This window comes from Halospina denitrificans (assembly GCF_004364635.1).
GTDB lineage: Bacteria > Pseudomonadota > Gammaproteobacteria > Pseudomonadales > Oleiphilaceae > Halospina > Halospina denitrificans.
On the sequence record NZ_SOAX01000008.1, the window covers coordinates 7196 to 62751 of the forward strand.

At 58.4% G+C, this 55556-nt stretch carries 63 protein-coding genes and 1 tRNA gene (1 of these 64 cut by a window edge); 61 read left to right on the top strand and 3 right to left on the bottom strand.

Annotation, left to right across the window (positions count from 1 at the left end; genetic code table 11):
• Nucleotide 1: 1 nt before the first annotated feature.
• The 42 genes from tuf (DES49_RS14250) (at nucleotide 2) to rplQ (ending at nucleotide 31436) form a co-directional block, all read left to right on the top strand.
• Nucleotides 2–1195, top strand: a complete 1194-nt coding sequence (gene tuf / locus DES49_RS14250) for an elongation factor Tu (RefSeq protein WP_133737108.1) — start codon at nucleotides 2–4, stop codon at nucleotides 1193–1195.
• Nucleotides 1196–1207: 12 nt separating this feature from the next.
• A tRNA-Trp gene (locus tag DES49_RS14255) sits at nucleotides 1208–1283 on the top strand.
• A 29-nt stretch (nucleotides 1284–1312) separates the two neighbouring features.
• Nucleotides 1313–1681 carry a preprotein translocase subunit SecE gene (gene secE / locus DES49_RS14260; protein ID WP_133737109.1) on the top strand — a complete coding sequence of 123 codons (369 nt, stop codon included), beginning with the start codon at nucleotides 1313–1315 and terminating at the stop codon, nucleotides 1679–1681.
• A gap of 14 nt (nucleotides 1682–1695) precedes the next feature.
• Nucleotides 1696–2229 (top strand): transcription termination/antitermination protein NusG, encoded by a 534-nt coding sequence (gene nusG, locus DES49_RS14265; protein WP_133737110.1) that lies wholly within the window; start codon nucleotides 1696–1698, stop codon nucleotides 2227–2229.
• Between the two features lie 101 nt (nucleotides 2230–2330).
• On the top strand, nucleotides 2331–2762 hold the full coding sequence (gene rplK, locus DES49_RS14270; RefSeq protein ID WP_133737111.1) for a 50S ribosomal protein L11: 432 nt from the start codon (nucleotides 2331–2333) through the stop codon (nucleotides 2760–2762).
• Between the two features lies 1 nt (nucleotide 2763).
• Nucleotides 2764–3462 (top strand): 50S ribosomal protein L1, encoded by a 699-nt coding sequence (gene rplA / locus DES49_RS14275; protein WP_133737112.1) that lies wholly within the window; start codon nucleotides 2764–2766, stop codon nucleotides 3460–3462.
• Between the two features lie 234 nt (nucleotides 3463–3696).
• A complete protein-coding gene (rplJ, locus tag DES49_RS14280; protein ID WP_133737113.1) occupies nucleotides 3697–4227 on the top strand; it encodes a 50S ribosomal protein L10 in 531 nt (176 codons plus the stop codon).
• Between the two features lie 35 nt (nucleotides 4228–4262).
• The gene (rplL, locus tag DES49_RS14285) at nucleotides 4263–4643 is read left to right on the top strand and encodes a 50S ribosomal protein L7/L12 (protein WP_133737114.1); all 381 of its coding nucleotides are present in this window, start codon (nucleotides 4263–4265) and stop codon (nucleotides 4641–4643) included.
• Nucleotides 4644–4834: 191 nt separating this feature from the next.
• The gene (gene rpoB, locus DES49_RS14290) at nucleotides 4835–8908 is read left to right on the top strand and encodes a DNA-directed RNA polymerase subunit beta (protein WP_133737115.1); all 4074 of its coding nucleotides are present in this window, start codon (nucleotides 4835–4837) and stop codon (nucleotides 8906–8908) included.
• 71 nt (nucleotides 8909–8979) lie between these two features.
• On the top strand, nucleotides 8980–13191 hold the full coding sequence (rpoC, locus tag DES49_RS14295) for a DNA-directed RNA polymerase subunit beta' (RefSeq protein WP_133737116.1): 4212 nt from the start codon (nucleotides 8980–8982) through the stop codon (nucleotides 13189–13191).
• A gap of 138 nt (nucleotides 13192–13329) precedes the next feature.
• Nucleotides 13330–13704, top strand: coding sequence for a 30S ribosomal protein S12 (gene rpsL / locus DES49_RS14300; protein ID WP_133737117.1), 375 nt, complete (start codon nucleotides 13330–13332; stop codon nucleotides 13702–13704).
• Nucleotides 13705–13845: 141 nt separating this feature from the next.
• The gene (gene rpsG, locus DES49_RS14305) at nucleotides 13846–14316 is read left to right on the top strand and encodes a 30S ribosomal protein S7 (protein ID WP_133737118.1); all 471 of its coding nucleotides are present in this window, start codon (nucleotides 13846–13848) and stop codon (nucleotides 14314–14316) included.
• Between the two features lie 18 nt (nucleotides 14317–14334).
• On the top strand, nucleotides 14335–16440 hold the full coding sequence (fusA, locus tag DES49_RS14310; protein WP_133737119.1) for an elongation factor G: 2106 nt from the start codon (nucleotides 14335–14337) through the stop codon (nucleotides 16438–16440).
• Nucleotides 16441–16474: 34 nt separating this feature from the next.
• A complete protein-coding gene (gene tuf / locus DES49_RS14315) occupies nucleotides 16475–17668 on the top strand; it encodes an elongation factor Tu (protein WP_133737108.1) in 1194 nt (397 codons plus the stop codon).
• 184 nt (nucleotides 17669–17852) lie between these two features.
• Nucleotides 17853–18164 carry a 30S ribosomal protein S10 gene (gene rpsJ / locus DES49_RS14320; RefSeq protein WP_077529290.1) on the top strand — a complete coding sequence of 104 codons (312 nt, stop codon included), beginning with the start codon at nucleotides 17853–17855 and terminating at the stop codon, nucleotides 18162–18164.
• A gap of 80 nt (nucleotides 18165–18244) precedes the next feature.
• Entirely contained in the window at nucleotides 18245–18883 is a 639-nt protein-coding gene (gene rplC / locus DES49_RS14325) for a 50S ribosomal protein L3 (protein WP_133737120.1), read from the top strand.
• A gap of 10 nt (nucleotides 18884–18893) precedes the next feature.
• Nucleotides 18894–19499 carry a 50S ribosomal protein L4 gene (rplD, locus tag DES49_RS14330; protein WP_133737121.1) on the top strand — a complete coding sequence of 202 codons (606 nt, stop codon included), beginning with the start codon at nucleotides 18894–18896 and terminating at the stop codon, nucleotides 19497–19499.
• A complete protein-coding gene (gene rplW, locus DES49_RS14335; protein ID WP_133737122.1) occupies nucleotides 19496–19789 on the top strand; it encodes a 50S ribosomal protein L23 in 294 nt (97 codons plus the stop codon). The genes rplD and rplW overlap by 4 nt, the downstream gene beginning before the upstream one ends.
• Before the next feature lie 18 nt (nucleotides 19790–19807).
• The gene (rplB, locus tag DES49_RS14340; protein WP_133737123.1) at nucleotides 19808–20638 is read left to right on the top strand and encodes a 50S ribosomal protein L2; all 831 of its coding nucleotides are present in this window, start codon (nucleotides 19808–19810) and stop codon (nucleotides 20636–20638) included.
• An 18-nt stretch (nucleotides 20639–20656) separates the two neighbouring features.
• A complete protein-coding gene (gene rpsS, locus DES49_RS14345; protein ID WP_133737124.1) occupies nucleotides 20657–20935 on the top strand; it encodes a 30S ribosomal protein S19 in 279 nt (92 codons plus the stop codon).
• 18 nt (nucleotides 20936–20953) lie between these two features.
• Nucleotides 20954–21286, top strand: coding sequence for a 50S ribosomal protein L22 (gene rplV / locus DES49_RS14350; RefSeq protein ID WP_133737125.1), 333 nt, complete (start codon nucleotides 20954–20956; stop codon nucleotides 21284–21286).
• A 10-nt stretch (nucleotides 21287–21296) separates the two neighbouring features.
• Nucleotides 21297–21980, top strand: coding sequence for a 30S ribosomal protein S3 (gene rpsC, locus DES49_RS14355; RefSeq protein ID WP_133737126.1), 684 nt, complete (start codon nucleotides 21297–21299; stop codon nucleotides 21978–21980).
• A gap of 12 nt (nucleotides 21981–21992) precedes the next feature.
• Nucleotides 21993–22406: a 50S ribosomal protein L16 gene (gene rplP, locus DES49_RS14360; RefSeq protein WP_133737127.1), complete on the top strand. Its 414-nt coding sequence runs from the start codon at nucleotides 21993–21995 to the stop codon at nucleotides 22404–22406.
• A complete protein-coding gene (gene rpmC / locus DES49_RS14365; RefSeq protein WP_133737128.1) occupies nucleotides 22406–22597 on the top strand; it encodes a 50S ribosomal protein L29 in 192 nt (63 codons plus the stop codon). Before rplP ends, rpmC begins: the two co-directional genes overlap by 1 nt.
• A 1-nt stretch (nucleotide 22598) precedes the next feature.
• Nucleotides 22599–22865 carry a 30S ribosomal protein S17 gene (rpsQ, locus tag DES49_RS14370; protein ID WP_133737129.1) on the top strand — a complete coding sequence of 89 codons (267 nt, stop codon included), beginning with the start codon at nucleotides 22599–22601 and terminating at the stop codon, nucleotides 22863–22865.
• 58 nt (nucleotides 22866–22923) lie between these two features.
• Entirely contained in the window at nucleotides 22924–23292 is a 369-nt protein-coding gene (gene rplN / locus DES49_RS14375; protein ID WP_133737130.1) for a 50S ribosomal protein L14, read from the top strand.
• 12 nt (nucleotides 23293–23304) lie between these two features.
• Nucleotides 23305–23625, top strand: a complete 321-nt coding sequence (gene rplX, locus DES49_RS14380) for a 50S ribosomal protein L24 (RefSeq protein ID WP_133737131.1) — start codon at nucleotides 23305–23307, stop codon at nucleotides 23623–23625.
• Between the two features lie 15 nt (nucleotides 23626–23640).
• The gene (rplE, locus tag DES49_RS14385) at nucleotides 23641–24180 is read left to right on the top strand and encodes a 50S ribosomal protein L5 (RefSeq protein WP_133737132.1); all 540 of its coding nucleotides are present in this window, start codon (nucleotides 23641–23643) and stop codon (nucleotides 24178–24180) included.
• Nucleotides 24181–24192: 12 nt separating this feature from the next.
• A complete protein-coding gene (rpsN, locus tag DES49_RS14390) occupies nucleotides 24193–24498 on the top strand; it encodes a 30S ribosomal protein S14 (RefSeq protein ID WP_133737133.1) in 306 nt (101 codons plus the stop codon).
• 66 nt (nucleotides 24499–24564) lie between these two features.
• Nucleotides 24565–24957, top strand: coding sequence for a 30S ribosomal protein S8 (gene rpsH, locus DES49_RS14395; protein WP_133737134.1), 393 nt, complete (start codon nucleotides 24565–24567; stop codon nucleotides 24955–24957).
• Nucleotides 24958–24965: 8 nt separating this feature from the next.
• Complete coding sequence (gene rplF, locus DES49_RS14400; protein WP_133737135.1) at nucleotides 24966–25502, top strand: 50S ribosomal protein L6; 537 nt, start codon at nucleotides 24966–24968, stop codon at nucleotides 25500–25502.
• Between the two features lie 9 nt (nucleotides 25503–25511).
• On the top strand, nucleotides 25512–25862 hold the full coding sequence (gene rplR, locus DES49_RS14405; protein WP_133737136.1) for a 50S ribosomal protein L18: 351 nt from the start codon (nucleotides 25512–25514) through the stop codon (nucleotides 25860–25862).
• A gap of 12 nt (nucleotides 25863–25874) precedes the next feature.
• Complete coding sequence (rpsE, locus tag DES49_RS14410; protein ID WP_133737137.1) at nucleotides 25875–26375, top strand: 30S ribosomal protein S5; 501 nt, start codon at nucleotides 25875–25877, stop codon at nucleotides 26373–26375.
• 4 nt (nucleotides 26376–26379) lie between these two features.
• Entirely contained in the window at nucleotides 26380–26565 is a 186-nt protein-coding gene (gene rpmD / locus DES49_RS14415; protein WP_133737138.1) for a 50S ribosomal protein L30, read from the top strand.
• Nucleotide 26566: 1 nt separating this feature from the next.
• Entirely contained in the window at nucleotides 26567–27001 is a 435-nt protein-coding gene (rplO, locus tag DES49_RS14420) for a 50S ribosomal protein L15 (RefSeq protein ID WP_133737139.1), read from the top strand.
• Nucleotides 27002–28330 (top strand): preprotein translocase subunit SecY, encoded by a 1329-nt coding sequence (gene secY / locus DES49_RS14425; RefSeq protein WP_133737140.1) that lies wholly within the window; start codon nucleotides 27002–27004, stop codon nucleotides 28328–28330.
• A gap of 17 nt (nucleotides 28331–28347) precedes the next feature.
• Nucleotides 28348–28461, top strand: a complete 114-nt coding sequence (rpmJ, locus tag DES49_RS14430; RefSeq protein WP_133737141.1) for a 50S ribosomal protein L36 — start codon at nucleotides 28348–28350, stop codon at nucleotides 28459–28461.
• Nucleotides 28462–28570: 109 nt separating this feature from the next.
• Entirely contained in the window at nucleotides 28571–28927 is a 357-nt protein-coding gene (gene rpsM / locus DES49_RS14435; RefSeq protein WP_133737142.1) for a 30S ribosomal protein S13, read from the top strand.
• A 13-nt stretch (nucleotides 28928–28940) separates the two neighbouring features.
• Nucleotides 28941–29330, top strand: coding sequence for a 30S ribosomal protein S11 (gene rpsK, locus DES49_RS14440; protein WP_133737143.1), 390 nt, complete (start codon nucleotides 28941–28943; stop codon nucleotides 29328–29330).
• 18 nt (nucleotides 29331–29348) lie between these two features.
• On the top strand, nucleotides 29349–29969 hold the full coding sequence (gene rpsD / locus DES49_RS14445) for a 30S ribosomal protein S4 (protein ID WP_133737144.1): 621 nt from the start codon (nucleotides 29349–29351) through the stop codon (nucleotides 29967–29969).
• A gap of 23 nt (nucleotides 29970–29992) precedes the next feature.
• A complete protein-coding gene (locus tag DES49_RS14450) occupies nucleotides 29993–30997 on the top strand; it encodes a DNA-directed RNA polymerase subunit alpha (RefSeq protein ID WP_133737145.1) in 1005 nt (334 codons plus the stop codon).
• A 37-nt stretch (nucleotides 30998–31034) separates the two neighbouring features.
• Entirely contained in the window at nucleotides 31035–31436 is a 402-nt protein-coding gene (gene rplQ, locus DES49_RS14455) for a 50S ribosomal protein L17 (protein ID WP_133737146.1), read from the top strand.
• Nucleotides 31437–31501: 65 nt separating this feature from the next.
• Here the strand turns inward: rplQ and uvrA are convergent, their stop codons facing one another.
• Complete coding sequence (gene uvrA, locus DES49_RS14460; RefSeq protein ID WP_133737303.1) at nucleotides 31502–34324, bottom strand: excinuclease ABC subunit UvrA; 2823 nt, start codon at nucleotides 34322–34324, stop codon at nucleotides 31502–31504.
• 145 nt (nucleotides 34325–34469) lie between these two features.
• Between uvrA and DES49_RS14465 the strand changes: the two genes are divergently transcribed.
• Together DES49_RS14465 and ssb are read left to right on the top strand one after the other, a co-directional pair.
• Nucleotides 34470–35837: an MFS transporter gene (locus tag DES49_RS14465; protein WP_133737147.1), complete on the top strand. Its 1368-nt coding sequence runs from the start codon at nucleotides 34470–34472 to the stop codon at nucleotides 35835–35837.
• Between the two features lie 62 nt (nucleotides 35838–35899).
• Complete coding sequence (gene ssb / locus DES49_RS14470) at nucleotides 35900–36406, top strand: single-stranded DNA-binding protein (RefSeq protein ID WP_133737148.1); 507 nt, start codon at nucleotides 35900–35902, stop codon at nucleotides 36404–36406.
• 31 nt (nucleotides 36407–36437) lie between these two features.
• On the opposite strand, the gene DES49_RS14475 is transcribed toward ssb, so the two are convergent.
• Nucleotides 36438–38399: an O-antigen ligase family protein gene (locus DES49_RS14475; RefSeq protein WP_133737149.1), complete on the bottom strand. Its 1962-nt coding sequence runs from the start codon at nucleotides 38397–38399 to the stop codon at nucleotides 36438–36440.
• A gap of 371 nt (nucleotides 38400–38770) precedes the next feature.
• On the opposite strand from DES49_RS14475, the gene DES49_RS14480 reads away from it, so the two are divergent.
• The 17 genes from DES49_RS14480 to DES49_RS14560 all read left to right on the top strand — a co-directional run bounded on the left by DES49_RS14480 (nucleotide 38771) and on the right by DES49_RS14560 (nucleotide 55062).
• The gene (locus DES49_RS14480) at nucleotides 38771–39697 is read left to right on the top strand and encodes a type IV pilus biogenesis protein PilM (protein ID WP_133737150.1); all 927 of its coding nucleotides are present in this window, start codon (nucleotides 38771–38773) and stop codon (nucleotides 39695–39697) included.
• Nucleotides 39694–40305 (top strand): PilN domain-containing protein, encoded by a 612-nt coding sequence (locus DES49_RS14485; RefSeq protein ID WP_133737151.1) that lies wholly within the window; start codon nucleotides 39694–39696, stop codon nucleotides 40303–40305. Before DES49_RS14480 ends, DES49_RS14485 begins: the two co-directional genes overlap by 4 nt.
• Nucleotides 40305–40970 (top strand): type II secretion system protein M, encoded by a 666-nt coding sequence (locus DES49_RS14490; protein ID WP_133737152.1) that lies wholly within the window; start codon nucleotides 40305–40307, stop codon nucleotides 40968–40970. The genes DES49_RS14485 and DES49_RS14490 overlap by 1 nt, the downstream gene beginning before the upstream one ends.
• A 22-nt stretch (nucleotides 40971–40992) precedes the next feature.
• Complete coding sequence (locus DES49_RS14495) at nucleotides 40993–41286, top strand: hypothetical protein (protein ID WP_133737153.1); 294 nt, start codon at nucleotides 40993–40995, stop codon at nucleotides 41284–41286.
• A gap of 20 nt (nucleotides 41287–41306) precedes the next feature.
• Nucleotides 41307–42989 (top strand): pilus (MSHA type) biogenesis protein MshL, encoded by a 1683-nt coding sequence (mshL, locus tag DES49_RS14500; protein ID WP_243865063.1) that lies wholly within the window; start codon nucleotides 41307–41309, stop codon nucleotides 42987–42989.
• Between the two features lie 2 nt (nucleotides 42990–42991).
• Nucleotides 42992–43831, top strand: a complete 840-nt coding sequence (locus tag DES49_RS14505; RefSeq protein ID WP_133737154.1) for an ExeA family protein — start codon at nucleotides 42992–42994, stop codon at nucleotides 43829–43831.
• A complete protein-coding gene (locus DES49_RS14510; RefSeq protein WP_133737155.1) occupies nucleotides 43828–44847 on the top strand; it encodes a tetratricopeptide repeat protein in 1020 nt (339 codons plus the stop codon). Before DES49_RS14505 ends, DES49_RS14510 begins: the two co-directional genes overlap by 4 nt.
• Nucleotides 44848–44851: 4 nt before the next feature.
• Nucleotides 44852–46735, top strand: a complete 1884-nt coding sequence (locus DES49_RS14515; protein WP_243865064.1) for a GspE/PulE family protein — start codon at nucleotides 44852–44854, stop codon at nucleotides 46733–46735.
• Nucleotides 46736–46737: 2 nt separating this feature from the next.
• Nucleotides 46738–47961, top strand: a complete 1224-nt coding sequence (locus tag DES49_RS14520) for a type II secretion system F family protein (RefSeq protein WP_133737156.1) — start codon at nucleotides 46738–46740, stop codon at nucleotides 47959–47961.
• A 12-nt stretch (nucleotides 47962–47973) separates the two neighbouring features.
• Nucleotides 47974–48459, top strand: a complete 486-nt coding sequence (locus tag DES49_RS14525; protein ID WP_133737157.1) for a hypothetical protein — start codon at nucleotides 47974–47976, stop codon at nucleotides 48457–48459.
• Between the two features lie 56 nt (nucleotides 48460–48515).
• The gene (locus DES49_RS14530; protein ID WP_133737158.1) at nucleotides 48516–49028 is read left to right on the top strand and encodes a type II secretion system protein; all 513 of its coding nucleotides are present in this window, start codon (nucleotides 48516–48518) and stop codon (nucleotides 49026–49028) included.
• A gap of 76 nt (nucleotides 49029–49104) precedes the next feature.
• Complete coding sequence (locus DES49_RS15730) at nucleotides 49105–49548, top strand: pilin (RefSeq protein WP_133737159.1); 444 nt, start codon at nucleotides 49105–49107, stop codon at nucleotides 49546–49548.
• A gap of 101 nt (nucleotides 49549–49649) precedes the next feature.
• On the top strand, nucleotides 49650–50132 hold the full coding sequence (locus DES49_RS14540; RefSeq protein WP_133737160.1) for a type II secretion system protein: 483 nt from the start codon (nucleotides 49650–49652) through the stop codon (nucleotides 50130–50132).
• Nucleotides 50129–50623, top strand: a complete 495-nt coding sequence (locus DES49_RS14545) for a prepilin-type N-terminal cleavage/methylation domain-containing protein (protein ID WP_133737161.1) — start codon at nucleotides 50129–50131, stop codon at nucleotides 50621–50623. The genes DES49_RS14540 and DES49_RS14545 overlap by 4 nt, the downstream gene beginning before the upstream one ends.
• A complete protein-coding gene (locus DES49_RS14550; protein ID WP_133737162.1) occupies nucleotides 50623–51432 on the top strand; it encodes a type II secretion system protein in 810 nt (269 codons plus the stop codon). Before DES49_RS14545 ends, DES49_RS14550 begins: the two co-directional genes overlap by 1 nt.
• Complete coding sequence (locus DES49_RS14555) at nucleotides 51422–51817, top strand: hypothetical protein (protein ID WP_133737163.1); 396 nt, start codon at nucleotides 51422–51424, stop codon at nucleotides 51815–51817. Before DES49_RS14550 ends, DES49_RS14555 begins: the two co-directional genes overlap by 11 nt.
• The gene (locus DES49_RS14560; RefSeq protein ID WP_133737164.1) at nucleotides 51814–55062 is read left to right on the top strand and encodes a LamG domain-containing protein; all 3249 of its coding nucleotides are present in this window, start codon (nucleotides 51814–51816) and stop codon (nucleotides 55060–55062) included. The genes DES49_RS14555 and DES49_RS14560 overlap by 4 nt, the downstream gene beginning before the upstream one ends.
• 4 nt (nucleotides 55063–55066) lie before the next feature.
• On the opposite strand, the gene glnG is transcribed toward DES49_RS14560, so the two are convergent.
• A protein-coding gene (gene glnG, locus DES49_RS14565; protein WP_133737165.1) for a nitrogen regulation protein NR(I) crosses the window boundary here: on the bottom strand, nucleotides 55067–55556 show its 3' portion. The gene runs 938 nt beyond the window's last position; only the last 490 of its 1428 coding nucleotides appear in the window; its start codon lies off the right edge, out of view; its stop codon occupies nucleotides 55067–55069.

Below are 55556 nucleotides of genomic sequence, written 5' to 3' on the forward strand. Positions count from 1 at the left end.
AGTGGGTAAGCAAAAGTTTGAAAGAGATAAGCCGCATATCAACGTGGGCACCATTGGTCACGTGGACCACGGCAAGACGACACTGACGGCGGCGCTGACCCGCGTGAGTGCGGAAGTGTTTGGCGGCGAAGCGCGCGCGTTTGATCAGATCGACAACGCGCCGGAAGAGAAAAACCGTGGTATCACGATTGCGACCTCGCACGTGGAGTACGGTTCCGAGACGCGCCACTATGCGCACGTTGACTGTCCGGGGCACGCGGACTACGTGAAGAACATGATCACGGGCGCGGCGCAGATGGACGGCGCGATCCTGGTGGTCTCCGCCGCTGACGGCCCGATGCCGCAGACGCGTGAGCACATCCTGCTGTCACGCCAGGTCGGTGTACCGCACATTGTGGTATTCCTGAACAAGGCGGACATGGTCGATGATGAGGAGCTGCTCGAGCTCGTCGAGATGGAAGTTCGCGAACTGCTCAACGAGTACGACTTCCCGGGTGACGACACGCCGATCATTACCGGTTCCGCGCTGATGGCGATGGAAGGTAAGGATGACAACGGCTACGGCACCACAGCGGTAGCGAACCTGATCAAGGCGATGGATGAGCACATTCCGGAGCCGGAGCGGGCGATTGACCAGCCGTTCCTGATGCCGATTGAGGACGTTTTCTCAATCTCGGGGCGTGGTACAGTGGTAACGGGGCGTGTAGAGCGCGGCGTGCTCAAGACCGGCTCCGAGGTGGAGATTGTGGGTCTGCGCGATACGCAGAAGACGGTCTGCACGGGTGTTGAGATGTTCCGCAAGATGCTGGACGAAGGTCGAGCGGGCGAGAACATCGGCGCACTGCTGCGCGGCACCAAGCGTGACGACGTCGAGCGTGGCCAGGTTCTGGCACATCCGGGTTCGATCACACCGCACACGGTCTTCGAAGGCGAGATCTACGTGCTGAGCAAGGAAGAGGGTGGCCGTCACACGCCGTTCTTTACCGGGTATCGGCCGCAGTTCTACTTCCGGACCACGGACGTGACAGGCACCTGTGAGCTGCCCAGCGGCGTTGAGATGGTAATGCCGGGCGATAACGTCAAGCTGACCGCCACGCTGATCTCGCCGATCGCGATGGAAGACGGTCTTCGCTTTGCGGTTCGCGAAGGTGGCCGTACCGTTGGTGCCGGCGTGGTAACCAAGATTATTCAGTAAGAGTTTAGGTGCAGGCCAGTAGCTCAATTGGCAGAGCAGCGGTCTCCAAAACCGCAGGTTGGGGGTTCGATTCCCTCCTGGCCTGCCATTTATTTGGCACCCACAAAGTTGATTCCTATGGAGTCCAGTTCCAGACAGGCCTCAACCCGCTTTGATGCTGTAAAGTGGGTTGTTGTTGTTGCCGTGATCGCTGTTGGGGTTGCGGGCAACTATTATTTCGGCAATGAGTCTCTGCTGTATCGGACGCTTGCCATGGTCGCCCTTGCGCTGGTTGCAGGCTTTATTGCGCTGCAGACCGATAAGGGACGTCGACTTGCGCAGCTGATGAAAGAGGCGAAGGTTGAGATTCGCAAGGTCGTCTGGCCAACCCGTCAGGAGCTTCTTCAGACAACCGCCATCGTGTTGGCGTTCGTGCTGTTGGTAGCGCTTTTGCTGTGGGGTATGGACTCCCTGGTCGCGTGGGTTGTCGCAAGCTTGATCGGTTAAAAAGAGGGAACGTCATGGCGAAGCGCTGGTATGTGATACACGCGTACTCCGGCTTTGAAAAGCATGTCATGCGGTCCCTCCGGGAGCGGGTGCAGCTGAACAACATGGAAGACCTCTTTGGTGAGATCCTTGTTCCCACCGAAGAAGTCGTTGAGATGCGCGAAGGCAAAAAGCGTAAGAGTGAGCGCAAGTTCTATCCGGGGTACGTGCTTGTACAGATGGAGATGACCGATGAAACCTGGCATCTCGTCAAGAGCACACCGCGGGTAATGGGCTTTATTGGCGGAACGCCGGATAAGCCAGCGCCGATTACGGAAAAGGAGGCGGAAGCCATCCTGCAACGGGTTGAAACCGGCGCCGAACAGCCGAAGCCCAAGACGTTGTTTGAGCCAGGCGAGATTGTGCGCGTTACAGAAGGGCCTTTTGCCGATTTCAATGGTGTTGTTGAAGAAGTGGATTACGATAAGAGCCGCGTGAAAGTGGCGGTTCTGATCTTTGGCCGGTCTACACCGGTTGAGCTTGAGTTTGGCCAGGTCGAGAAAGACTGAGGGCCAGACTCTGACAAAAGGCTCGCGGCCAGTCGGTCGCGGGCTTTTTATGTCTTTCAGGGGAGCCCGGAACGGGCGTTCGAACCCATCAGGAGGTTAACGTGGCTAAGAAAATTGAAGCGTACATCAAACTGCAGGTGGCAGCTGCCAAAGCGAATCCCAGCCCCCCTGTAGGTCCGGCTCTGGGTCAGCATGGTCTGAACATCATGGAGTTCTGCAAGCAGTTCAATGCAGAAACCCAGGATATGGAGCCCGGCCTGCCCATCCCCGTTGTAATCACTGTTTACAGTGACCGGAGTTTTACCTTCATTACGAAGACACCTCCGGCACCGGTTCTGCTCAAGAAAGCAGCGGGTGTTTCCTCAGGCTCCGGTCGTCCGAATACCGACAAGGTTGGTAAGGTCAATCGCGAACAGCTCGAAGAAATCGTTAAAACCAAGGAACCCGATCTGACCGCAGCCGATATGGACGCCGCCGTGCGTACCATTGCCGGAACCGCGCGCAGCATGGGCCTTGAAGTGGAGGGGCTCTGAGATGGCAAAACTGAGTAAACGCCAGAAGCTGATCCGTGAAAAGGTTGACCGGACAAGCAGTTATGGTATTGAGGATGCGGTTGCCATCCTCAAGGATCTGGACCAGCATACGAATTTTGAGGAATCCGTTGATCTGGCCGTGAATCTGGGCGTTGATGCGCGGAAATCGGATCAGGTTGTTCGTGGTTCCACCGTTCTCCCCAATGGTACCGGCAAAAGCGTTCGCATTGCTGTCTTTGCCCAGGGTGACAACGCGGATAAGGCTCAGGCAGCTGGTGCCGACGTTGTGGGCATGGATGATCTGGCGGAACAGATCAAGGGCGGTGATCTCGACTTTGACGTTGTGATTGCCACGCCGGATGCAATGCGTGTTGTTGGGCAGCTTGGCCAGATTCTTGGCCCGCGTGGCCTGATGCCGAACCCGAAGGTTGGTACGGTTACTGCCGACGTTGAAACCGCGGTTGGTAACGCAAAAGCGGGACAGGTTCGATTCCGGACTGACAAGAAGGGCATTGTCCACTGCACGGTTGGCAAGGTGTCCTTTGATGCTGCCGCGATCCGTCAGAACGTCGAGGCACTGGTGACGGATCTCAGGAAGCTGAAGCCGTCTACCGCGAAAGGTGTCTATGTCAAGAAGGTGACGCTGTCCTCCACCATGGGGCCAGGGATTACCATTGACCAGTCCTCGCTGTCCGCTTGAGGCTGGTATTGAATACGGGGGCGCCTGATGGCGCGCCCAGCAAGCTTTGTAGTCTTGGCGTGAGCCGGACTGTCAAAGACCGCAGGTCCTCAATCTCCACGAGGAGAGACGAGATTAAAGCAATGCCTGCGCAGACGGTGTAAGACGTTCTCTCCGAACAGCACCGTAAGGTCGCCCGAAAGGGCGTAAGTTGATCGCCGATCCTGGATCGGCACAACCTGAGGAGTAAAACCAGTGGCAATCAGACTCGAAGGCAAAAAGGCGATTGTCGCCGAAGTCAACGAGGCTGCCAGTGGTGCTTTGTCTGTTGTCCTTGCGGACTACCGGGGTGTGGACTCCGGCAACATGACCGCATTGCGCGCCAAGGCCCGGGAACAGAATGTGTACCTGCGAGTGGTGCGTAACACCCTCGCAAAGCGCGCTGTTCAGGGCACTGAGTTTGAGTGCGTGAATGATGTGCTCGTGGGGCCCACCCTGTTTGCGTTTTCCATGGAAGATCCGGGAGCGGCGGCACGTCTGCTCAAGGATTTTGCCAAGGAAGATAAAGACTTCGAGATCAAGGCACTGGCCGTTGGTGGCGAACTGCTCGGTGCGGACCAGATTGACCGCCTTGCCAAGCTTCCGACGCGTGACGAAGCGCTGTCGCAGCTGGCCGGCACAATCCAGGCTCCGATCACCAAGCTGGCGCGGACCTTCAATGAGGTTCCGACCAAGGTTACCCGCGCGGTGGCCGCAGTTCGTGACCAAAAGAAAGAAGCAGCCTGATTGGTTTATATTATTTTTGAATCTGGAGAATAGTCATGGCTCTGTCGAAAGACGATATCTTGAACGCAATTGCTGAAATGAGCGTCATGGAAGTTGTTGAGCTCGTTGAAGCAATGGAAGAAAAGTTCGGCGTTTCCGCTCAGGCGGCCGTCGCAGCAGCTCCGGCTGCCGGTGGTGGCGAAGAAGCTGCCGCTGCTGAAGAACAGACCGAGTTTGATGTTGTACTGACCGCCGGTGGCGAAAAGAAGGTCAACGTCATCAAGGTGGTACGTGAACTGACCGGTCTTGGCCTGAAAGAAGCCAAGGCGCTCGTTGACGGTGCCCCCGGCACGGTCAAAGAAGGCGCAAGCAAGGATGATGCTGACGAAGCAAAAACCAAGCTTGAGGAAGCAGGCGCCTCTGTTGAGCTCAAATAACGGCTTGATCGGCCGGTTAGAGCAGTACTGACGCGGATTGGCTGGTGGTGTATACCGCCGGCCTTTTCGCGTTCTATACAGGTTGCTCATGACTACTGTCATGAGCTGCCCGGAATTTTCCGGGCTCAGTCCCGGGTCGCGCTTCGCACCCGGGAGACACCAGTTATTAAGTCCGAAGCTGGGGAACGTAGATGACTTACTCCTATACCGAGAAAAAGCGAATCCGCAAAGAGTTTGGCAAGTTGCCATCCGTTATGGATGTCCCGTTTCTGCTTGCGACGCAGATCGACTCCTATCGGGATTTTCTGCAGCTTGAATCAGGTGCGGAGGATCGTAAGGAGACGGGCCTGCACGCCGCATTCCAGTCCGTTTTCCCGATTACGAGCTACTCGGGCAATGCGGCCCTGGAGTATGTCAGTTACAGGCTGGGCGATCCGGCCTTTGACGTGAGGGAATGCCAGCTCCGCGGTGTCACCTATGCCGCGCCGTTGCGTGTGAAGGTTCGCCTTGTCATCTATGACAAGGAGTCCTCCAACAAGGCGGTGAAGGACATCAAGGAGCAGGAAGTGTACATGGGGGAAATGCCCCTCATGACCGTGAACGGCACCTTTGTTGTGAATGGCACCGAGCGGGTCATCGTATCCCAGCTTCACCGGTCGCCGGGTGTCTTCTTCGACCATGACAAGGGTAAGACGCACTCATCGGGTAAGCTCCTGTATACCGCCAGGGTGATCCCCTATCGCGGATCCTGGCTTGATTTCGAGTTTGATCCGAGAGATTCGGTCTTTGTACGGATTGACCGCCGGCGCAAGCTGCCCGCTACCATTCTGTTGCGCGCATTGGGTTACAGTTCCGAAGAGATCCTTGATCTGTTCTTTGAAACCAGTCGTTTCACGCTCGGCAAGGACACCTGCCGGTTGGAGCTGGTGCCAAGCCGTCTGCGCGGTGACATCGCCACCTTTGACATCAAGGATGGCGAGGGCAATGTTATTGTGGAGAGTGGTCGGCGCGTAACCGCCCGCCATATCCGTCAACTTGAAAAGTCGGGCGTGACGGAACTCGAGGTTCCGCGTGAGTACCTGCACGGGCGCGTTACCGCTCAGGATATCGTTGATGAGAACACCGGTGAGGTTATTGTCGAGTGCAATACGGAGCTCACCCAGGAGCATCTTGAAAAGTTTGAAGAAGCGGGCATCAAGACTGTTGAGACCATCTACACCAACGATCTCGACTGCGGTCCCTTTATCTCCGATACACTGAGGATTGACCCTTCGCGGAACCAACTGGAAGCACTGGTCGAGATCTATCGCATGATGCGTCCGGGCGAGCCGCCGACCAAGGAATCCGCCGAGAGTCTGTTCAATAACCTGTTCTTTTCGGAGGATCGCTACGATCTGTCCGCAGTGGGCCGGATGAAGCTCAACCGCCGGCTGGGCCGTGAAGAGCTCGAAGGATCCGGTGTGCTCGAAAAGCAGGACATCATCGATGTCCTGCGCACGCTGGTTGATATCCGTAACGGCAAGGGCGAGACCGACGACATCGACAACCTGGGCAACCGCCGTATCCGCTGTGTGGGCGAGATGGCGGAAAACCAGTTCCGCGTCGGCCTGGTACGGGTTGAGCGCGCGGTACGCGAGCGTCTGAGCCTTGCTGAGAGCGAGGGCCTGATGCCCCAGGACCTGATCAATGCCAAGCCGGTAGGGGCGGCAATCAAGGAGTTCTTTGGGTCCAGTCAGCTGTCCCAGTTCATGGACCAGAACAACCCGCTTTCCGAGGTAACGCACAAGCGGCGTGTCTCGGCGCTTGGTCCGGGCGGCCTGACCCGTGAGCGGGCGGGCTTCGAGGTGCGCGACGTACACCCGACGCACTATGGCCGTGTCTGCCCGATCGAAACACCGGAAGGGCCGAACATCGGCCTTATCAACTCATTGGCGACCTATACCCGGACCAACCAGTACGGGTTCCTGGAGAGTCCATACCGGAAGGTACATGACGGCCAGGTTACCAATGAGATTGTCTATCTCTCGGCGATTGAGGAAAGCAATTACATTATCGCCCAGGCCAGCGCCAAGATGGACGAGAACGACAAGCTGGCCGATGAGCTGGTCACGGTGCGCCACAAGAACGAATTCACCGTGATGCCGCCTGAGAAGGTCAACTTCATGGACGTGTCACCGCGTCAGGTTGTCTCCGTGGCAGCAGCGATGATTCCGTTCCTTGAGCACGACGACGCGAACCGGGCCCTGATGGGTTCCAACATGCAGCGTCAGGCGGTTCCAACCCTGAGAGCGGACAAGCCCCTGGTTGGTACGGGCATGGAGCGTATCGTCGCCAAGGACTCTGGTGTCTGCGTGACAGCCGAGCGCGGCGGTGTCATTGAGAGTGTGGATGCATCGCGGATCGTTGTCCGTGTGCGGGATGAGGAAACCGCGGCCGGTGATGCCGGGGTCGATATCTACAATCTGGTTAAGTACACGCGTTCCAACCAGAACACCTGCACCAACCAGCGCCCGATTGTACAGCCGGGTGACGTGATCGCCCGGGACGATGTCCTTGCTGACGGCCCCTCGGTGGATCTGGGTGAGTTGGCCCTGGGCCAGAACATGCGGATGGCCTTCATGCCCTGGAATGGCTACAACTTTGAGGACTCCATCCTCATTTCCGAAAGGGTAGCCCAGGAAGATCGTCTGACTACCATTCACATCCAGGAACTGACCTGTGTGGCCCGGGATACCAAACTGGGCTCAGAGGAAGTCAGCGCGGATATCCCCAACGTGGGCGAGCACGCCCTGTCCAAGCTGGACGAGTCGGGCATTGTCTATATCGGTGCTGAAGTGGATGCCGGCGACATTCTTGTCGGCAAGGTGACGCCCAAGGGTGAAACCCAACTGACGCCGGAGGAAAAGCTCCTGCGCGCTATCTTTGGCGAGAAGGCCTCGGATGTGAAGGACACCTCGCTGCGGATGCCGACAGGCAAGCGCGGTACCGTCATTGATGTCCAGGTGTTCACGCGCGACGGGGTTGAAAAGGACCAGCGGGCGCTTTCCATTGAACAGGAAGAGCTGGATTCCTTCCGGAAGGACCTCCGGGATGAATACCGGATTGTCGAGGCGGCTACATTTGAACGTCTGGCCGCGGCGCTCAACGGCCAGGCCGTACTCAGCGGCCCCGGCCTCAAGAAAGGCGATACGCTGACCGACGATTACCTGGGTAAGCTGTCTTCCGAGGAATGGTTCAAGCTGCGTCTTCAGGATGACTCACTGAATGAGCTCCTGGAGCGTGCTGAGCAGCAACTCGAGGAACGCCGCAAGGATCAGGAAGAGCGTTTCGAAATCAAGCGCGGAAAGATCCAGCAGGGTGACGACCTTGCTCCGGGTGTGCTCAAGATCGTGAAGGTCTACCTGGCCGTCAAGAGCCGCATCCAGGCTGGTGACAAGATGGCGGGCCGGCACGGTAACAAGGGCGTTATCTCGGCGATCATGCCGACCGAAGACATGCCCTTTGATGAGCAGGGCGAACCGGTGGACGTGGTCCTCAACCCGCTGGGCGTTCCCTCGCGGATGAACGTGGGTCAGGTTCTTGAGACACACCTTGGCGCTGCGGCACGGGGTCTTGGCGACAAGATCAATCGTATGCTGGAGCAGCAGAAGAAGGTGGGCGAGATCCGCCAGTTCCTGGGTGAAGTCTACAACGGTACGAATACGCCACACGTCGATCTGGATGAGCTTACCGACGACGAAGTGATCAACATGGCGAAGAACCTTCGCCAGGGTGTGCCGATGGCGACAGCCGTCTTTGATGGTGCCAATGAAACCGAGATCAAGCAGATGCTGGAGCTTGCCGATATGGACTCCAGCGGGCAGATCCGGCTGTTTGATGGGCGCACGGGAGATGCCTTCCACCGACCCGTGACCGTTGGCTACATGTACATGCTCAAGCTCAACCATCTGGTCGAGGACAAGATGCATGCGCGTGCCACCGGGTCGTACAGCCTGGTTACGCAGCAGCCGCTTGGCGGTAAGGCCCAGTTCGGCGGTCAGCGCTTTGGTGAAATGGAGGTCTGGGCCCTGGAGGCCTATGGCGCCGCTTACACCCTGCAGGAAATGCTGACCGTGAAGTCCGATGACGTGAACGGGCGGACGAAGATGTACAAGAACATTGTGGACGGGGATCACAGGATGGAGCCGGGCATGCCCGAATCCTTCAATGTTCTGGTCAAGGAAATCCGCTCCCTGGGTCTGGATATCGACCTCGAGACGGACTGAAACCGGAATCCCGTTTGGCAGCGAAGGGGGTGGTTGCCACCCCCAAAGATTAACGCTCCGGAGCCAATATCATGAAAGATCTGCTCAACTTGCTGAAAAGTCAGAACCAGAAGCAGGAATTCGATTCGATTCGGATCGGCCTGGCTTCCCCGGAAATGATCCGGTCCTGGTCCTTTGGTGAAGTTAAAAAACCCGAGACTATCAACTACCGCACCTTCAAGCCGGAACGGGACGGTCTGTTCTGTGCCAAGATCTTTGGCCCAGTCAAGGACTATGAGTGCCTGTGCGGCAAATACAAGCGGCTGAAGCACCGCGGCGTCATCTGTGAGAAGTGTGGCGTTGAGGTGGCCCTGGCCAGTGTCCGGCGTGAGCGGATGGGGCATATTGAACTGGCCAGCCCGGTGGCACACATCTGGTTCCTGAAATCACTGCCTTCGCGTATTGGCCTGCTTCTGGACATGACGCTGCGGGATATCGAAAGGGTTCTGTATTTTGAATCCTTTATCGTGATTGATCCGGGCATGACCACACTGGAGCGCGGTCAGCTGCTTAACGACGAGCAGTACTACGAGGCTCTCGAGGAGTTCGGCGACGAGTTTGATGCGCGCATGGGTGCGGAAGCTGTCAAGGAACTGCTGGCAGATATTGATCTGGGTGAGGAAGTGGAGAAGCTGCGCGAGGACATTCCGCAGACCGCCTCCGAGACCAAGATCAAGAAGCTGTCCAAGCGTCTCAAGCTGATGGAAGCCTTCTATTATTCCGGGAACGATCCCCAGTGGATGATCATGGAAGTGCTTCCTGTGTTGCCGCCGGACCTGCGGCCGCTGGTCCCCCTCGATGGTGGCCGTTTTGCGACGTCGGACCTGAACGATCTCTATCGGCGGGTCATCAACCGTAACAACCGCCTCAAGCGTCTCCTGGAGCTCAACGCGCCGGATATTATCGTGCGCAACGAGAAGCGCATGCTGCAGGAATCCGTGGACGCGTTGCTCGACAACGGCCGTCGCGGTCGGGCCATCACCGGCACCAACAAGCGGCCGCTGAAGTCACTGGCCGATATGATCAAGGGTAAGCAGGGGCGTTTCCGTCAGAACCTGCTGGGTAAGCGCGTGGACTATTCCGGGCGTTCCGTTATCGTCGTCGGTCCGTATCTGAAGCTGCACCAGTGCGGTCTGCCCAAGAAGATGGCCCTGGAACTGTTCAAGCCGTTCATCTTCTCCAAGCTGGAACATCGGGGCCTGGCCACCACCATTAAGGCCGCCAAGAAGATGGTCGAGCGTGAGGAAGGTGTGGTCTGGGATATCCTGGAAGAAGTGATCCGGGAGCATCCGGTCCTGCTGAACCGGGCGCCCACGCTGCACCGGCTCGGCATCCAGGCGTTTGAGCCGATCCTGATCGAAGGCAAGGCCATCCAGCTGCATCCGCTGGTCTGTGCGCCCTATAACGCCGACTTTGACGGTGACCAGATGGCGGTGCACCTGCCGCTGACCCTGGAGGCGCAGCTTGAATCGCGGGCGCTGATGATGTCCACGAACAACGTTCTTTCACCGGCCAACGGTGAACCCATCATCGTGCCTTCCCAGGACGTTGTGCTCGGGCTTTATTACATGACCCGTGAACGCCTTCGCGCCAAGGGCGAGGATCGGATCTTTGCCGACCTCGATGAGGTGACCCGTGCCTTTGGTGCCGAGGAGGTTGATCTCCAGGCACGGATCAAGGTGCGTGTTACCGAAGTGGATCTTGATGATGAGACGGGTGAGCGCCACGTTACTACCAGCATCAAGGAAACCACTGTTGGTCGGGCAATGCTCTACAACATCACGCCCGAAGGCCTGCCTTTCAGCCTGGTTGACCAGGCCATGGCAAAGAAGCAGATCTCTAAGCTGATGAACGCGTGCTACCGCGAGGTTGGCCTGAAAGAAACCGTGGTGTTTGCGGACCAGCTGATGTACACCGGTTTCCACTACTCGACCGTTTCCGGAACCTCCATCGGTGTGAATGACTTTGAAGTGCCGAAAGAGAAGTACGAAATGGTTGAGGCTGCGGAAGCCGAGGTCATGGAGATTGAGCAGCAGTTCTCTTCCGGTCTTCTGACCCAGGGTGAGAAATACAACAAGGTGATCGATATCTGGGCGCGTGCCAACGACCAGGTATCCAACGCCATGATGTCCCGTCTCAGTAAAGAGGACGTGATCAATCCCGATGGTGAGGTGGCGACCGATGAGAACGGTGAAACCCTGACCCAGGAGTCCTTCAACTCGGTCTATATCATGGCCGATTCCGGCGCCCGGGGTTCCCCCGCGCAGATCCGTCAGTTGTCGGGTATGCGGGGCCTGATGGCCAAGCCGGATGGCTCGATCATCGAGACACCGATCACGGCCAACTTCCGGGAAGGCCTGAACGTTCTGCAGTACTTCATCTCAACCCACGGTGCACGTAAGGGTCTTGCGGATACCGCCCTGAAGACCGCGAACTCGGGTTACCTGACACGTCGCCTGGTTGACGTCTCGCAGGATCTGGTGGTTGCTGAGCCTGATTGCGGTACCGAGGACGGTATTCTGATGACGCCGCTGGTTGAAGGTGGCGACGTGGTTGTACCGCTGGGCGATCGTATCCTGGGTCGAGTAACGGCCAAGGACGTATTCACCCCGGGCGATAAGGAAAACCCGGTGGTCGATGCGGGCACGCTGCTTGACGAGAAGCTGGTTGAAAAGGTTGAGCGTGCCGGCGTGGACGAGGTCTGGGTTCGCTCTGCGATCACCTGCCATACCCGTTACGGCATCTGCTCCAACTGCTACGGCCGCGACCTGGCGCGTGGTCACCTGGTGAACGTCGGCGAGGCAGTCGGTGTTATCGGTGCCCAGTCGATCGGTGAGCCTGGAACCCAGCTCACGATGCGGACCTTCCACATCGGTGGTGCCGCGAGCCGTGCATCGGCAACGGACAACATCCAGGTCAAGCACGGTGGTAAGGTTCGCCTGCACAACCTCAAGTCCATCGAGAAGACGGATGGAACCCAGGTCGTGGTGACCCGTTCCTCCGCGCTGGCCATTGCGGACGAACACGGTCGTGAGCGTGAGTGGTACAAGCTGCCCTATGGCGCGGTGCTGGAAGTCAGTGAGGGTGACATGGTCGACGCCGGTGGCGTCGTGGCCAAGTGGGACCCGCACACTCACCCGGTTATCGCGGAGGCGGCCGGCACGGTCCGGTTCTCCAATATCGAGGAGAATATCACGGTCAAGACGCAGACCGACGAGCTCACCGGTCTCTCTACCATTGAGGTCATGGACCCCAATGACCGCCCTGCCTCCGGTAAGGACCTGCGTCCGACCATCGAGCTTGTCGACGAAACCGGCGAGCCGGTAACCCTTGCCGGGGGTTCCGCGGCCCAGTACTCCCTGCCCTCCAGCGCCCTGGTGACACTCCGGGATGGGGACAAAATGGAGCTGGGTGACGTTATTGCACGGATTCCGCAGGAAACCACGGGCACACGGGATATCACCGGTGGTCTGCCGCGGGTTGCGGATCTGTTCGAAGCGCGCAAACCCAAGGAGCCGGCCATTCTCGCGGAAGTCAGCGGTGTGGTCAGCTTCGGGAAGGAGACCAAGGGCAAGAAGCGCCTGGTGATCACGCCGAGGGATGGGGATGCCTACGAGGCGCTCATTCCCAAGTGGCGTCAGCTGAACGTCTTCGAGGGTGAGACGGTCGACCAGGGCGAGGTGATCTCGGATGGCCCGTCCAACCCCCACGACATACTGCGCCTGCTCGGTATCACGGAGCTTGCGAAGTACATCACCAACGAGATCCAGGACGTGTACCGGCTCCAGGGTGTTGGTATCAACGACAAGCACATCGAGGTGATCTGTCGGCAGATGCTGCGCAAGGTGGAGATCGTGGATCCGGGCGATACGCGCTTTATCGGTGGTGACCAGATGGAGTATACCCACGTCATCGAAGAGAACGAACGCATGGAAGCCGAAGGCAAGCAGCCCGCAAGCTTCCAGCGCGAATTGCTGGGGATTACCAAGGCCTCGCTGGCAACGGACTCCTTCATTTCGGCGGCCTCCTTCCAGGAGACAACGCGTGTTCTCACCGAGGGCGCGGTTACCGGCAAGCGGGATTACCTGCGCGGTCTGAAGGAAAACGTCGTCGTTGGACGTCTTATTCCGGCGGGCACCGGCCTGGCGTATCACGAAGAGCGCCGTCGCCGGCGTGAACAGGCGGATCAGAACGTGAGTGCTGATGATGTAGTCGAGGCGCTCAGTGCCGAGCTCAACAAGTAATTGCTGTAATCGGCAGTTCTGCTCAGAAACTGGTCAATATTCTTGACTGAGCGGGGGCGCAGACTTAAACTTGCGCCCCCTTGTTAAATTACCCCTATTGATGGGGTGTAAAACCTTTGAGAACCGGAGTTAGCTTACATGGCAACTATTAACCAGTTGGTCCGTAAGCCTCGTAAACGGCGGGTTGCGAAAAGCGACGTACCGGCGTTGCAGGCATGCCCTCAACGTCGCGGCGTGTGCACCCGTGTCTACACGACAACCCCGAAGAAGCCGAACTCGGCACTGCGGAAGGTCTGTCGTGTACGCCTGACCAATGGCTACGAGGTGGCTTCCTATATTGGTGGTGAAGGGCACAACCTTCAGGAGCACAGTGTGGTCCTGATTCGTGGCGGCCGGGTCAAGGACCTGCCGGGTGTTCGTTATCACACAGTACGGGGAACCCTGGATACACAGGGTGTTCAGGATCGTCGTAAGGGCCGTTCCAAGTACGGTACCAAGCGTCCGAAGTCCTGATCGACAGACGCATAAACACATATTTCAGCAGGCTTTCTTTTATCGTGGGCGACGAGCGCCGGTAAGAGTAAGGCCGGGTGGCATTCATTTGCTTCATCCCGGATCAACCTGAAGACCTGATTTTTACTCGAGGGCTTATCGATGCCAAGAAGACGTATAGCAACGAAGCGGGAAATCATCCCGGATCCGAAATTCAACAGTGAACGTCTCGCCAAGTTCATTAACCATGTCATGGAACACGGTAAGAAAGCCGTTGCCGAGCGGATTGTTTACGGTGCATTGGATATTGTCGCCGACAAATCCAAGGAAGATCCGCTCGAAATGTTCGAGTCGGCGCTGGAGAACATCCAGCCGATGGTAGAGGTCAAGTCCCGCCGTGTGGGTGGTGCGACCTATCAGGTACCGGTAGAGGTCCGTCCTTCCAGGCAGGTGGCGCTGGCCATGCGCTGGCTCGTGGATTTCTCGCGCAAGCGTGGTGAAAAGTCCATGGCCAACCGGCTGGCCGGAGAGATTCTGGACGCCGCCGGGAGCAAGGGTGCCGCAGTCAAGAAGCGGGAAGACGTACATCGTATGGCCGAAGCCAACAAAGCCTTCTCCCACTACCGTTTTTAATCGATCGAGGTATCTGACGTGGCACGTAAAACACCGATCAAACACTACCGCAATATCGGCATCTGCGCACACGTGGACGCCGGTAAGACGACTGCGACCGAGCGGATACTCTACTATACCGGCCGCAGTCACAAGATGGGCGAGACCCATGACGGCGCCTCAACGACCGACTGGATGTCCCAGGAGCAGGAGCGGGGCATTACCATCACCTCCGCTGCCGTTACCACCTTCTGGCAGGGTATGGACAAGCAGTACGACGAGCACCGGATCAACATCATCGATACGCCCGGGCACGTCGATTTCACTATCGAGGTAGAGCGTTCTCTGCGTGTTCTCGACGGTGCGGTCGTTGTTTTCTGCGGTACATCAGGGGTTGAGCCCCAGTCCGAAACGGTCTGGCGCCAGGCGGACAAGTATCACGTTCCCCGACTTGTCTTTGTCAACAAGATGGACCGGGCCGGCGCGGATTTCTCCCGTGTCGTCGCTCAGATCCGTGAGCGTCTTGGGGCGACCACGATTCCGATTCAGTTGCCGATTGGTGCTGAAGATGAGTTTGCCGGTGTGATTGATCTTCTGCGCATGAAGGCGATCTACTGGAACGACGCGGATCTGGGGATGACCTACGAGGAAAAGGAAATCCCCGATGAGCTCAAGGCTGATGCCGAGGCCACACGTGAGGCCATGGTGGAGGCTGCGGCCGAAGCCAACGAAGAGTTCATGAACAAGTACGTGGACACCGGGGAGTTGACCCTTGACGAGATTAAGAAGGGGCTCCGTATCCGGTGCCTTGATAATGAGCTCGTCCTGGCAACCTGTGGTTCGGCGTTCAAGAACAAGGGTATCCAGGCGCTGCTGGACAACGTCCTTGAATTCCTGCCTGCGCCGGATGAGGTTCGGGCGATTACCGGTGTTGTCGATGAAGACGGCACAGAAGAGACTCGCTCTGCTGATGACAATGCCCCCTTCGCTTCCCTGGCGTTCAAGATCGCCACGGACCCGTTCATGGGTACGCTGACCTTCTTCCGTGTCTACTCCGGTAAGCTTGAGACCGGAACGGCGATCTATAACGCCAGTAAGAAGAAGAAGGAACGGGTTGGTCGTATGGTGCAGATGCACGCCAACGACCGGGAAGAGATCAAGGAGGTGTTCTCTGGTGACATCGCAGCGGCGATCGGCCTGAAGAACATCACCACGGGCGATACGCTCTGTGATGAAAAGCATAAGATTGAGCTCGAACGGATGGAATTCCCGGAGCCCGTTATCTCGGTAGCGGTTGAGCCCAAGTCGAAAGCGGAGCAGGAGAAAATGGGGACCGGCCTCGGCAAGCTTGCCCAGGAAGACCCCTCCTTCCGCGTCCGGACCGATGAGGAGTCGGGTCAGACAATCATCTCCGGTATGGGTGAACTGCACCTGGACGTTATCGTTGACCGTCTCAAGCGCGAGTTCAAGGTTGAGGCCAATATCGGCAAACCTCAGGTTGCCTACCGGGAGTGCATTCGCAAGGCGGTTGACGTTGAAGGCAAGTTTGTACGCCAGTCCGGTGGTCGTGGCCAGTACGGTCACGTCTGGGTGAAGCTTGAGCCGCTTCCGCTGGACGATGAGGATTCTCCAACATTCCTGTTTGAAAACAAGATTGTTGGCGGTGTGGTTCCCAAGGAATATATTCCTGCGGTACAGCAGGGTATTGAGGAGCAGCTGCAGAATGGCGTTCTGGCCGGTTACCCGATTCTCGGTGTCAAGGCAACGCTTTACGACGGTTCCTATCACGATGTGGATTCCAACGAGATGGCCTTTAAGGTCGCCGGTTCCATGGCGATGAAGCAGGGCGCGCTGGATGCGGATCCGCAGCTTCTGGAGCCGATCATGAAGGTCGAGGTTGTCACACCCGAGGAATTCATGGGTGATGTTGTAGGCGACCTGAATCGTCGTCGTGGCGTTGTGCACGGGATGGAAGAGAGCCCGGCCGGCAAGGTCATTCGTGCCGATGTGCCGCTGGCTGAAATGTTCGGCTATGCGACCGACCTGCGCTCCAGTACTCAGGGGCGAGCCTCGTACGTGATGGAGTTCCATAAGTACGGTGAAGCACCGAACAGCATCGCGAATGAGATTATCAACAAAAGCTAACGTTAACTAAGAACAGCATCCAAGAGGTGGAATTGTGGGTAAGCAAAAGTTTGAAAGAGATAAGCCGCATATCAACGTGGGCACCATTGGTCACGTGGACCACGGCAAGACGACACTGACGGCGGCGCTGACCCGCGTGAGTGCGGAAGTGTTCGGCGGCGAAGCGCGCGCGTTTGATCAGATCGACAACGCGCCGGAAGAGAAAAACCGTGGTATCACGATTGCGACCTCGCACGTGGAGTACGGTTCCGAGACGCGCCACTATGCGCACGTTGACTGTCCGGGGCACGCGGACTACGTGAAGAACATGATCACGGGCGCGGCGCAGATGGACGGCGCGATCCTGGTGGTCTCCGCCGCTGACGGCCCGATGCCGCAGACGCGTGAGCACATCCTGCTGTCACGCCAGGTCGGTGTACCGCACATTGTGGTATTCCTGAACAAGGCGGACATGGTCGATGATGAGGAGCTGCTCGAGCTCGTCGAGATGGAAGTTCGCGAACTGCTCAACGAGTACGACTTCCCGGGTGACGACACGCCGATCATTACCGGTTCCGCGCTGATGGCGATGGAAGGTAAGGATGACAACGGCTACGGCACCACAGCGGTAGCGAACCTGATCAAGGCGATGGATGAGCACATTCCGGAGCCGGAGCGGGCGATTGACCAGCCGTTCCTGATGCCGATTGAGGACGTTTTCTCAATCTCGGGGCGTGGTACAGTGGTAACGGGGCGTGTAGAGCGCGGCGTGCTCAAGACCGGCTCCGAGGTGGAGATTGTGGGTCTGCGCGATACGCAGAAGACGGTCTGCACGGGTGTTGAGATGTTCCGCAAGATGCTGGACGAAGGTCGAGCGGGCGAGAACATCGGCGCACTGCTGCGCGGCACCAAGCGTGACGACGTCGAGCGTGGCCAGGTTCTGGCACATCCGGGTTCGATCACACCGCACACGGTCTTCGAAGGCGAGATCTACGTGCTGAGCAAGGAAGAGGGTGGCCGTCACACGCCGTTCTTTACCGGGTATCGGCCGCAGTTCTACTTCCGGACCACGGACGTGACAGGCACCTGTGAGCTGCCCAGCGGCGTTGAGATGGTAATGCCGGGCGATAACGTCAAGCTGACCGCCACGCTGATCTCGCCGATCGCGATGGAAGACGGTCTTCGCTTTGCGGTTCGCGAAGGTGGCCGTACCGTTGGTGCCGGCGTGGTAACCAAGATTATTCAGTAAATCCGGTTCCGCCCTCAAAAGGGGTTGCAGTCGCAGCCCCTTTTTTATTTCAGGTGCGGCCATAGAGGAAGTTTGTTAAGACGACCCCGTGTCTTGACAGGATGTTCATAGCTGCCTACAATGCGCATCCTTTTTACGGGTCGGCTTAAACGAGCTGCCAGGAACGATTGGAGTTTGGTGCAACATGCAGAGCCAAAAGATCAGAATTCGGTTGAAGGCGTTTGATTATCGCCTGATCGATCAGTCCACTCAGGAAATTGTCGATACGGCAAAGCGGACTGGCGCTCAGGTTCGAGGTCCGATTCCTCTGCCGACCCGGAAAGAGAAGTATACGATTCTGATTTCGCCGCACGTCAACAAGGACGCGCGGGATCAGTATGAGATCCGGACGCACAAGCGGCTTCTGGATATTGTTGAGCCTACCGAAAAGACAGTCGATGCTCTGATGAAGCTCGATCTTGCAGCCGGCGTGGATGTGCAGATCAGCCTGGGTTAACGATAGCGGTTAACCCACTCAGAGTGTAACTGTTGAGCAGGCCATAGAGGGTGAGAGCCCCGTACACTAAGAGGTGAACAATGGCGATTGGTGTTGTCGGCCGTAAGGCCGGGATGACGCGTATTTTTACAGACGAAGGTGCGTCTGTTCCCGTCACAGTGATTGAGGTTGAAGGCAACCGGATCACTGAAGTTAAAACTCCTGAGCGTGATGGCTATCGCGCTGTTCAGGTAACCACCGGTGCCCGTCGTGCATCACGCATTACCAAGCCTGAAGCAGGCCATTTTGCCAAAAATGGCGTTGAGGCGGGGCGTGATCTCTGGGAATTCCGTCTTGATGGTGAAGAGGCCGAAGAGTACCAGCCTGGCAATGAGCTTGGCGTTTCTCTGTTCGAGGATGGCCAGTCCATTGACGTTACCGGTCGCTCCAAGGGTAAAGGCTTCTCCGGCACCGTTAAGCGCTGGAATTTCTCCACTCAGGATAAGACTCACGGTAACTCACTCGCTCACCGCGCACCCGGCTCCATTGGCCAGTGCCAGTCTCCGGGACGTGTCTTCAAGGGCAAGAAGATGTCTGGCCAGATGGGTAACGCCCGTGTGACGACCCAGAACATTGAAATCGTGCGCGTTGATGCTGAGCGAAATCTGCTGCTGGTCAAGGGGCCCGTTCCGGGCGCCAACGGCGGTGATCTGATCATCAAGCCCGCAGTGAAAGCCTAAGGGGGCCGCCATGGAATTGACAGTAACGGGAAGCGGTAACGGTGTTCAGGTCTCTGATGCTGCTTTCGGAAAAGAGTTCAATGAGTCCCTGGTTCACCAGGTGGTAACGGCCTATATGGCCGCTGGCCGTCAGGGCAGTGCAAAACAGAAGACCCGTTCTGAAGTCAGTGGTGGTGGTAAGAAGCCCTGGCGTCAGAAGGGAACCGGTCGAGCGCGTGCCGGCACGATTCGCAGCCCAATCTGGCGCGGTGGCGGTACAACCTTTGCGGCAAGACCTCGTGATTATTCACAGAAGGTGAATCGGAAGATGTATCGCGGTGCGCTGCGTTCGATTCTCTCTGAGCTCGTTCGTCAGGAACGCCTGGTGGTTGTCGATAGCATTACGCCTGCGGAGCCTAAAACGAAAGTGTTCAATGCCCGGCTCGCGGAGCTTGGTGTCAAGGATGCGCTGGTTGTCTCCGATAGCGTAGAGCGCAATCTTGAGCTTGCATCCCGGAACATCCCCAACGTCGCTGTCTCGGACGTGCGTGGCGTTGATCCGGTCAGCCTGGTGGCGCACAACCATGTTGTCGTAACCGTGGACGCGCTGAAAAAGTTTGAGGAGATGCTGGGATGAATCAGGAGCGTATTTACAAAGTACTGCTGGGGCCTCATGTGTCGGAAAAGTCGACCATGGTTGGTGATCAGGGTCAGGTAGTGTTCAAGGTCGCGCCGGATGCAACCAAGCCGGAAATTCGCAAGGCCGTTGAGCAGCTCTTCAACGTCAATGTTGTCTCCGTTCAGGTTAATAACCGTAAAGGCAAGAATAAGCGCACCATGCATGGCATGGGCAAGCGTGCTGCCCTTCGCAAGGCTTACGTCAAGCTCGCTGAAGGCCAGGATATTGACTTTATGGACGTGGAATAAGTCGAGGGGGTCGTAACTATGTCGATCGATAAAACCAAGCCAACGTCTCCCGGGCGTCGCCACCTCATCAAGGTCCGTAATCCTGACCTTCATAAGGGCGCACCGTACCCAGCGTTGGTGAGCAAGCTGAGCAAGACGGGCGGTCGTAACAACAACGGCCATATCACATCCCGTCATATTGGCGGTGGGCACAAGCGCCATTACCGCCATATTGATTTCAAACGGAACAAGGATGGCATTCCAGGCACTGTTGAACGCCTGGAATACGATCCGAACCGTTCCGCTCACATAGCGCTGATCAAGTACAGCGATGGTGAGCGTGTTTACATTATTGCGCCCAAGGGGCTCAAGAAGGGTGATAAAGTCCAGTCCGGCGTTGACGCGCCGATCAAGGCGGGCAGCACCCTTCCTCTGCGGAATATTCCGCTGGGCTCGGTGGTGCATTGTGTGGAGCTCAAACCCGGAAAGGGGGCTCAGATGGCGCGCAGTGCCGGAGCAGCGGTGCAACTCGTTGCTCGTGAAGGCAATTACGCCACTGTCCGTCTGCGTTCGGGTGAGATGCGCAAAGTGCTGACTGAGTGCCGTGCCACGTTGGGAGAGGTTTCCAACAGTGAGCACAGCCTCAAACAAGTCGGCAAGGCGGGTGCAACACGTTGGCGTGGCAAAAGGCCAACAGTGCGCGGTGTTGCTATGAACCCAATTGACCACCCACATGGTGGTGGTGAAGGGCGCACCTCTGGCGGACGTCACCCGGTTACACCCTGGGGGATTCCGACCAAAGGGCATAAGACTCGTAAGAACAAGCGTACTGACAAGATGATCGTACGTCGTCGTTCGGCCAAGAAATAACGCTATGAGGAATACGCTGTGCCACGTTCTTTGAAGAAAGGTCCTTTCATAGACCTGCATCTGTTGAAGAAGGTTGAAACAGCTCTGGAAAGCAGTAGTCGGAAACCGATCAAAACATGGTCGCGTCGTTCGACAGTTTTTCCGGAGATGGTTGGCCTTACCATTGCGGTTCATAACGGCAGGCAACATGTGCCGGTTATGATCACCGAGGAAATGGTAGGACATAAACTGGGCGAGTTTGCAGCAACACGCACTTTCCGCGGGCATGCTGCCGACAAGAAAGCGAAGAAACGCTAAGTCTGAGGGGATAAAACGATGGAAGTAGCGGCTAAGACGAAAGGCGCGCGACTCTCAGCTCAGAAAGCGCGTCTTGTCGCAGACATGGTTCGTGGCAAGAGTGTTGAGGAAGCGCTCAATGACCTGGCGTACACGCCGAAGAAGGCTGCCGGGATCATTCGCAAGACGCTTGAGTCTGCGATTGCCAACGCTGAGCATAATGAGGGCCTGGATGTGGATGAGTTGCGGCTTGCGACCATCTGTGTTGATGAGGGCCCGACGCTGAAGCGGATCCAGGCGCGTGCCAAGGGGCGTGCGGATAGGATTCTGAAGCGTACGTGCCACATCACCGTCAAGGTTTCGGACCAGTAGGAGATACCAGATGGGTCATAAAGTACATCCAACGGGTATCAGGCTTGGCGTTGTCAAAGAGCACAACTCAGTTTGGTACGCGGAAAAGCAAACATACGCAAAGAACCTGCTTAATGACATCCAGGTGCGTGAATTTCTCCATCGCCGACTGGAGAAAGCATCCGTGAGCCGGATCGTGATTGAGCGTCCGGCGCAGAATGCGCGGATTACCATCCACACAGCGCGTCCCGGCATTGTGATCGGGAAAAAAGGCGAGGATGTTGATAAGCTTCGCCGCGAGCTGAGCGAGATGATGGGTGTTCCGGTTCACGTGAACATCGAGGAAATCCGCAAGCCGGACCTTGACGCAAAGCTTGCTGCGCAGAGTGTTGCGAACCAGCTTGAGCGTCGCGTCATGTTCCGTCGTGCGCTGAAGCGGGCGGTTCAGAACGCGATGCGTCAGGGCGCGAAGGGTATCCGGATCCAGGCGAGTGGTCGCCTGGGCGGGGCAGAGATCGCGCGGACCGAATGGTACCGCGAGGGTCGTGTGCCGCTGCATACACTTCGTGCCGATATCGACTATGCGCATTACGAGGCCCACACCACCTACGGCATCATCGGTGTCAAGGTGTGGATATTCAAGGGTGAAATCCTTGGTGGACTTGAGCAGGTGCGGGCTGAGAAAGAAGCCGCACAGAAGAAAGCTCAAAAGTAAGGAGGGTCTCAAATGCTGCAACCAAAACGTACCAAGTTTCGGAAAATGCAAAAGGGCCGTAACCGCGGCATGGCGCATACCGGTAATAAGGTCAGTTTCGGTGAATACGGACTGAAGGCCACCGGGCGCGGTCGGATCACGGCCCGACAGATCGAGGCGGCTCGCCGTACTATGACACGTCGCATCAAGCGGGGTGGCAAGATCTGGATCCGGGTCTTCCCGGACAAGCCGATTTCGGAAAAGCCGCTTGAGGTTCGTATGGGCAAGGGCAAGGGCTCTGTTGAGTACTGGGTCGCCGAGGTGACACCAGGAAAGATGCTCTACGAAATGGAAGGGGTTGCGGAAGACGTGGCACGTGACGCGTTCACTCTGGCTGCGGCCAAGCTGCCTGTACCGACCACCTTCGTGAACAGGACGGTGATGTAATGAAAGCGACAGAAATGCGTGAAAAATCGGCAGAGGATCTGAACCAGGAGCTGATGCGGCTGCTCAAGGAGCAGTTCAACCTGCGGATGCGCAAGGCGACAGGCCAGCTCAATCAGTCCCACCTGCTGCGTCAGACCCGGCGTGATATCGCGCGCGTAAAAACCGTTATCACAGAGAAGGCAGGTGACTGAGATGGCTGAAGCAACGAATACCGCCAGAACCCTGAATGGCAAGGTGGTAAGTGACAAGATGCAGAAGACCATCGTCGTGATGGTTGAGCGCCGCGAAAAGCATCCGCTTTACGGTAAGTATGTTAAGCGGTCGACTCGCATCAAGGCACATGATGAGGAAAACCAGTGTAATGTTGGCGATTTGGTGACAATTGCCGAGACGCGCCCGCTTTCACGTAAGAAAGCGTGGACCCTGGTTGATGTTGTAGAGCGTGCTTTGCGGGTGTAAAGCGCCAGGACGGTGGCTCTTGTCGTAAAGACAAAGTGGTTTCTGCTGGAGATTAACCATGATTCAAACGCAAACGGTACTTGATGTGGCGGATAATAGTGGCGCCCGTCGGGTAATGTGTATCAAGGTCCTGGGCGGTTCACATCGGCGCTATGCCCGTGTCGGGGATATCATTAAGGTATCCGTGAAGGAAGCTATCCCCAGGGGTCGTGTAAAGAAAGGGCAGGTGCTGAAGGCAGTTGTAGTGCGGACCAAGAGCGGTGTGCGTCGGCAGGATGGTTCACTCATCCGGTTCGATGGCAACGCAGCCGTGCTGCTGAATCCGCAGGATGCGCCGGTCGGTACGCGGATATTCGGTCCGGTGACTCGTGAGCTTCGGAATGAGAAATTCATGAAGATCATTTCACTGGCACCCGAGGTTTTGTAGGAGAGGCCGGTTATGAACAAGATCAAACGAAACGACGAAGTAGTCGTCACCACGGGTAAAGACAAGAACAAGCGCGGCAAAGTGCTGCGTATTGTTGATGGCGAGCGGGTGATTGTTTCCGGCATCAATATGGTGAAGAAACACACCCGCCCGAATCCCATGATGGGAACCCAGGGTGGCATTATTGAAAAAGAAGCCCCGATTCATATTTCTAACGTGGCGATCTATAACCCTCAGAACCAGAAAGCTGACCGAGTCGGTTTTCAGGTGCAGAATGACGGCACCAAGGTACGGGTTTACCGGTCCACGGAAGAAGTGGTCGATAACCAGTAAGCGGCGGTGGTTACGATGCCTAGCATGAAAGACGTTTATAAACAGGAAGTGATCCCTGCGCTCAACCAGCAATTCGGGTATGCGAATCCGATGCAGGTGCCAAAGATCCAGAAAATCACCCTGAACATGGGTGTTGGTGAAGCGGTCGGTGATAAGAAACAGCTGGACAACGCAGTGGCTGATCTTGAAAAGCTGTCCGGGCAGAAACCGCTGGTTACCGTAGCGCGGAAATCAGTAGCGGGCTTCAAGATCCGGGAAGGCTTCCCGATCGGTTGTAAAGTCACGCTGCGCGGTGAGCGTATGTGGGATTTCTTTGATCGCCTGGTACAGATTGCCATCCCAAGGGTTCGCGATTTTCGCGGCCTGAGCCCGAAGTCCTTTGATGGGCGTGGCAATTACAGCATGGGCGTTCGTGAACAGATCATCTTCCCCGAGATCGAGTACGACAAGGTCGACAAGATCCGTGGGCTTGATATCACTATCACGACATCGGCTGAGACCGATGAGGAAGGCCGTGCATTGCTGTCGGCGTTCAGTTTCCCATTCAAAAAGTAAGGTAAGACCACAATGGCGAAGATTGGCATGAAAGAGCGGGAGCGCAACCGCGAGAAACTGGTTGCGAAGTACGCGGAAAAGCGTGCCCGGCTCAAGGCGATCATCAAAGATGTGAACGTCAGTGACGAGGAGCGTTGGGAAGCGCAGGTTCAGCTGCAGAAGCTGCCGGCGAATTCCAGCCCTGTCCGCCTCCGGAATCGTTGTCAGATTACCGGACGGCCGCACGGCGTTCTGCGGAAATTCCAGCTGTCACGCATCAAGCTGCGTGAAGCGGGAATGCGTGGCGATGTGCCCGGCCTGACCAAAGCGAGCTGGTAACAGCCACGCGTTGGTAAGCGACAGAATTGTTGCTGCACAACTGAAACGACCAGGAGTCTCATACGAATGAGCATGCAAGATCCGTTGGCGGACATGTTCACACGCATTCGCAATGCCCAGATGGCAGAAAAAGCGAGCGTGGCAATGCCGTCATCCAACATGAAGCAATCCGTTGCTCGCGTCCTTCAGGACGAGGGCTTTATCCAGGATTTCAGTGTCGACGGCGAAACCAAACCGACACTGTCCATTAACCTGCGTTATTTCGAAGGCAAGCCGGTTATCGAAAGTATTCAGCGGGCGAGCCGCCCGGGCCTTCGGCAGTATCGGGGCAAGGGCGATCTGCCTCGCGTAGCTGGTGGGCTGGGCGTAGCGGTTGTCTCAACGTCCAAGGGCGTAATGACAGAAAGCGCGGCTCGCAAGGCCGGTATCGGCGGCGAAATTATCTGCACCGTATTTTAGGAGGAGTCATGTCCAGGGTTGCGAATAATCCTGTCGTGCTGCCATCCGGTGTCGAGGTGAAATTCAACGGCAAGGACGTTGAAGTGAAAGGGGCCATGGGCACTCTTCATCACACGATTCACCCGAGTGTCGAAGTAACGCAGGACGACGAGAACAAATTGCGGTTTACGCCGGTCAACAGCGCCAAGAAATCGCGGGCGCTGGCCGGGACTACCCGAGCACTGCTGAATAATATGGTGGTGGGTGTCAGCTCCGGGTTTGAGCGTAAGCTGGAGATCAATGGTGTTGGCTACCGTGCTCAGGCGCAGGGAAACAGCGTCAATCTGACGCTGGGCTTCAGCCATCCGGTAGAGTACAAACTCCCGGAAGGGGTGACGGCCGAAACGCCGAAGCCAACAGAGCTTGTGCTGAAGGGCATTGATAAGCAGCGGGTTGGCCAGGCTGCAGCAGATATTCGGGCTTTCCGCCCACCTGAGCCTTACAAGGGTAAGGGTGTCCGTTATGCGGATGAAGCGGTAAGGCGTAAAGAGGCCAAGAAGAAATAGGGCAGAACGATGAGCGCGAAGAAAGAATCCAGATTGCGTCGCGCACGGAAAGTGCGCATCAAGATCCGGGAACGTGGCTCCAGCCGCCTCTGCGTCCACCGCACACCGCGTCATATGTACGCGCAGGTGACAACCGCGGATGGCAGTCAGGTGCTGGCTGCAGCATCCACGCTGGACAAGGAATTGCGCCAGGGTGCGACCGGAAATGTTGAAGCGGCACGCCAGGTGGGTGAGCTCATCGCTGAGCGTGCTAAAAAGGCGGGAATCGAGGACGTGGCATTTGACCGCTCGGGTTACCGTTATCACGGTCGCGTCAAGGCGCTGGCAGATGCCGCGCGAGAAGCAGGCCTGCAATTCTAAGAGGTGGAGAACATGAGCGCTAATGAACAGAACGCGTCCGAGCTCCAGGAAAAGCTGGTGCAGGTCAATCGGGTGGCCAAGGTTGTTAAGGGTGGCCGCCTTTTCGGTTTTACCGCATTGACCGTAGTGGGCGATGGTAATGGTCGTGTTGGCTATGGCCGCGGCAAGGCTCGGGAAGTTCCCGTGGCCATCCAGAAGGCGATGGAAGCAGCCCGGAAGAACATGGTGACGGTGCCGCTTCACGAGGCGACACTCCAGTACCCGGTCAAGGCGAACCATGGCGCGTCCCGCGTGTTCATGCAGCCAGCCTCGGAAGGTACCGGAATCATCGCCGGTGGTGCGATGCGTGCCGTACTGGAAGTTGCGGGTGTGCACAACGTACTCGCGAAGTGCTATGGCTCAACCAACCCCGTGAACGTTGTCAGGGCGACTGTCGAAGGTCTGAAGGCAATGCGTTCGCCGGATGAGATTGCGGCCAAGCGTGGTAAATCCGTTGAAGAGATCCTGGATTGAGATCATGGCTAATAAAACCATTAAGGTCACATTGACCCGCAGCCCCATTGCCACCAAGCGCAATCATCGTGATTGCGTGAGGGGGCTGGGCCTGCGCAGGCTGAATCACACGGTTGAGGTAGAAGATACGCCGGCAGTTCGCGGCATGATCAACCGTGTTAACTATCTGGTACGGGTAGAGGAACAGTAAGATGCAACTGAATGAACTTCGCCCGGGAGACGGGTCCAAAGCAGCGCGTAAGCGCGTTGGACGTGGTATTGGCAGTGGTCTTGGCAAGACCGGCGGACGAGGTCATAAGGGCCTCAAGTCGCGCTCCGGCGGCAGTGTTGCACCTGGTTTTGAGGGTGGCCAGCAGCCGATGCAGGGGCGCCTGCCCAAGTTCGGGTTTACCTCTCGCCAGCAGCGCTGGGAATGTGAAATCCGGCTGCAGGAACTGGCGCTGGTTGAAGGTGACGTTGCCGATCTTGATGCGCTCAAGAAGGCTGACGTGATTCGCGATGATATCCGTGAGGCGAAGGTGATCCTGTCCGGGGAGCTTAATCGTCCCGTAACGGTTCGAGGTCTCAAGGTTACCAAGGGCGCCCGGGAAGCAATTACCGCAGCTGGCGGAAAAGTCGAGGACTAAATGGCTAAGCAGGCACCGGCATCAGCCAAGGGACAGGGGCTCTCCGAGCTCTACTCCCGGCTCAAGTTTGTGGTCATCGCCATTCTGGTTTACCGGATTGGTGCGCACATACCCGTTCCGGGGATCAACCCGGAGCGACTGGCTGCGATGTTTGATCAGCAACAGGGCACGATACTGGGGATGTTCAATATGTTCTCAGGGGGTGCGCTTGAGCGCATGAGTATTCTGGCGCTGGGGATCATGCCTTACATCTCCGCTGCCATCATCATGCAGTTGATGACCGCGGTGAGTCCCCAGCTTGAGCAGCTGAAAAAGGAAGGTGAGTCCGGTCGACGCAAAATCAGTCAGTACACGCGATACGGCACTGTTGGGCTGGCGTTTGTTCAGGGGATGGGCATCTCAGTGGGGCTGGCGTCCCAGGGGATAACCTTCTCCGCCGGTCTGGATTTCTATTTTGTTGCGGTGGTGTCCTTTGTCTGTGGCGCTGTCTTCCTGATGTGGCTGGGCGAACAGATTACTGAGCGCGGTATCGGAAACGGCATATCGCTGTTGATTTTCGCGGGTATCGTGGCAGGGCTTCCTGGCGCCATTGGGCAGACACTCGAGCAGGCCAGAAGCGGTGAAATGAGTCTGCTGCTGGTGTTTGGCATTGGCCTTATGGCCGTGGCCGTCGTTGCCTTCATTGTGTTCATGGAACGCGGTCAGCGTCGGATCACGGTGAATTACGCCAAGCGCCAGCAGGGCCGCCGGGTCTACGCGCAGCAGCAGAGCCATTTGCCGCTGAAAGTGAATATGGCCGGGGTTATTCCTGCAATTTTTGCCTCATCGATCCTGCTGTTCCCCGCGTCGCTGGGGCAGTGGTTCGGGCAGAGTGAGGGCATGGAGTGGCTTGGTAATCTGTCGCAGATTCTTGGGCCGAACCAGCCCCTGTATATTCTGCTGTTTGCCATGGCGGTGATCTTCTTCTGCTTCTTCTATACGGCGTTGATGTACAATCCCAAGGAAGTGGCGGATAACCTGAAGAAATCCGGAGCCTTTATCCCCGGAATCCGTCCTGGTGAACAGACGGCGAAATATATAGATGGCGTTCTGACACGCCTGACCATCTTTGGTGCCCTTTACATCGCTGCTGTATCAATCCTGCCACAGTTCCTGGTGGTGTTTGGCAGCATGCCCTTTTATCTGGGAGGGACATCACTGCTGATCGTTGTGGTCGTGGTGATGGATTTCATGTCGCAGGTTCAGTCCCATCTGATGTCACATCAGTATGAGTCGGTGATGAAGAAATCCAACCTCAAAAACTATGGTCGTAGCGGCATGTTCCGCTGATTGAACTGGAGAGCGAAATGAAAGTACGTGCATCGGTCAAGAAAGTCTGCCGAAACTGCAAAATCATTCGTCGCAATGGCTCGATCCGGGTCATCTGCACTGAGCCTCGTCACAAACAGCGCCAGGGTTAATGCCCGGCGTGGTGACTGATGTTGATATCTGCCGTTTCAGGCGCTATCATTCGGCACCTTTTTGTGACGGAAAAGTAAACTGCAAAGCTTTGAACGCGGAGTGAAATGAATGGCACGTATAGCCGGTGTCAACATACCCGATAACAAACACGCTGTTGTATCGCTGACTTACATCTTTGGTGTGGGTCCCACGACAGCTCAGGAGCTTTGCGACGCCAGCGGCATCAAGCCGCATGTCCGGGTTTCAGAACTGACCGATGAGCAGGTTGATGGCCTGCGTTCCGAGGTTGGAAAGCTGTCCGTGGAAGGTGACCTGCGTCGTGAAGTACAGATGAACATCAAGCGGTTGAGGGACCTCGGGTGCTACCGTGGTCTTCGTCATCGCCATGGCCTGCCGGTGCGCGGCCAGCGTACGAAGACCAATGCGCGTACCCGTAAGGGCCCTCGTAAACCGATTCGTAAATAACAGGTAGGTAAAAATGGCAAAGCCAGGTACACGTACCCGTAAAAAGGTGAAAAAGTCGGTTGTTGATGGCGTGGCGCATATTCACGCTTCATTCAACAACACCATCGTGACCCTGTCGGATCGCCAGGGCAATGTCCTGTCATGGGCAACTGCCGGCGGTTCCGGGTTCCGTGGTTCGCGTAAGAGCACACCTTTTGCTGCGCAGGTAGCAGCTGAAAGAGCCGGTAACGCGGCTGCTGAATACGGATTGAAAAACCTGGACGTAATGGTCAAGGGTCCTGGACCCGGCCGGGAATCTGCGGTTCGCGCACTCAACAGCGTGGGTTTCAAGATCACGCAAATCGAAGACGCGACTCCCATCCCGCATAATGGCTGTCGTCCGCCGAAAAAGCGTCGCGTGTAATTAAGGAGACAGTGGGATATGGCACGTTACATTGGTCCGAAGTGTAAACTGTCTCGTCGCGAGGGGACAGATCTTTTCCTGAAGAGCGGCGTAAGAGCACTCGAAAGCAAATGCAATGCGGATACTGCACCTGGCCAGCACGGTGCTCGCCGGACAAGGGTATCCGAATATGGAACGCAGCTGCGGGAAAAGCAGAAAGTGCGTCGGATGTACGGAGTGCTCGAGAAGCAGTTCCGGAACTATTACAAAGAAGCAGCCCGGAAAAAGGGTTCAACAGGTGAAAACCTGCTGCAGCTTCTTGAAGGGCGGTTGGACAACGTTGCTTTCCGCATGGGCTTTGGCTCAACAAGGGCGGAAGCGCGGCAACTCGTTTCCCACAAGGCCCTGCAGGTTAATGGGCGTACAGTGAACGTCGCTTCCTATCAGGTGCAGCCCGGAGACGAGATCAAGGTCCGTGAGAAAGCACAGAATCAGCTGCGGATCAAGAATGCGCTGGAGCTGTCTTCAAGCCGGGCGGCTGTTGAGTGGGTAGATGTTGATACGAGCAAGCTGACGGGCACGCTGAAGGCACGTCCGGACCGGACTGACCTGTCCGCGGACATTAATGAAAGCTTGATCGTCGAGCTCTACTCCAAGTAACGCACAACGAATAGGGGCGTCTAATGCAGCGTTCAGCGAACGATTTTCTGACTCCGCGCAGCATTGATGTGCAGGAGCAGTCGAAGACCCATGCCAAGGTGATTCTGGAGCCGCTCGAGCGCGGTTTCGGTCACACACTGGGTAACGCGCTTCGCCGTATTCTTCTTTCTTCCATGCCCGGTTGTGCCGTCACGGAAGCGCAGATTGACGGTGTCCTGCACGAGTACAGCGCAATCGAAGGCGTGCAGGAAGATGTGATCGAGATCCTGCTCAACCTTAAGGCGCTTGCCGTTAAACTGAACGGTAGGGACCAGGTGGAGCTGTCGCTTTCGAAGAAAGAAGCAGGGCCTGTCACGGCAGCGGATATTCAGCTCGACCACGATGTCGAGATTGTTAATCCGGATCTGGTGATCTGTCACATCTCCGAGGGTGGTGAGCTGAATATGCGGCTCACAATCAGTGCTGGGCGTGGCTATGAGCCTGCGGATCAGCGGGCACAGGACGATGATGAGAGCCGGTCAATCGGTCGGCTCCAGGTGGACGCGACCTACAGCCCGATTCGTAGAGTGTCCTACATGGTTGAGAGCGCGCGGGTTGAGCAGCGTACGGATCTGGATAAATTGATCATCGACCTGGAGACGAATGGCACGATCAATCCTGAGGATGCCATTCGCCGCGCAGCGACGATTCTCCAGCAGCAGCTTGCGGTTTTTGTCGATCTGGATCAGGAAAAAGAGCCGGAAGAGTCTGTCGAAGAGGAAGAGGTGGATCCGATTCTTCTCCGCCCGGTGGACGATCTGGAACTGACGGTTCGTTCCGCAAACTGCCTGAAAGCCGAAAATATTTATTATATTGGCGATCTGATACAGCGCACCGAAGTGGAACTTCTCAAGACCCCGAACCTGGGGAAAAAGTCGCTTACCGAGATCAAGGATGTGCTCGCATCGCGGGGGCTCTCGCTTGGTATGCGGCTTGAAAACTGGCCACCGGCAAGTCTGCGTGGCGATGATCGGGTTCTCGGTGGTTGAGCGCTCAGTCGCTAGTCTTGGTTAAGGAATTAGAGCAATGCGTCATCGTAAGAGTGGTCGTAAATTTAATCGTAACAGCTCGCACCGCAAAGCCATGTATCGGAACATGACGGCCTCGCTGGTGGAGCATGAACTCATCAAGACGACCCTGCCAAAGGCAAAAGAGTTGCGTCGTGTGGCTGAGCCGCTGATCACTCTGGCCAAGCAGGATTCGGTAGCGAACCGTCGTCAGGCCTTTGCGCGGCTGCGCAGCGACGAGGCTGTAACGAAGCTGTTCAACGAACTTGGTCCGCGCTTTCAGGAGCGTCCCGGTGGCTATCTTCGCGTTCTGAAGTGTGGTCTCCGTGCCGGAGACAATGCGCCCATGGCGTATGTTGAAGTCATTGGACGCCCCGTGGTTGAGTACGTTGAAGACGATGAGGATGACGACGAGGACTGAAAGGTCTAACGTCGTATTCTAAAAGCCGGATCCATTTCATGGGTCCGGCTTTTTTGATTGTGACGTCACTCAAGCAGTCGGGCCAGGTAGCGCCCGGTGTGCGAGGCCTCGGTACGGGCAACCTGTTCGGGGGTGCCGCAGGCGATGATCCGTCCGCCGCCATCACCGCCTTCAGGCCCCAGATCAACAATCCAGTCGGCGGTCTTGATGACGTCGAGGTTGTGTTCGATCACTACAACCGTATTGCCGTGGTCGCGGAGTTTCTGGAGTACCTTCAGAAGCTGGTCGATATCGTGGAAGTGCAGTCCTGTTGTGGGTTCATCGAGTATGTACAGGGTCTTGCCGGTGTCGCGTTTCGACAGCTCGCGCGCCAGCTTTACACGCTGTGCCTCACCCCCTGAGAGGGTGATGGCGCTCTGGCCCAGCTTGATGTACCCAAGCCCCACGTCCATGAGTGTCTGCAGCTTTCGGGCCAGGAAAGGAACGGGGTCAAAGAAGTCACGGGCCTCCTCTATCGTCATTGAGAGAACCTCGTCGATGGACTTGCCCTTGTAGGTGATCTCCAGGGTTTCCCGGTTGTAGCGCTTGCCATGGCAGACGTCGCAGGGTACATAGAGATCCGGCAGGAAGTGCATTTCGACCTTGATCTCTCCGTCTCCCTGGCAGGCCTCGCAGCGCCCGCCCTTGACGTTGAAGCTGAAACGGCCTGGTTTATAGCCCCGCGACCGGGCTTCCTTGGTACCTGCAAACAGTTCCCGGATGGGCGTAAAAAGGCCTGTATAGGTGGCAGGATTGGATCGGGGCGTTCGCCCGATCGGGCTCTGGTCGATGTCGATGACCTTGTCCAGTGCATCGAGTCCATCAATGGCCTGATACGACTCCGCCGTCAGCGTGGTGCTGTTATTCAGTTCGCGGGACGCGACGGGATAGAGGGTGCTGTTGATGAGTGTCGACTTCCCGGAACCGGATACCCCCGTGATGCAGGTAAACACTCCCAGTGGCAGGTGGAAATCCATGCCCTGGAGGTTGTGCCCGGTTGCGCCTTTCAGGGTAAGGAAATGGTCGCCGTGCGGCGTGCGCCTGGCTGGTACCGGGATACTGCGGACTCCCGTCAGATATTGCCCGGTAAGTGATTCCGGCTCCGCAGTGATCTGATCCAGCGACCCCGAGGCGACAACACGACCACCGTGAACACCGGCTCCGGGACCCATATCAATAACATGATCCGCGGCACGAATCGCCTCCTCGTCGTGCTCCACAACAATCACGGTATTGCCAAGGTCGCGCAGGCGGGTCAGGGTGCCAAGAAGCCGGTCATTGTCGCGCTGGTGAAGGCCGATCGAAGGCTCATCCAGGATGTACATCACTCCCACCAGCCCGGCGCCAATCTGGCTGGCAAGACGGATGCGCTGTGCTTCCCCGCCGGAAAGGGTCTCTGCACGTCGTTCGAGTGTCAGGTAATTGAGGCCCACGTTCACCAGAAACTCCAGCCGCTGGCTGATTTCGTTGACGATCTTGTCGGCAATTTCGCCACGCCGCCCTGGCAGCGACAGCTCTTTGAAATAGTCGGTGGCGTCGCCGATTGACAGGGCAACAATGTCAGGAAGGTTCTGGTCCAGGATAAAAACATTCCTGGCGCTTTCCCGCAATCGTGAGCCATGGCAGTCCGGGCATGGCCTGGTGCTGACGGAGCGTGCCAGCTCCTCGCGTATGGAATGGGAGTCTGTTTCCCGGTACCGACGTTCGAGGTTGGGGATGACACCCTCGAAGGGGTGTTCCCGTTCCACGACCTGTCCCCGGGAGTTCACGTAACGGAAGGTGATGGTCTCGTCGCCGGTGCCGTAGAGGATGCGCTCACGGAATGTTTCCGGGAGGACTTCCCAGGGGGTATCCAGATCCAGACCGAATGCCTCGGCCACACTCTGCAGGAGCTGGAAATAATAGACGGATCGCCGGTCCCATCCCCTGATGGCGCCCTCGGCCAGGGTCAGCTCCGGGTGGCGCACCACCTTTGCTGGATCAAAGAACTGGTCCACGCCAAGCCCGTCGCAGGTCGGGCAGGCCCCTGCCGGGTTGTTGAAGGAGAACATGCGAGGTTCTGGCTCGCTGATGGAATAACCGCAGTGCGGGCAGGCATGTCGTGCCGAGAAAATGAGTTCTTGTGCCTGCTCATCATCCATGGAGGCGGCGAGCGCGGTGTCGTCCGCCAGCCCCAGGGCGGTTTCAAAGGATTCGGCAAGGCGCTGCTGGAGGCCGGGTTTGATGCGGAAACGGTCCACGACAACGTCGATGCTGTGCTTGCGGTTCTTATCAAGCGTCGGCAGGTCATCAATGTCATAGATGCGTCCGTCGATCCGTAAACGGATGAACCCCTGGCTGCGCATCTCATCGAACAGCTGCTGATGCTCGCCTTTCCGTTCACGGATTGCCGGAGCCAGAATCATCATGCGGCTCCCTTCTGGAAGGGCAAGGACCTGATCGACCATCTGGCTGATGGTCTGCGCCGCCAGTGGCACTCCGTGCTGGGGACAACGTGGTTCACCGGCGCGGGCAAAAAGAAGCCGCAGGTAGTCGTAGATCTCGGTGATCGTGCCAACCGTGGAGCGGGGGTTGTGGGAGGTTGATTTCTGCTCGATGGATATCGCCGGAGACAGACCTTCAATGTGGTCGACGTCCGGCTTTTCCATCATGGACAGGAACTGCCTGGCGTAGGTGGACAACGATTCCACATAGCGCCGCTGGCCCTCGGCATAGAGTGTATCGAAAGCCAGGGAGGACTTGCCCGAACCGGAAAGCCCGGTGATAACGACCAAACGGTCACGGGGCACGTCGAGATCGATGCTTTGGAGGTTGTGGGTGCGGGCGCCCTTGATACGAATGTGGTCCATAAGCTCCCTGAGCGCAAAAAGATCCATTATAGGGGTTTGCGCCCGACTCCCATACCGCTTGCGAGCCATGTGAGTGAAAAACACGGGTTGTGGTATCATGCCGCCGCTTTTACCTTCCCCGAACCCTGAGGCAAAGACGACTTCCATGAACTCCACTGAACGACGCTCGGTACTGGCGCTCGCGACCGTCTACGGCTCCCGGATGCTTGGGCTTTTCATGGTCTTGCCTGTATTTGTCCTCCTCGGGCGGGATCTGGATGGGGCAACTCCTATGCTGCTCGGGGTTGCCCTGGGTGCCTATGGCCTGACCCAGGCGGTGCTGCAGATTCCCTTTGGCATGCTCTCGGACCGTTTTGGCCGTAAGCCGCTCATCTATATCGGGCTGGTCCTCTTCGCCGCCGGCAGCCTGGTCGCGGCATTCTCGGACTCGATTCATGGCGTAATCGCCGGTCGTCTCCTGCAGGGGGCCGGTGCTATTGCCAGCGTTCTGATGGCGCTGGCAAGTGACCTCACGCGCGAAGAGAACCGCACGCGTGCCATGGCCACGATCGGACTTTCCATTGGCCTCGCGTTCGCACTGTCATTGGTGCTCGGGCCTCTTGTCGGGGAATGGTATGGGCTCACCGGGATCTTCACCCTGACCGCTGTGTTTTCCATGATCGGCGTCTTGCTGGTGGCTTTTGTGGTTCCTTCGCCTGAATCGCGCATCCATCAGCCCGATGCGCTGCCGGCTCGGGAGCAGATCCGGCAGGTGCTGTCCTCGTCCCGGCTGCTGAGACTGGACGCGGGCATCTTTTTTCTTCATCTGATTCTCACGGCCGTGTTTCTTGTGATCCCTGTATTGCTTGAGGACCGGCTTGCGGTTCAGGGCAGTGAGCACTGGTGGATCTATCTGACAGCCATGGGAACGGGCTTCATTGCCATGCTGCCGTTGATGATCGTGGGGGAGAAACACCGTCGGATCAAAGGCGTGATGGTCTTTGCCGTGGCCCTGCTGGCGACGGCCGTGGCCCTTCTGGGTGTGCCCCTGAGCTCGATCCTTCAGCTGTGGCTGGTTCTGTTTGCTTTTTTTGTTGGCTTTAATCTCCTTGAGGCGCTGCTCCCCTCGCTGATCAGCAAGGAAGCGCCCGCGGCCGGCAAAGGATCGGCCATGGGGGTTTATTCCACCAGCCAGTTCCTGGGCTCTTTTATTGGTGGCTCCGTCGGGGGCTGGGCTTCTGGTATCGCCGGTCTGACCGGTGTTATTGTGCTGATGCTGGCGGCGGCGCTGATCTGGTTGGTTGTTGTAGCCACCATGGCGCAGCCGAGCTATGCGAGTAGCCTGTCACTCCCGCTTGATCCGGCATACGGCACCTCGCCATCGGAAATACGGGAAGCGCTTCTCTCGGTGCCGGGGGTGAATGACGCCGTGGTGCTGGTCAATACCCATGAGGCCTGGTTGAAAGTTGACCGGCAAAAGCTCAACGAAGAGGCGCTGTGGCAATTGTCGTTTGTAGCCCGACAGCAGGCCTGAACGGCAGGGCCAGGGCAGGCCCTGGAGTGATAACTGAGAATAAAGGAAAAGGAGTAGAAAAAATGGCAAGAGGCGTAAACAAGGTCATCCTTATCGGCAACCTGGGTGTGGACCCGGAGACGCGCTATACGGCTAATGGCAATCCCGTCACCAACCTGAGTCTTGCGACCGACGAGAGCTATAAGGATCGCAATACGGGGCAGATGGTTCCAAAGACCGAGTGGCACCGTATTGTTATGTTCGGCAAGATCGCAGAGGTCGCGGGCCAGTATCTTCGCAAGGGATCCAAGGTCTATATTGAGGGCCGGCTGCAGACACGCAAATGGCAGGACCAGAGCGGCCAGGACCGTTATACCACCGAGATCGTGGTGGACATCAACGGCCAGATGCAGATGCTGGACAGCCGTGGTGGCGGGGATATGAACAGTGGCGCTGCCTCCGCGCCAAGTGGGCAGCAGGGGCAGTCACAGGGCGGTGGCTATGCACCGGACAGTGGTTCCTCGGGCGGCGGTGGGGACACCGGCATGCCGGAACCGGTGGACGACTTTGACGATGACATCCCGTTTTAGGCTCTCATTTATGTGAATTGTTGATCTGAGACTATTTCTGTATTTTCTGGTCCTTAAGACCCTGCTTCGGCAGGGTTTTTTGTTTTTTGGTGGGTGTCCAGCCGGGCGCGTCCGGCTCGGGCTCACCCGCAATCTCTCGGGCCCGCTCGCGATAGTGTGCTGCTTTGTCGGGATTGCCCAGGGCCTGGTGCACACGGCTCAGCAGTCGAAAATAGTTCAGCGTGACCTTGTTGGCCGGATAACGGTGCTCGGCGTTTTCTTCGAGTACCGCCATGCCGGCCTCAGTATGATTGGCCCTGAGCAGCAGACGCCCAAGGCGAAAGCGGGCCGGGAGAAAGTACGGATCCAGGGCCAGGGCATGCTGGTAGGCGGTCCTGGCCGCTTCGGCCGGTGAGGTGTCGGGGGCGGGGCTTTGATCCAGCGTCTCGTAAAATCGCCCGCGCAACAGAGGTGTCTCGGGCCGGTAGGGGTTGAGCGTGGCGGCTTTGTCGAGTTCGGATGTGATCGTCGACAGTGTGGACCCGGCAGGGTTGCTCTGTTTCTCCCGCGCGGATTTAAACAGCATCTGCGCCTTGACGTAGTGGTAGAGATCGACGTCCGGCCACCAGTTAATGGCGCTATTGATGTGGGCCATCGCGGTTGAGGGTTCGCTGCGATTTCTTGCCTCTCCCGCTCGATGATAGTGCCAGCCGCTGCCCGCCGCGCTGATGTAGAGGTTCAGCGGTATCAGCAGAAGCAGTGTCAGGCTCAGGTTGAAAACCGGCTTTGCGCGCGTATTTTGTTCGGGCGAGTCCACGGTGGTTGGTCCGAGCAGTGATAACAGTCGGCCAATCGCCAGCCCCATCACAAAGAGGATCGGCATGAGGTACAGGTTGAAGGTGAGCAGGCTATGGGTGACAACCGCGAGCAGGCCACAGAAGAGACCTGAGGCTTCAATGCTTTGATCAGCGGCTGATCGCGCCATCAGGCGGGGAATCGTCCACCACGCCAGCATCGCCATACTGGCCAGGATCAACAGCAGCCCGGGCCAACCTGTCTCGATCAGGAACTGGAGATAGTCATTGTGGGCGTAGAACGCTGCCGATTTATCCTCAATGTCCCGGTAGGGTGGGTAGACGAGCCAGTACAGCCCCGGTCCGATGCCATGCCAGGGTGTGTCTTGCGCGAGCTCCAGCGAGCCTCTCCAGATCGCAAAGCGGCTGCCCCCGGCCGCCCAGGGGTCAGCCAGGGAGGACACGCGCTCACCCAGCTGACCCATCGAGGCCAGTTGGGCGCTACCCACTGCGCCAATGAAAATAAGACCCGTGCTGACAAGGGAGTTCCTGGCAACCGCTTTTCGGAACGCGAGAAAAAGCAGGATAACCATGCCGGTCACCAGGGTCAGCAGAGCGCCGCGACTGCCGATTAGGCCCACCACAAAAACCAGCAGGGCCATGAGACCCATGCCGGCCCAGTTGCGCCAGCCACGGCCATGCTGCAGCGCGAGGCCGGTCGCGCTTAACGCAACCAGCATCTGGAGGGCGGCAAAGTTGTTTTTGTTGAGAAAGGTGGCCGACGGTTGCCGGACCTGGATAAAGAACTGGTAGCAGGCCATGATCGCAAGCGAGGCCATCAGTATCCCTACGCCGGCAATTGTAATGGAGGCAAACCATCGGGATTGGCGCAACCACAGGGTGATGGCGGCGCTGGCTGGAAGCGCCGCCAGTGTCCACGTGGCGCTTTCGCTCAGGTAACGCACCGGGCTGAAACCACTGAGCAGAAACCACCAGAACCAGACAAGCCCCAAGAGCCAGAGCGGCCCGGTTAGCTGCCAGGAAGCCGAGGGCGCGCGTGCCCAAAGCGCAATGGCGAAAGAGGTGATTAGGCCTAGACCCGAGAGCCCCAGATACATGGGGTCGAGTTGGTTATAGTAGAGGCTGGCGAGCAGCCCAAGTATCAGGAATACGGCTGCGAGGCTGGCGGCCCATGAAGGCGTCTTTGCAGCAGTGCTCATCGGGTTTCCTCTTTCATGATCAGCCAGTCATTGCCGCCTTCATCTAGTCCATGGAAGGCTATTGCAGTATCATCGCGTCAGGCTAGACCATTTTGGGTGATTTGGCATGGATCTTTCATGGTGACCCTGGGTGTAAAGTACCAGGGCATCCATTAACTGCCGGTGACTTGCCAACTGATGGCGAGACCCTTCCAAGCTTTACCGTAGAAGGTTTCACGTAATTCTGTCGGTCTTTGAGAATGTTGGGTGAATTGAGGACGCTAAACACCTGACACGACTGGATAGTTGTGAAGGCTAAACTATACTGAGTGTGGCGTCGTAGGTGATTCCTGCGGTTCTGAATTCATCGCGCAGTACAGACCGGCAGATTTGTGATTCCAGACTTCCTGAAACGACCGTTCACCAAAAAGCAGCACGGTGTCAGCCTGGCCCTGGAGCTGGCCTCCGGGGGCATTGCCTGGGCAATGACTGGCGATGGTATCCATGGGGCGCGGACGGGTTTTGTCGAGGTTGATTCCGCCTCCCGCCATGAGGCGGTTCAGGATTTGATTACCGAGCACTCGCTGAAGGGTGCTGTTGTCAATCTTGTTCTTTCGCAGGACCAGTACCAGATTTTCCAGGCCGAACGGCCGCCAGTGGAGGCCCATGAGCTGGCCGAGGCTGTGCGCTGGAAACTCGGAGAACTACTGGAATACCCCGCCAACGAGGCCGTCATCGATACCTTCCCTTTCCCCGATGATGCCACGCGCGACCGGGGCAAGCTGATCAACGCGGTCTGTGCCCATCAGGAGCTGATAGGTGGTTACGTTGAGCTTGTTCATGAGGCGGGTCTTGAATTGAACCGCATTGATGTCGCCGAACTGGCGCTGCGTAACCTTCTCGCTTATGCCGATCCGGAAGGTGGAGGATCTGCGTTGCTGTACCTGAGCGAGAATCATGGGCACATGGTTTTCTGTCGGGGCACCATGCTTTATATGGCGCGCCGTATCGAGGTGTCCTTGGCACAGCTTCGGGACGCCGCAAGTCAGGAGCAGGCCGTGCAGGCGCTGGCCCTGGAGATGCAGCGTTCCCTGGATTATTTCGAGAGCCAGTTGCGCCAGGTTCCCCCTGGCCGCATTCAGGTGGCAGGCCATCCAGAGCATCTGCCCCTGGCGGGCATGCTCACGACCAATGTCACCGCCGAGGTTGCGGACTTCGACTGGCGGGTAGTGCTCGGCGATGAAGCCCCTGAGCCGGACCCCAGGGCCGGCCTGGCACTGGGTGCCCTGTTGGCAACCGATCAGGGGGTGCGCCCGTGAGACAGGACGTTAATCTTTACACCGAGGCGTTCAGGCCAAGCCAGGAGTGGCTTACGCTGAGCTTCGCGGCGCGCTGTAGCGTGGCGGCATTGCTGATCGTGGCGATTATCGGCGGCTGGACCCAGTATCAGGTTCTGCAACTGCGTGATGAGCAGCAACAGCTCGAGCAGGAACAGGCCCGCACGCAAGACGTCATTGCGGGTTTGAATGAGCAGCTTGCTCAGCAACAGCGTGATCCTGAACTGGAAAATCAGGTTGAACGTCTGGAAGAACGGGCTGCGGACCGCAAGCGCCTGGTGGAGCGTGCCGGATCCGTGGCCAGGGCGAGCAATGAAGGCTTCACGCCTTATCTCGAAGGGCTCGCGAAACAGTCCCGGGAGGGGCTCTGGCTGACGCGCATACAGGTCAATCTGCTGCGTGATCGTCTGCACCTGCAGGGTGAAACCGTTCAGGGCCAGCACGTGCCCAATTACCTGCAGCGACTCAGGGAGGAGCCTGTTTTCGAAGGGCGGCGGTTTGAGCGCTTCGGAATTGAGCGGACTGATCAGTCCGCCTTTCTGGAATTTGATGTTGCCTCGCGCCGGAACAGCGGCGGGGAGGAGGATTGATGCAGGCGGTTCGTGAACGCTGGAATGCCTTTGCCGAACGATTCATGAGCTACGGCCGGCGCGAGCGGTTGATGATGACACTTGCCGTCGTTGTTGTCCTGTTGCTCGGTGGCTGGCAGTTGCTGGTTACTCCGTCGCTGGTTGAGAAGCAGGCCATGGAGAGCCGGCTGGCGAGTCTTTCTGATGAGGTCCGGGCACTGGAAGACCAGCGTCGGAGCCTGAAGGATCAGCTCAGCGAGGATCCGAATGAGCCTCTGCGCAAACGGCGTTCCCAGCTTCAGCAGCGTCTGGAGCGTTACAACCAGGAGCTTGAAGCACTTACAACAGGGCTGGTCAGCCCTACGGAAATGGTTGCCCTCCTCAGGGAGATGCTGGCCGAGCACGACGGGATCACCCTGGTTTCAGTCAGCCATGAGCCTGCCGAGCCGGTGGCGCTGGGCGGTAACACTTCAGACGGTGAAAACGCGGGGCTTTATTCCCATCCGGTCTCTGTAACCGTCGGGGGAAGCTTTCATGAAATTCTGGACTATCTTGGTGATCTGGAGGCGCTGGATGAACGGCTTGGGTGGCGCTCGCTGGATTACCAGGTCTCGGGCTGGCCGGATGCCCGGGTTCAGATCCGGCTCCATACACTGAGTCTGCACGAGGAGTGGCTGGGTGTTTAAGCGGATTTCAGCAGCGCTTGTCATGGCAATGCTTCTGGCCGCTACGGTGTCGGCCGATGACCTGCGGGATCCGACAAAACCGCCGCAACAGCGCCAGTCCTCACAGCAGCCGGCTGCGATTACCCGATACAGTCTGGACTCCATACTGGTATCGGATTCACGGCGAATTGCCGTGATCAACGGCGTTTCCCTGGCTGTGGGGGAGCGCGTCGGGAATGCCGCAGTCAGACGTATCGCCAGGGATCGGGTGTTACTCGAGATCAACGGGAAAACACACACGCTGGTGCTGGATTCAGCACCTTCTATCAGGCGGTAGTGGAGCAGGCGGACCGGTTTATGGGTTATGTTCTGAAACAGATTGTAGCGGGCGCAGTTTCGCTGGTGGTGCTCGGGGGTTGTGCCAGCAATCCGCTGATGCAGACCAGCACGGCCTCCTCCACGGAAACGACCCAATCCATCGAGGACAGTCTTGATGAGGCTCTGGAAAGTGCTCCATCTGAGTCGCAGCGCCAGGCTCCCGACGATGTGACCGATGCTCTGATGCCTGAAATGGGCGGAGGAGGCAGCGCATCCATGGAAGAGGCCTTCAACGTGGATGCCAGAAAGCTGCCGGCGGAGACTTTCTTTCAGAGTCTGGTTGATGGCACCGATTACAACGCCGTGGTGCACCCGCAGGTCTCGGGATCCATCTCGCTGGAGCTGGATCAGGTGACGGTTCCCGAAGTCATGGATCTTGTCTCTGATATGTACGGCTTCCATATTGAGCGCCAGAACAACATATTCCGAATCCAGCCGGGCGGTGTGCAGACCCGTGTATTCCAGATTGACTACCTGGACATCCAGCGTCGGGGTACTTCTGAAACGCAGGTGCGCTCCGGCCAGGTCACCGATGCCAACGGCGGTAGTAGCGGCACCAGGAATAGTAACGGTGACGATAACGGGGTCGGTGGCGCTGTCGTCGGTACACGCATCACCACGCGGTCCGAATCCACGTTCTGGGCGGACCTGAATGAGTCACTGAACATGATCGTGGGTGACGGCCAGAACCAGAAAGTCATCACCACCCCCGGTTCCGGCGTGGTCGTGGTCCAGGCAACACCGGAAAAGCTTGCCACCGTCGAGGATTACCTGCGGCGTATGCAGTTGATCTCCAAGCGCCAAGTGATCCTCGAGGCCAAGATTCTCGAGGTGGAGCTCAGTGACGAGTATCAGCAGGGCATCAACTGGAATGCAGTCGATGAAGTTGGAGGCGGTACTATTGATGCTGGCCTGAGCAGTATTGGGGCCGGTACCCAGAACGGTGGTGGTGTTTTCTCAGCGGCGCTCGATGTGGGAGGCTTTGATAGCCTGATCGAGCTCCTGGGTACCCAGGGTAACGTCCAGGTGCTCTCCAGCCCTCGCATCTCCACGGTCAACAACGAAAAGGCTGTGATCAAGGTGGGCAGTGATGAGTTCTTTGTCACCGACCTGGACTTTGATGACAGCACAACCGCCGCCAGTCAGACGTCGCGTTCCACCTCTGTGGACCTTACCCCGTTCTTTTCCGGGATTTCGCTGGATGTAACCCCCCAGATCAGCGAAAACGATGTGGTTACCCTTCATGTTCATCCGGCTGTCAGCGAGGTCGAGGACCAGCAGAAACTGATCACCATTGGCGATGAGGATGTGACCCTGCCGCTGGCACTGAGCACGGTTCGCGAGACAGACAGTGTGGTCAGCGCCCGCAGTGGCGAGATTGTGGTAATTGGCGGCCTGATGCAGGAAAGCACCGAGGAGACCACCTCGGCTGTACCCTTCTTCAGCGAGATCCCGGTGCTTGGTGAGCTTTTCAAGCAACGCCGTTTCGAGTCCCGCAAGAGCGAGCTTGTGATCCTGCTGAAACCGATGGTCGCGGGTGCGGAGCAATGGCGTGAGGATATTGAAGGCAGCCGCGAACGCATGCGCGAGCTGCGCCGGATCATGGAGTCAACGGAAGCGCCCGGACCGAAGCCGGCGACCTCTCGGCAACGCCAGAGGTGAACATGTACCTGTCGTTTTTCGGACTCAACGAGGCACCATTTTCGCTGACCCCGAATACCCGGTACTTCCTGCGGGCGGAGAGCCATGCGCAGGCACTGGAGTTGTTGCTGGTTGCCCTGCGTGAGCAGGAAGGGTTCATCAAGGTGTCCGGGGAGGTGGGGACAGGGAAAACCCTGTTATGCCGGTTGTTGCTGAACCAGCTTCCCGAAGAGGTGAAGACTGCCTACCTCCCGAATCCGCAGCTTACCCCGACCGGGCTTTTCCAGGCACTGGCCGATGAGCTGGGCCTGAGCCTCCCGGATGCGGAGAATACCCATCGGGCCCTGTCTGCCCTGCAACGCCACTTGATTGATACGGCGGCGGACGGCTACTCGGTGGTGCTGGTGATTGATGAAGCCCAGGCCATGCCGGAAGAAACCCTGGAAGCCCTGCGCCTGCTGACCAACCTGGAAACCGAGAGCCGCAAGCTGATCCAGGTTGTGCTTTTCGGGCAACCCGAGCTTGATGTCCTTCTGGATCAGGACAGCCTGCGTCAGCTCAAGCAGCGGATCACGTTCCAGTGCCGTCTCAGCACCCTGGACCGGGCGGCGGTTGATGCCTATCTCCAGCATCGTCTGGCCCAGGCGGGATTCAACGGTGGTCGGCTGTTCCGGCCGGGCGCGGTGCGGCTGATCGCGAAATCCTCCCGGGGCACGCCACGGCTGATCAACATCCTGGCCCACAAGGCACTGATTGCCGCCTATGGTCAGGGTGCGCGCGAAATCACCCGGAGCCACGCAAAGCAGGCGATCCGTGATACGGACAGTGCCCGCCAACCCAATGGGCTGGGAGGCTGGGCATGAGCCTCCTCAACGATGCACTGCGTGATCTTGAAAAGCGTGAGCATGAACCCGGTGGGCCGGACAAGGCTATTCCCGCTGGGTTAACGCAGCCCGCTTCCGGGGCGAACCGGCTCTGGCCGATAGCGGCTGTTGCCCTCATTGCGTTGCTGGCGATGGCGGGCGGTGCCTGGTTCTGGCTGGCTGGGGGCGAGGGTGCCGCCCCACAGGTGGCCAATGCGCCACAACCGGTGACCCGGCCGGAGCCCCAATTTGATCCCGAGCCGGTGGTGAAGGCCGTAGAGACGGTACCAGAGCCGCAACCGGTTGTGCAGGCAGATCCTGAAGCGGCATCAGAATCTGCTCCAGAGCCAGAGCCAGAGCCAGAGCCAGAGCCAGAGTCTTCTGTCGCCTCCGGGGGCGATGCTGAGTCGGAACCGGCGCCTGAACAGGCCAGCGTCAGAGAGCTGACACCACGTGAACGTGATCGCCGGTTGGCCGGTCGACTTGAGGACCTTCTCAATAGCGGCCAGGCTGTCCAGGCCCGCGAGCGCCTGCGCGCCCATCTGGTGCTGGATTCGGATGCGCCCAGATCGCGGGAAGTGATGGCCCTGTATCATCTTCGCCGGGGCAACCCGGCGCGGGCTCGGGAATGGTTGCCGGATACGGTGGTAAGGCTGTATCCCTCACTGAGGTTACTTCGGGCACGTATCGCGCGCAGTGAACAGGGAAGGGGCGAGGCGCTGGCCTGGCTGGAACAGGACCCGCCTGCCGCCGAGCGCTATCCGGATTACCACACCATGCTCGCGGCGCTCTACCAGCAAACCGGGCAATCCGCCGAAGCAGCCAGCATCTGGGCCGGGCTTCTGGAAACCGATGACACCCAGGCTCGCTGGTGGGCCGGCCTGGGTATTGCCCTGGAATCCCAGGGGCGCAGCGAAAGTGCCCGGTCCGCCTTTGCGCAGGCAGCACGGTTGCCGGGCCTGCCGGAACAGCTCCGGCTCTATGTGGAACAGCGGCTCTCCGGGGAACAGGGTTAACGTCATGGCTGAACAGCGTAAGAAAGTCCGTATCGGCGACCTGTTGGTCCAGAACGAGGTCATCACGGAAGACCAGCTCCAGACCGCGCTCCAGGAGCAGAAGAAAACCGGCCGCAAGCTCGGCAAGACCCTGACGGGGCTGGGTTACCTGGACGAGGATCAGCTTCTCAACTTCCTCTCCAAGCAGCTGGACATCCCTTTCGTGCAGCTGCGCCATTACAACTTTGATGACGATCTCATCAAGAAACTGCCGGAAGCCCAGGCCCGCCGTTTCCGGGCCATTGTCCTGGCCGAGCGTAACGGCGAACTGCTCGTGGGCATGGCCGATCCCATGGACATCTTCGCCTACGACGAGCTGGTGCGCCTCCTGAAGCAGCCCGTAAAACAGGCGGTGGTGCGGGAAAGCGAACTGCTCAACACCCTGGACCTGGTCTATCGCCGTACCGATGAAATCGCCTCCCTGGCCGAGGAACTGGACGACGAGATCGGCGATGAAGCCTTTGATCTGTCGGATCTCGGCAACGACTCGGATGTGAACGAGGCGCCGGTAGTGCGCCTGCTGCAGACCATCTTCGAGGATGCCGTCCAGGCCCGGAGCTCGGACGTGCACATCGAGCCGGACGAAACCGTGATCCGCATCCGCCAGCGTATCGACGGCGTGCTCCAGGAACAGGTCATGAAGGAGAAACGCATCCACTCGGCCCTGGTGCTCCGCCTCAAGCTCATGGCCGGACTGAATATTTCCGAGAAACGGGTGCCCCAGGACGGGCGCTTCAACATCCGCGTGCGGGGGCGCAGCATCGACGTGCGGGTCTCAACACTACCGGTGCAGTACGGCGAATCCGTGGTCATGCGTCTGCTGGACCAGTCCGAGGGGATCCTGAACCTGGAATCCACAGGCATGCCACCGGACATAATCCGGCGCTTCCGGCGCCTGATCCATCGCCCCTTCGGCATGATCCTGGTCACGGGCCCGACGGGCAGTGGTAAGACCACCACCCTCTACGGCGCCCTGACCGAACTGAACAAGCCCGAGGTGAAAGTCATCACCGCCGAGGACCCGGTGGAATACCGGCTGCCACGGATCACCCAGGTCCAGGTGAACAGCCGGATCGGGCTCGACTTTGCCTCGGTGCTGCGTTCCGCCCTGCGCCAGGATCCGGACATCATCCTGGTGGGCGAGATGCGGGATCAGGAAACCGTGGAAATTGGGCTAAGGGCCGCGATGACCGGCCACCTGGTCCTGTCCACCCTGCACACCAACGACGCCATCAGCAGTGCCATGCGACTGCTGGACATGGGCGCCGAGCCCTTCCTGGTCTCCAGCTCGATTTCCGGGGTCCTGGCCCAGCGCCTGGTGCGTAAGGTCTGCGATAACTGCAAGGCACCTTACACGCCCAGCCGACAGGAGCAGGTATGGCTGGACAGTATCCGGAGCATGTCCGGAAGCGACCGTGCCGAGCGTGAGACTGAGTCACTCCCCAACACTGAGCCTTCCGGCGAGGAGGTGGGCGAAGACCGCGATGAGTCACTTGAGCTTTCGTTGTCCGATGAGCTTCTGGAAAGTTCAGAGCCTGAACCATCCCTTGAGGGTGGAGGGGCAAGCGGCTTTGTGAAGGGGAACGGGTGCTACCAGTGCGGCAATACGGGCTATCGCGGGCGGATCGGTGTCCATGAACTCCTGGAGATGGACGACGATATGCTGGATGCACTCCGGCGCGCGGATTACGCGGCTTTTGAACGCGCGGCACGGGCCAGCCCCGGCTACGAGAGCCTGGATCGCTGCGCCCTGCGCTATGCGGAACAGGGCATCACCACGCTTGAAGAAGTGGCGCGCGTGTCGGCCACGCTCAGCGGCAACATCAGTAACGACAAGGGCGAGGTGTAGCCGTGCGCTTTGAATACCGGGGTCGCAACAACAAAGGTGGACTGGAGCAGGGCGTTCTGGACGCGGGCACCCGCGATGGTGTGGCGGCCGAGCTCCAGCGCCGTGGCATTACCCCGGTCAGTGTTGAGCCGGAGGCAGACCAGAGCAGCCTCCAGGAACGGTTCGAGAACATCAGCCTCTTCAAGCCCAAGGCCACGCTTGATGACCTCATCGTCTTCTGCCGCCAGATGTACGCCCTGGCCAAGGCGGGGATTCCCATCATCCGGACCATGCGGGGGCTGGCCGAGACCTCCAAGTCCAGGGCCCTCAGCGAAGCCCTGGACGACATCGCCGACCGCCTTGAAGCCGGCACCACCATGGCGACGGCCATGCAGGCCAACCCCGAGGTCTTCTCCGAGCTTTTCGTGGCCATGGTGCATGTGGGCGAGAACACCGGCCGGATTGATGATGCCTTTAGTCGTCTCTCGAAAATCCTGGAGCTTGAACGCGAGACCAAGCGACGCATCAAGCAGGCAACTCGCTACCCGATTTTCGTGATTGTGGCGCTCACCGCGGCGCTGATCATCGTCAACTTCTTTGTGATTCCCCAGTTCACGGCCACCTTTGAGCGGCTGGGCGCGGACCTGCCCTTCCTGACCCAGGTCCTGATCATGACATCCGACTTCATGACCACCTACTGGCCGGCCCTGTTGGGAGGCGTTGTCGGAGCCGTCTATGCGTTCCGGCGCTGGATAGCCACCGAATATGGGCGCATGAAGTGGGATCACTACAAGCTGAGGACGCCAATCCTGGGCCCCATACTGGAACAGATCGCGCTCAGCCGGTTTTCCCGCAACCTGGCCACGACACTGTCTGCCGGCATGCCGGTCACCAGTGCCCTGTCGGTGGTGGCGGATGCCAATGACAATGCCTGGATCGGATATCATATCCACGAGATGCGTTCCTGTATTGAGCGCGGCGACAGCCTGCTGCGCGCGGCCCGGGAAAGCGGGATGTTCCCGCCCCTGATCCTGCAGATGATCTCTGTAGGTGAGGAAACCGGTGCCGTGGACGAGATGCTGATCAATGTGGCCGATTTCTACGATGAGGAAGTGGATTACAGCCTGAACCGGCTTTCCGAATCCATTGAGCCTATACTGTTGGTAGGCGTTGCCATACTGGTCTTGATTCTGGCGCTGGGCGTGTTCCTGCCCATCTGGGATCTGGGAAGCGCGGCTATCAATTAAGCGGAGGTCGGTTTGATACAGGGCCGACGACCGGAGGTCTGGCGCAAAAGGGCCGTGAACTGGCTGGCCCTCATCGTACTCGCGCTTGTGCTTGCAATCTTCGGCGCCTATCTGCGCGAGCGTCTCGCGGAGGCGGAAGCGATGGCCGTGCGGGTTGCGCTCAATAACCTGCGGTCCCAGCTGGCCTTTGAGGAAAACACGGCCCGGGCCCGGCTGGAGAAAGGAAGCCTGAGTGACCGGGCCGGCGCGAACCCCATGGACTGGGTGGATGAACCGCCGGATTCCTATCAGGGCGAGTGCGGGAGCAGTGCGGCCGGGGAATGGGGCGTTTGGTGTTTTGATCCGTATCGTGGGGAATTGCGTTATTACCCTCGGTTCAGTTTCGAGGAGCAGTTTGAAAGGGCGTTCAATGGAGAAGCCTACATCTGGCGTGTTGAGGTTTCCCAGCGGGGTCACCTGAGCCTGGTTCCGAGAGGCAATAAAGGTAACGGCTTGTAAAGCGGTTAAACTTTTAAACGTTCGGGTCGTACGAAGTTACAAATGGAGTCCGTACAATGAAAGCAAATAAGCAGCTCAGTAGCGGCTTTACCCTGATAGAGCTGGTGGTGGTCATCGTCATACTGGCGATCCTGGCCGCCACGGTGCTGCCCCGATTCGCGGAGTTGTCAGAGGAAGCCCATCGGGCCAGTGTTCGTGGTTCCGGGGGTGCCTTTGGATCCGCGGTTGCGTTGGTCAAGGCGCAATGGACGGCTAACGGCGCACCCGGCGCTGTTACCAGTATGGAAGGGTTTGGCAACGATGACGTGAACGTCAGCAGTGATGGCTGGCCTGTCTCCATCACTGGGGGTACGGATCCAACCAGTATCTCGGCGACAGATTGCGCTGAACTCTGGAGAGCGTTGCTGCAATCAAACGCGCCATCGATTTCGACCAGTGCGGACGATGCGGATTACTTCGCTTTCCTGGATGGGGGCGACTGCCGGTTCAGGTATGAACTCGATGACCGGGGGAACTATATCGATTACGACCCCGAAGAAGGGGAGGTGTTCACTCAGATCAACCCCTGACTCGAAAATTTAGGAATTTGAACCATACTGTTAGCAACTCAATCGAAATTGTAATGAAGGTCTAGAGGAGTACCTTATGAAACGGCAACAGCAGGGCTTTACCCTGATCGAACTGGTTATTGTGATTGTTATCCTGGGCATTCTGTCGGCGTTTGCGCTGCCGCGGTTTGCAGATCTTGGTGGGGATGCGCGTGCGGCAGCTATTGAGGGCGCGGCAGGCTCTATGAAGTCGGCCTCATCCATTGTTCGCTCCGCATGTCTGGCCGATTCGAATTGCGACGACTCATCTGCTGATATCAGTCTTGAAGGACAGCCGATTGACTTAACGAATGGATATCCTGCTGCCACCACTGATGGCATTATTTCGGCAGCGCAGATTTCTGGAGATGACTTCAATATTGTTTCCGGCTCTCCGATCGAGGTTCAGGCTAACGGGGCAACGAGTGACTGCAAGGTATCTTACGCGGCGGCTACTTCAAGTCAGCCACCGGTTTTTGCGACAACCTTGTCTGGCTGCTAGACACAAAGTCGAGGGTAGGTTGCGTTGAGCGCAAAAAACCGCCCCAAAGGTGTTGGATCTAGGCGGTCCCTCGGACGTCCCGGAGCCATCACGGGGGGGCTATGAAGTATTCCGCCACGCCCCAAGACGATAACAGTGGCTTCACGCTGGTGGAACTCGTCATAACCCTGGTTCTGATCGGGATTCTTAGCGCTCTGGGGATCGGCCTTCTGGCCTCCCCGGGCGCTTACTCCGCCGGCGCCGCCCGGGATCAGTTTGTCTCCTCCGCACTCCTTGCCCAGAAACGGGCCCTTGCCAATTCCGGCTCTACCGATACCGTTACCCTCGAAATTGAAGAAAACGCCGACGAGTGGATATTCCGCGTTACCCAGGGTAATACCCAATACCCGAAGCGCAGTGCGGCCCGTGAAGGAGCAACGCTGAGCGTAAACGGGAGCCCCCCCGGTAATCCGGAAACCTTCGAGTTCGATCCCCGGGGCCGGCTGGTCGGTGGCGGTGATGCAGAGCTGGTTTTTGACGGCACTTCGGCGCACCGGGCCTGTATCTCCTCGCTCGGATTCGCCTATCCGGAGCGCTGCCAATGAGCGGGCGTCGTTCTCAGGCCGGTGTCACGCTCGTAGAGTTGGTTATTACCATTGTAATCATTGGTGTTGCGCTGGCGGGGGTTCTCGGTGGTTACTCGCTGGTGGTCGGACGCAGCGCAAACACGCTCTTCCAGACCCGCACCACGGCGGTTGGCCAGGCCTATCTGGACGAAATCCTGGTCCGGCGCTTTGCTCAGCAAACCGGTGCTGGCGGCTCTCCCCGTTATGACGGCCCCTGTGAGGTCAATCCGAGTGGTGGTGACCGCGAGAACTATAAGGTCGTGGATGATTATGACGTGATTGACGATGAGCCCCCGGCACTGATCTCGGGTGATTTCGAGTCAGGCTATGACGGGTACCGCGTCAGTGTTGATGTCACCTGCGCCGGCTCTGAGGTGGGCGTCGGGGAGGATGCCAAACGCATTGATGTCAGCGTGTCGCCACCCCAGGGGCCGGACATGGTATTCACGGCCTACAAGGGGAACTTCTGATGCGGCGGGCGGGCGGCTTCACGCTCACGGAGCTGATCATGGTGATCGTGATACTGGGCATCATTGCAAGTATTTCGGTGCGCTTTATCCAGTTTTCCACTCAGGGCGCCCTTGATACCGCCAATCGTCAGCGCCTCGCTATGGCGGCGGGCATCATCTCCGAGCAAATGAGCCGTGAGCTTCGTTCAGCGCTGCCGGGTAGTGTGCGCACCGGTGAGGGCGGGCAGTGCGTTGAGTTTTTCCCGATCTGGGCAGGCTCCTCCTATATTGATGGTGAAGACAGCCTCAATCTGAATGAGGTGCTCTCGTCCTTCCGGGCACTGCCTTTCAGCCGCGCGACGGACGAGGCCGAATACGTTTTTGTCTACCCCTATGCGGAGGCCAGCTTCCCGGCGGACCTCTATTCGGATGGCGCCCTGACCCGGACGGGGCTCGCGAGCACTAACGCCCTTGGCGCCGGGGAGGTGGAGGTATCCCTTTCCGAACCGCATACATTCAGGGCGCATTCTCCCCGGCGCCGGGTGTTTCTTGCCAAGGGGCCCGTGACGTACTGCCAGGGGGAAAACGCGGAGAGCCGCTTTCTTTTCCGTTACCGGGATTATGGCCGTAACGGCAGCGCCACCCGGGAGACTGATGGTACCCGCGAGGTGGCTGCCATGCCGCTGGTTCCCGGATCGCTGGACTTTACCTTTCTGCCGCCTACCCAGCAGCGTAATGGTGTGGTGACCTTTGAGTTCGACCTGCGCTCCGAGGACTCGGATGAGTCCCTGGCCGTTTCCCAGGAGGTTCAGATCCGCAATGTGCCCTGATCATTGTCTCTATCGGTACCAGCGCGGCGTCGGCCTGCCACTGGCCATCTTCCTGATTACGGTGATGGCGCTGATTGTGGCAACCATTGCCCAGCTGCAACAGACCACAGGCGAAATGGAAGGGCTGGATATCCAGTCAGGGCGGGCGTATTACGCCGCCGAGTCCGGAGCGCAGCTCGGGATGACCTTCCAGGATGAAGGTGAAGGCTGTGGTTTTTCCCAGCAGACATTCAATGGTTTTCAGCAAGGTATTGAAGGCTGTGAGGCAACAGTGACCTGTCAGGAACTGGGTGGGGCGGACCCCATGTTCGAGATTGAGAGTGTCGGCGAGTGTGGGTCCGGCCAGGATCGTGCCCGTCGCACCGTGGAGGTTCTGGCGCGATGAGGAAAGCAGCTGGATATGCACTCTGGATGCTGGTCCTGCTTGCTGCGGGGCAGGCCAGTGCCGGGGTTGAGCTCAGTCTCGAGGGAGAAACTGAGAGCCCCGTGGAGGTGATGCAGGGGGAGGAAGTCCTGTTCGAGGTGGAGGCGACCGGGTGCGACAATGTGACTGCGGAGGAGTGGCGCTATGCCTGGGAATCGGGCGATGGTGCGCGGGACGAGTCGGGGGCCACGGATACGTCCCCATGTAATGCGGCTCCCCTGGAGTATCCCCATACCTATGACGAGACCGGCGACTATACCGGCAGTTTTGTGGCTGAATACTGCACCTCCCTCCGGGGCCGCCGTTGCCAGAACTGGGAGACCTTTGATACCGATGAAATCAATGTGACGGTCACCTTCAATCCGGACTCGCTGATCTACAGGTATTACTTCGATGGCGAAACCTGGGATGGGACGGCTGGTGAAGTGACGGACTACTCCGGCAATAATCTGGATGGAACGGCGCTGGGAGCAGCAACCGATGATACGGAGCCGGCGAGGGCCGGTGACCCGGGCACCTGTGATTACGGGGTGTTTGCCGGCAGTGATCGCATTGAGGGGCCTGCTTCCGGCCAGGTGGCCAATACCACCTCCTTCACCCTTGCGGCCTGGGTCAGGCTGGATGATGCCGAGCAGAATGCCGATTTCCCGTCGCTGATAGCCTACGGTGATACCGCGAATGATGGATTTGCCGAACGCTTTGAATTCTATCTGGATCGCACAACAGCGCCGGCGGAGTATGTGCTGGCGATTCGCCGTGAGAATGGGCAGGTACGGGATTTCGCGGTTGAGACCGGCAGTAATGGGTCAGCGGATCCCCTGTCCGGAAACTGGGTCCATCTGGCCGTCACCTATAGTGGGGCCTCGCGGGACGCCGTGCTCTACGTCAACGGCAACGAAGTGGTCAGTGACGGGCTGAAGGGCCCCCAGGGCCTGGCGGATGCCACGGCTGGCCTTGGATTGATGGCACACACCGGCGGTGCCTATTCAGCCGTGGGCGACATGGATGAGCCCCGTGTGATCGATGGTGTTCTCGCCGAGGCGGACGTTGAATCCCTCTTCCTCGAGACCCGCCCCTGCGGTGTTACTGCCTTCGATGTTACGGCACCGGCGGAGGCCAGTGTCTGTGCGCCTGCGGAAGTGACGGTGACGGCCCTCAACAGTAAGGGCAATGCTGTTACGGGGTACGAGGGCAATGTGCAGCTTGCCACCAGTGCTGGCCATGGCAACTGGTCCGTGCTCACCGGCAACGGCACCCTGACACCGGATCCGCATACCGCCGATGACGGCTCTGCCGAGTATGATTTCGTCACGGAAGATGACGGCGAGGTGATCTTCGGCCTCAGTAACGAGCGGGCGGATGAGCTGGAAGTAAGCGTCACGGATCCGGATCTGGGTGCGACAGGAACCTCGGACCCCATCCAGTTCCTGGAAAATGCCTTTGCCATTCGGACAGTGGATGCCCTGGGAGACGACCTGGTGGCGGGCCGTGGGCATGATATCGAGATTGAGGCACTCAGGCGCGACCCGGACAGCGGGGAGTGCGGCCCCATCACGGCCTATGATGGCGATGTTGGGGTCAAGGCCTGGATTGATCGCTCCGGTGTCGATCCGGGCGGTGACGCCCCTGTACTGGAAGCTGCTAATGACAGTGCCAGCATGCCGGATTCCCAGCCTGCCAATGACAACGTTGCCATTACCTTTAACCAGGGGCTGGCTGCGGTGAATTGGCAGACCTCGGATGTAGGCCAGTACGCATTGAACCTGCTGGATGACAGTTCCGGGCTGGTGGTGGACACCAATGACGATCCGATCCCGGTAAGCGGGACAGGCCCCGAGTGGACCGTACGGCCTTTCGGGTTTGATGTCGCCGTAGCCGATAACCCCGGGGCGCAGGATGCCGGCGGGCCGGGGTTCCTGGCAGCAGGGGGTGATTTCGAGGTCACGCTTCGGGCCGTGACCTGGCAGGCCGGGGATGACGCTGACGACGATGGCCAGCCGGATGGCCATTCAGACCCCGATCCTGACGGTAATGCAGACCTCTCGGATAATGCTGTCGCCGGAGCCTTCGGCGGTTCCGGCCCCGAGGTTGAGGTTTCCGCCACCCTGGTCTCAGGGCCGCCAGACCCCGCTGACCCTGGCCTGGTCGACGGACCGTTAACGGCCAATGCATTCGCCAGCGGCCAGGACGCCGTTACCGCTGCCTACATGGAGGTGGGCAGCATCAGTCTGCTCGCTGACCTGGGCGGCAGTTATCTTGGTCAGGCCAGAACCGTCGTGGGGCGTTCCGGTTATGTGGGCCGTTTCCATCCGGAACTGTTCACCGCGGTACCAGCGGATGGCAGCTTCCAGGATGAGTGCAATGGTTTCGTCTATATTGGCCAGGACTTCGGCTATGCGCTTGAACCGGAACTCGAGATCATACCGAGAGGCTACGTGGATTCAGGAACGGGGCCGCAGCTCACCAACTACCGGGGAAACTGGCAGCGGCTCGATGCGGGTGGTGTCAACCGGGATTACCCTGTCGAGGACGACAATAACGCCCTGACGATTGATGTGACGCCTGAAGTGCCGGGTACGCTGTTACCTTTGGGCGATGGGCGAATGGACTATGTGTTTGGGGCGGATGAGTACCGGTACGTGAAGGATGAGGACGCCCGGGTTTCGCCTTTTGACGCGGCGCTGACGACCGCGATCACCGCCATCGATGATGGCGATGCCGCCCTGGACCCCGATCAGCAGCCAAGTGGGAGCAACCCACTTTCGGTGACTCCCGAGGGCGTTGAACTCCGTTATGGCCGCCTGCGGCTTCAAAACGCCTATGGCCCGGAAACTCTGGACCTGATTGTCCCGATGCGCGCGGAATACTGGGATGATGGCTTTACGCTTAACACGGACGAAGGCTGCTGGCTTTATAACACGGATGAGGATGTGACGCTGGACCAGTCGGGCCTCAGCTCCGGTTCCACCTCCGTGGTCTCCGTGGAGGATCAGTTGGAGGCGGGTGAGCCCCGGCCCGGTTCGGAACTGCAGCTCACGGCGCCCGGGAAGGGCAATACCGGTGATGTTGGCGTCAGTTTCGGTGTTCCCGTCTGGCTGCAGGATGACTTTGATCGCGACGGCATTCTGGAGGACCCGAGCGCGGTAGCCACCTTTGGCGTCTTCCGCGGCCATGACCGCATCATCTACTGGCGCGAGGTACAGTAAGAGGTCACTCCTCGCTGTCCTCGCTCTCCATCCCCAGCTCCTTGATCTTGCGCGTCAGGGTGTTGCGCCCCCACCCCAGCATCCCCGCCGCATCGCGACGCCGTCCGCCGGTGTGCTTCAGCGCCACCTCAATTATGATGCGCTCGAATTCCGGCAGGGCCGTATCCAGTATCGGATGCTTGCCCTGCTTCAGGGCCTTGTCCGCCCAGTCCCGCAGCTGTTCCTGCCAGCTGCCGCCGGCGCTCTCGGCCGCTTCCTGCTCGGTCAGCTCCCGGGGCAGGTCGCTCACGTGCACCTCCCGCCCCGAGGCCATAACGGTCAACCAGCGGCAGACGTTCTCAAGCTGGCGCACGTTGCCCGGCCAGGGCAGGGTGCTCAGGTAGGTCTCGGTCTCCGGCTTCAGCACCTTGGGCTCCACGGACAGCTCCTGCGCCGCTTTCTTCAGGAAGTGGTGCATCAACAGTGGGATGTCCTCCCGGCGTTCGCTCAGGGTC

Bases quoted from the DNA above. Each gene is read 5' to 3' on its own strand.
- secE (WP_133737109.1), top strand. From the start codon at position 1,313: ATGGAGTCCAGTTCCAGACAGGCCTCAACCCGCTTTGATGCTGTAAAG.
- nusG (WP_133737110.1), top strand. From the start codon at position 1,696: ATGGCGAAGCGCTGGTATGTGATACACGCGTACTCCGGCTTTGAAAAG.
- rplA (WP_133737112.1), top strand. From the start codon at position 2,764: ATGGCAAAACTGAGTAAACGCCAGAAGCTGATCCGTGAAAAGGTTGAC.
- rplL (WP_133737114.1), top strand. From the start codon at position 4,263: ATGGCTCTGTCGAAAGACGATATCTTGAACGCAATTGCTGAAATGAGC.
- rpoB (WP_133737115.1), top strand. From the start codon at position 4,835: ATGACTTACTCCTATACCGAGAAAAAGCGAATCCGCAAAGAGTTTGGC.
- rpoC (WP_133737116.1), top strand. From the start codon at position 8,980: ATGAAAGATCTGCTCAACTTGCTGAAAAGTCAGAACCAGAAGCAGGAA.
- rpsL (WP_133737117.1), top strand. From the start codon at position 13,330: ATGGCAACTATTAACCAGTTGGTCCGTAAGCCTCGTAAACGGCGGGTT.
- rpsG (WP_133737118.1), top strand. From the start codon at position 13,846: ATGCCAAGAAGACGTATAGCAACGAAGCGGGAAATCATCCCGGATCCG.
- rpsJ (WP_077529290.1), top strand. From the start codon at position 17,853: ATGCAGAGCCAAAAGATCAGAATTCGGTTGAAGGCGTTTGATTATCGC.
- rplC (WP_133737120.1), top strand. From the start codon at position 18,245: ATGGCGATTGGTGTTGTCGGCCGTAAGGCCGGGATGACGCGTATTTTT.
- rplD (WP_133737121.1), top strand. From the start codon at position 18,894: ATGGAATTGACAGTAACGGGAAGCGGTAACGGTGTTCAGGTCTCTGAT.
- rplW (WP_133737122.1), top strand. From the start codon at position 19,496: ATGAATCAGGAGCGTATTTACAAAGTACTGCTGGGGCCTCATGTGTCG.
- rplB (WP_133737123.1), top strand. From the start codon at position 19,808: ATGTCGATCGATAAAACCAAGCCAACGTCTCCCGGGCGTCGCCACCTC.
- rplV (WP_133737125.1), top strand. From the start codon at position 20,954: ATGGAAGTAGCGGCTAAGACGAAAGGCGCGCGACTCTCAGCTCAGAAA.
- rpsC (WP_133737126.1), top strand. From the start codon at position 21,297: ATGGGTCATAAAGTACATCCAACGGGTATCAGGCTTGGCGTTGTCAAA.
- rplP (WP_133737127.1), top strand. From the start codon at position 21,993: ATGCTGCAACCAAAACGTACCAAGTTTCGGAAAATGCAAAAGGGCCGT.
- rpmC (WP_133737128.1), top strand. From the start codon at position 22,406: ATGAAAGCGACAGAAATGCGTGAAAAATCGGCAGAGGATCTGAACCAG.
- rpsQ (WP_133737129.1), top strand. From the start codon at position 22,599: ATGGCTGAAGCAACGAATACCGCCAGAACCCTGAATGGCAAGGTGGTA.
- rplN (WP_133737130.1), top strand. From the start codon at position 22,924: ATGATTCAAACGCAAACGGTACTTGATGTGGCGGATAATAGTGGCGCC.
- rplX (WP_133737131.1), top strand. From the start codon at position 23,305: ATGAACAAGATCAAACGAAACGACGAAGTAGTCGTCACCACGGGTAAA.
- rplE (WP_133737132.1), top strand. From the start codon at position 23,641: ATGCCTAGCATGAAAGACGTTTATAAACAGGAAGTGATCCCTGCGCTC.
- rpsN (WP_133737133.1), top strand. From the start codon at position 24,193: ATGGCGAAGATTGGCATGAAAGAGCGGGAGCGCAACCGCGAGAAACTG.
- rpsH (WP_133737134.1), top strand. From the start codon at position 24,565: ATGAGCATGCAAGATCCGTTGGCGGACATGTTCACACGCATTCGCAAT.
- rplF (WP_133737135.1), top strand. From the start codon at position 24,966: ATGTCCAGGGTTGCGAATAATCCTGTCGTGCTGCCATCCGGTGTCGAG.
- rplR (WP_133737136.1), top strand. From the start codon at position 25,512: ATGAGCGCGAAGAAAGAATCCAGATTGCGTCGCGCACGGAAAGTGCGC.
- rpsE (WP_133737137.1), top strand. From the start codon at position 25,875: ATGAGCGCTAATGAACAGAACGCGTCCGAGCTCCAGGAAAAGCTGGTG.
- rpmD (WP_133737138.1), top strand. From the start codon at position 26,380: ATGGCTAATAAAACCATTAAGGTCACATTGACCCGCAGCCCCATTGCC.
- rplO (WP_133737139.1), top strand. From the start codon at position 26,567: ATGCAACTGAATGAACTTCGCCCGGGAGACGGGTCCAAAGCAGCGCGT.
- secY (WP_133737140.1), top strand. From the start codon at position 27,002: ATGGCTAAGCAGGCACCGGCATCAGCCAAGGGACAGGGGCTCTCCGAG.
- rpmJ (WP_133737141.1), top strand. From the start codon at position 28,348: ATGAAAGTACGTGCATCGGTCAAGAAAGTCTGCCGAAACTGCAAAATC.
- rpsM (WP_133737142.1), top strand. From the start codon at position 28,571: ATGGCACGTATAGCCGGTGTCAACATACCCGATAACAAACACGCTGTT.
- rpsK (WP_133737143.1), top strand. From the start codon at position 28,941: ATGGCAAAGCCAGGTACACGTACCCGTAAAAAGGTGAAAAAGTCGGTT.
- rpsD (WP_133737144.1), top strand. From the start codon at position 29,349: ATGGCACGTTACATTGGTCCGAAGTGTAAACTGTCTCGTCGCGAGGGG.
- DES49_RS14450 (WP_133737145.1), top strand. From the start codon at position 29,993: ATGCAGCGTTCAGCGAACGATTTTCTGACTCCGCGCAGCATTGATGTG.
- rplQ (WP_133737146.1), top strand. From the start codon at position 31,035: ATGCGTCATCGTAAGAGTGGTCGTAAATTTAATCGTAACAGCTCGCAC.
- uvrA (WP_133737303.1), bottom strand. From the start codon at position 34,324: ATGGACCACATTCGTATCAAGGGCGCCCGCACCCACAACCTCCAAAGC.
- DES49_RS14465 (WP_133737147.1), top strand. From the start codon at position 34,470: ATGAACTCCACTGAACGACGCTCGGTACTGGCGCTCGCGACCGTCTAC.
- ssb (WP_133737148.1), top strand. From the start codon at position 35,900: ATGGCAAGAGGCGTAAACAAGGTCATCCTTATCGGCAACCTGGGTGTG.
- DES49_RS14475 (WP_133737149.1), bottom strand. From the start codon at position 38,399: ATGAGCACTGCTGCAAAGACGCCTTCATGGGCCGCCAGCCTCGCAGCC.
- DES49_RS14490 (WP_133737152.1), top strand. From the start codon at position 40,305: ATGCAGGCGGTTCGTGAACGCTGGAATGCCTTTGCCGAACGATTCATG.
- DES49_RS14495 (WP_133737153.1), top strand. From the start codon at position 40,993: ATGGCAATGCTTCTGGCCGCTACGGTGTCGGCCGATGACCTGCGGGAT.
- mshL (WP_243865063.1), top strand. From the start codon at position 41,307: ATGGGTTATGTTCTGAAACAGATTGTAGCGGGCGCAGTTTCGCTGGTG.
- DES49_RS14505 (WP_133737154.1), top strand. From the start codon at position 42,992: ATGTACCTGTCGTTTTTCGGACTCAACGAGGCACCATTTTCGCTGACC.
- DES49_RS14510 (WP_133737155.1), top strand. From the start codon at position 43,828: ATGAGCCTCCTCAACGATGCACTGCGTGATCTTGAAAAGCGTGAGCAT.
- DES49_RS14515 (WP_243865064.1), top strand. From the start codon at position 44,852: ATGGCTGAACAGCGTAAGAAAGTCCGTATCGGCGACCTGTTGGTCCAG.
- DES49_RS14530 (WP_133737158.1), top strand. From the start codon at position 48,516: ATGAAAGCAAATAAGCAGCTCAGTAGCGGCTTTACCCTGATAGAGCTG.
- DES49_RS15730 (WP_133737159.1), top strand. From the start codon at position 49,105: ATGAAACGGCAACAGCAGGGCTTTACCCTGATCGAACTGGTTATTGTG.
- DES49_RS14540 (WP_133737160.1), top strand. From the start codon at position 49,650: ATGAAGTATTCCGCCACGCCCCAAGACGATAACAGTGGCTTCACGCTG.
- DES49_RS14545 (WP_133737161.1), top strand. From the start codon at position 50,129: ATGAGCGGGCGTCGTTCTCAGGCCGGTGTCACGCTCGTAGAGTTGGTT.
- DES49_RS14550 (WP_133737162.1), top strand. From the start codon at position 50,623: ATGCGGCGGGCGGGCGGCTTCACGCTCACGGAGCTGATCATGGTGATC.
- DES49_RS14555 (WP_133737163.1), top strand. From the start codon at position 51,422: ATGTGCCCTGATCATTGTCTCTATCGGTACCAGCGCGGCGTCGGCCTG.
- DES49_RS14560 (WP_133737164.1), top strand. From the start codon at position 51,814: ATGAGGAAAGCAGCTGGATATGCACTCTGGATGCTGGTCCTGCTTGCT.